The sequence below is a fragment of the Sphingomonas sp. P3_C5 genome, from assembly GCF_056402635.1.
In genome coordinates, this window is sequence record NZ_JBFUHA010000007.1 from 1 (window position 1) to 56,430 (window position 56,430).

Genomic DNA, 56,430 nt, shown 5'->3' on the forward strand with positions numbered 1-56,430 from the left:
GCATGCTGGACTGGCTCCTTAAAGAGCCGAAAACAAGAATGGTCCCGTCGCCTGAGCCTCGCCCGTCGCAAGCGGGATCATGGTGCAGCCGTCCTGCGCGGCGACCGTATGTGAGTTGGACCAGGTCGGGCAATCCGGCCGCGTCATGCCAAACGGCTCAGACCTGACATCCGCAAATAGCCAAGGAGAACCAACATGCCATAGGCAAACCTCTTGACCACAAACTCCTCATGTGAGTCCGGCATGACGTCAGCGTGGACTCCGCTCGCCAGCCTCGGGCGAGCGGACATGCTCCGGTCGAAACCCCATCCCCACCACGCGAGCCGGAATGCGCCGCAACAGCTCGATCCGGTCGAGCAACCGCGCAAATAGCGGCGGCCCATCCATTGGTGCCGTACTCGCCAACACTGGCGCAACGATATTGTCCTGCACCAGCTTCTGCATCCCCTGGGTCAGCTTCACCGCGCGGATGCGGCGGTCATAGACCTTGTGGAGCAACGGATCCGGGTCCTCACCCGCCGCCATTGGTCCCGCGAGCAGATTGGCCGCCGCGACCGCATCCTGAATCGCAAGATTGATCCCGACGCCCCCGATCGGCGACATCGCATGCGCTGCATCGCCGATCACCAGCAGCCCCGGGCGATCCCATTTCTCGAGCCGGTCGACGGTGACGGTCAGCAGCTTCACGTCATCCCAGCTCTTCACGCCCTCATCGACCGTCGCCGTCTCGGGCCCGATCGCCCGCACCCGGTCGCGGAAGGCATCGATCCCCTCCCCGCGCACTCGGTCAGCGGCGCCCTTGGGGAAGACGAAGGCGCATTGATAATAGTCGCCGCGATCGATCAGCACGAAGACGCGCCCGGTATCGAACACGCCCATGCTGTCATTCTCGGGCTCGATCTGTTTCGGGATGCGGAACCAGAACACATCCATCGGCGCGCCGATATCGACATGCGGAAAGCCGGCCCGGAAATGCGAATCGCGCCCGTCACAGGCGATGACGAGCTTCGCCCGGATCTCGGTGCCGTCCCTGGTACGCACACCCGCAACCCGGCCACTCTCCTCGATCAACCCCGTCGCTTCGCAGCTCTGGCGCAGCGTGAAGGCCGGCAGGCGCCGCCCGGCCTGGGCCACGAAATCGAGAAACTCCCATTGCGGCATCAGCGCGATGAAGGGCGCCGGCACGTTGAGGTGGCGAAAATCGGCGATCTTGACGACCCTGCCGCCGATCCTTCCGTTCAACTCCTCGGCCTTGTTGTACGGCCGCCTCAGCAATTCCTCGAGCATGCCGAGCTCATGAAAGATTCGCAGGGTCGACGGGTGAACCGTATCCCCACGGAAATCGCGCAGGAAATCGGCATGTTTCTCCAGCACCAGCGTCTTCACGCCGGCTCGCGCAAACAACAGCCCCGCAACCATCCCGGCGGGCCCGCCCCCAATAATGACCACATCTGCATCAGTCATTGGCTGACAAACCTCCTTCGCTGTGGCTAGGTTCCTCGATGGCATTAGGACTGGACAACAAAGGCTTCAGCGACGCGCTGGTGATCCTCGGCGCGGCCGGGCTGGTGATCCCGGCTTTTGCCCGCTTGAAGATCAGCCCGGTGATCGGCTTCATCCTGGTCGGCCTCCTGGTCGGCCCGTCCGGCCTTGGCGCGCTCGCCCGCGATTATCCCTGGCTCTACTATATCACGATCTCCGATCCACATGCGATCGAACCCTTCGCTGAATTCGGCATCATCCTCCTGCTCTTCTCGATCGGCCTCGAGCTCTCGCTGAAACGTCTCTGGTCGATGCGGAGCCTGGTGTTCGGCACCGGTGCCGCCGAGCTTATCGGCTCGGGGCTCATCATCGGCGTCGCTATCCACCTGACCGGCCAGAGCTGGGCCGGCGCGATGGGCCTCGGCGTCGCACTGGCCTTGTCTTCCACCGCCCTGGTGCTGCCGATTGCTGGCACGAGCAGCCCGGTCGGACGCTCGGCCTTCGCGATGCTGCTGTTCGAGGATCTCGCGCTCGTCCCGATCATCTTTGCGCTGGCGGCGCTCGGTCCCGGTTCCGGCAATGGCTGGGTGCCGATTCTCGGTGTGATCGGACGCGGTGTGCTGACGGTCGCCGTGATGTTCATCGGTGGGCGTTTCCTTCTGCCACGCCTGTTCGCCCAGGCAGCGCGGACCAAGAGCCCCGAGCTTTTCCTCGCAGCCTCGCTGCTGGTGGTGATCGTCGCCAGCCTCGCGACCACCGCCGTCGGTCTCTCGCCGATCGTCGGCGCGTTGCTCGCCGGCGTCCTGATCGCCGAGACGGATTATCACAGCGAGGTCGAGGTAATGACCGCGCCGTTCAAGGGCCTGGCGCTCGGCGTGTTCCTGATCACCGTCGGCATGAGCCTCGATCTAGGCATGATCCTCGCCAACTGGGTCCCGCTGACGGCTGCGATCGCCGCGGTCGTCGTCGTCAAGGCGATGGTGACGTTCGGGCTGCTGAAATTCGCCGGCATCCGAACCGGTGTCGCAGCTGAGACAGGCGTGCTGATGGGCAGCCCCTCCGAAACAACGCTGATCGTGCTGGGCGCGGCGGCTCAGGCGGCGCTGATCACTGCGGCGACTGCCAGCTTCTGGCAGACGGTAACGGCGATCGGACTGACCATCACGCCCCTCCTCGCCTGGCTCGGGCAGAAAGTGGCGCGGCGCATCGAGCAGCGCGGCGCGGTGGCTGAGACGGAAATTCCGCTCGAAGGCCCGGGCACGGTCATCATCGGCTTCGGCCGGGTCGGGCGGATGGTCGCCGACATGCTCAAGGTGCATGGCAAGCCCTTCATCGCGGTCGAAGCCGATATCGATGCGGTGAAGGCAGCGCGCGCCGAGGGCTATCCGGTGATCTTCGGGGATGTCGCGCGCTCCGAGCTGGTCGACAAGCTCGGCCTCGGCCGGGCCGCTGCGCTGATCCTGACGATGGACGATCCGGTGCTGAGCGTGCAACTCACCCGCCGCGTGCGCGGCTGGGTGCCGAACCTTACGATCGTCGCCCGCGCCCGCGACACAGCCCACGCAGCCGAGCTCTACCGCGCCGGCGCCACCGATGCGGTGCCCGAAACGCTGGAGAGCTCCCTGCAATTGTCGGAAGCGGTGCTGGTCGACCTTGGCGTCGCTGTCGGCCCGGTGATCGCCTCGATCCACGAAAAGCGCGACGAACTGCGCAAGGAGATCAAGGGCGCGGCCGATATGGAGCGTGAGCCGCGGCTCAGGCGCGCGCGCAAGGCGGATCTTTAGTGGCGGTGAGGCTCAATGATCGGCACGACGCATATCGGCTCCTATCCTCGCTGGGAGCACCCGAACGACTGATTGTCCATGTTCGGTTGGTTGGCGAAGCGGCCGATCTGCTCATGGCGAAATATCGGGAGATCGGTGTCGATTTCGACGCTGAGCATATCGAGTTAGGCGCAGCGGTTCATGACGCAGGGAAGGTGCTTTTCCCGGGCGAACTCGATGGCCCGGGTTCCCAACACGAACCCGCTGGCGAAAAGCTCATGCTTGCCAACGGTGTTCAGCCCCATGTCGCAAGGTGTTGCGTGTCGCATGCCGCTTGGGAAGCGCCGGACGTTTCGTTCGAGGAACGATCCGTGGCGCTCGCGGACAAGCTTTGGAAGGGAAAGCGCGAAGAGGAACTCGAACTCAGCGTGATCGACTCCGTTGCCGAGAAGCTTGGGGCCGATCGCTGGGCTGTGTTCACTGAGCTGGATCTGGCTTTTGAGGGAATCGCCGCTGGCGCCTCCGACCGGCTGGCGCGCAGCAAATAAAGGCCCTGCTCAAAACTCGACGTCGAGCTCCTCCATCTCCTCCGGCTCCTGGAGCGCCGCCGCGATCCATTCCTTCATCGGCGGCCATTCCGAGATGGTCGCGCAATAGGTGGCAGTCACGGGCGTCATCGTCACCTCATAGGTCAGGAAACGCCGCGTCACCGGCGCAAACATCGCGTCCGCTACCGTGGGTGCCGCGCCAAAAAGGTAAGGCCCGCCATAGCGCGACAGGCATTCGGCCCAGATCGCCTCGATTCGCTCGATATCAGGCAGAGCGCCCGCGAAGATACGGAAGGTCTTGTGCTCAGCGCGCAGGTTCATCGGCAACGCTGATCGCAGATTGAAGAACCCCGAATGGATTTCGCCGGAGACGGAGCGGCAATGCGCCCGCGCAATCCGGTCGGCTGGGTAGAGCCCGGCCTTGGGATAAAGCTCGTTCAGATATTCGGCGATTGCGAGCGTATCCCAGACGCTTGCGCCCTCATGGGTAAGCCTCGGCACAAGAACCGAGGGCGACAAGAGCAGCAATTCAGCGCGCACCGCCGGATCGTCGAGCGAAATCGATTGTTCGTCCACGTCGAGTCCCGCGAGTCGGCACAGCAGCCAGCCCCGCAACGACCATGAGGAATAGGTCTTGCTTGAGATCGTCAGCAGCGCCCTGGCCATCGCTTTTCCCCAGCTGTTCCGCGCACGTGCATTTTTTCCATGACGCGGTGCAGCAAACAATGCACCATCCAGCTGGAAATGGAAGAGCCGGGGGCGGCCTTCTGCCAGGGAGCGCCATTACCCGATGCTGTACAGCCTGTATCAGGCCTGGACCGATAGCATGACCCCGTTCCGCCGGACGGGTCGGGCGGCGCTGGCAATGCGGGACAGGTCCACCAGTCTCCGGGCGATTTCAGAGACCTGGCCGGTGCTGCGGAGCATGTACGCGCTGATCGACGTCACCGCGAATGCGCGTGTCACCCATCGTCGCCCGGCTTTCGATATCGGCACGGTCATAGTCGGCAACCGCGAAGTGTCAGTGCGCGAGGAGGTCGTGATGGGGCTGCCGTTCGGCGACTTGCTCCACTTCGCCAAGGATGATGTCGAGACCCCGCAGCCGAAGATGCTGGTGATAGCGCCTCTATCAGGTCATTTCGCCACGCTGCTGCGCAGCACGGTCCAGCAGCTGTCGTGCGATCATGATGTCTATATCACTGACTGGGTGAATGCCCGCGATGTGCCGCTGGCAGACGGCGCGTTCGGGTTCGATGACTATATCGACTACGTCATTGCCTTTCTCGAGCATCTCGGCCCCCGGTCGCATCTGTTCGCTGTGTGCCAGCCCTGCGTGCCGGCGCTCGCCGCGGTGGCGATCATGGCTGAGGACAAAAACCCCGCCCAGCCGCGCACCATGACCCTGATGGGCGGCCCGATCGACACGAGGATCGCACCGACCGCAGTCAATGATCTGGCGATGAGCAAGCCGATCGAATGGTTCGAGGAAAAGCTCATCTCGCGTGTGCCGTGGCGCTATCCGGGGTCGGGCCGCCGTGTTTATCCCGGCTTTCTGCAACTGACCGCCTTCATGGCGATGAACATGGATCGCCACACTTCGCAGCACCGTCTGCTCTATCAGTTGCTGGCTGACGGCAATGACGCTGAAGCCGCGAAGATCCAGGATTTCTATGAGGAATATTTCGCGGTGCTCGATCTGCCCGCTGAATTCTATCTCGAAACGGTCGATCGCGTTTTCCAGCAGGCATTGCTGGCGCGCGGCATGCTCGAACATCGCGGCCGGCTGGTGAAGCCCTCGGCGATCCACCGCACCGCTTTGTTGACCGTCGAGGGCGAACGCGATGATATCTGCGCGGTCGGCCAGACCTCGGTCGCACATGAACTCTGCTCGAGCCTGCGCCCACATCTGAAGCGCCATCACCTCCAGCCCGGCGTCGGCCATTACGGGCTGTTCTCGGGCAGCAAATGGGAAAAGCAGATCTATCCGCAGGTGCGGAACCTGGTGCTGGCAATGAGCTGAACTGGGGCGCGGACCCATTTGGCGATCCGACAGCGTCCTCCTAAAGCAACCGCCATGTGTGTCCTGGCCTTTGCGTGGCAAGCGCATCCCCGCTGGCGGCTGCTGGCGGCCGGCAATCGCGACGAATATCACGCCCGCCCGGCGCAGCCGCTGGAGCGCTGGGAGCAGCCGGCCCATCTGATCGCAGGCCGCGACCTGCAATCTGGGGGCACCTGGCTCGGTGTATCGGAGCAGGGCCGTTTCGCCGTGGTCACCAATCTGCGCGGCTTCGAGCCGCCTAATCCGAACCTCGCCTCGCGCGGCGCCTTGGTGACCGATTACCTGACGGGCGAAGGCACTTTCGCCGATCCTCGCACGGCGGATCTCACCGCCTTCAACCCAGTGAACCTTATCATCGCTGACCAGCAGGGCGCGTGTTTCATGACCAACCGTCCCGAAGCCGCTCGAACCACGCTCGCCTCGGGTTTGTATGGCCTCTCCAACGGCAAGCTCGACGAGGCCTGGCCCAAGACGATGCGCCTCAAATCGGTGCTGCTCGACTGGATCACCGCCGACGCGACCGACCCCGAGATGCTGTTCACCGGCCTGCGCGAGGAAATCCTGCCCGATATCGGCCGCGATCCCGCGACGCCGTCCGATGTGCCGCAAGAGCCGAACCACTCGCCGATCTTTATCCGCAATCCGGTTTACGGCACCCGGTGCAGCACAGTCGTCGCAATCGATATGAATGGCCAAGGCGCTATTCTCGAGCGGCGCTTCTCGGCTGAAGGGTCGGAGACCGGGCGGACAAAGCTGGGATTCGCGTGGCCCGAATAAGGCAGCCCTCGATCGCGGTTCAGCAGTCCGCTGGTCAGAGTTCGCGGTGCTCCACAGCGTCCGTCACGATGAGCCGGCCGACTTCGAGCTGATCGATCCGCAGCTTGCGGATCCGAGCCCTGCCGATATGCAATGCGCCGATGCTCGCTGCCCCGATGCTCAATGCGCCGACGCAGAGCACGCCCAATGCCGTCGCACCCAAAGCAAGCGCCCCGAGACTCAGCGCCCGACGCCCCGGCGTGGCGAGCTCACCTTTAGCCATGAACCCGGCCATGCAATCCGCCCATCTCGGAGTCCACTCGTGACCATTGATGCCAAAAGCTACGCCGCCCGAAGCTACGGGTCCATGTGCATTCGTCCTGGATGGTGCAATCAAACTACAACCGAAGCGGTGGAAAATCACCTTGTTCGCCGTGCCGGGAACGCGTGAGATGCGCAGTGGGAAAAGAAAAGCGTTCCCGGGGATGAGGGGGGAGCAGACCATGCGCATGAGCAGACATGTCTTTCAGGCGACTATCGCATTGGCTTTCGCCATCGCGCCCTTCGCGGGGCCAGCGTCCGCCGCGGTCAACGCGACCGCGCCCGTCACCAATTCCACCCAGGCCCCGGTTGACTCTCCGGCACCGGCACCGACCGCCGCGCCGGCGGCGCAGACCAGCTCGACCACGACAACAACTACGAGGACAGCGCAGAACTCAGCCGCCGACGATTCCGCCATTGTGAAGTCGATCGGACTTCTGATTCGCCTCTTCATCCTCGCGGTTATTCTGGAATCCGCGCTGGCTGTGCTGTTTCACTGGCGGCCCTGGCTAGCCAGTTTTGATGGCAAGACAGTCAATCCCCTGGTCACGTTCATAGCGGCTTTGGTACTCGTGCGGGTATTCGATCTCGACGAAGTCGGGCTGTTGATCGCAGCGTATTCGACAGCGCCGCAGGTCGCGGGCGGTTGGGCATCGAGTGTCGTTTCCGCCCTCGTCATTGCGGGCGGCAGCGCGGGGGTCAACAAAATGCTCCGCGCGCTCGGCTATCGTTCGCTCTCGATGGAGACGGATCAGCCGAAACCGGCGCCCACTGAAGCTTGGCTGGCGGTCATCAATACATCCGCGGTCGCCGTCGACAACAGTTTCGACATCCTGCTCAGCCTCAATTCCGGCCCAGCGGCCGTGATCGGGACCATCGACGCCCGCAATCTCAGGCTACCCGCTTTTCGCTGGCTGTTTCGCGACAAGCGCCGCTTTCCCGGCTCAGGCGGCTTTGCCGTGCCGTTGGCCACGCCAGTCACCATCATGGTAGCCCCAAGCGGATCCGCGAGCGGCAAGGTTGTCTGGGGACCGAGCGCGCTCGGCGCCGGTGCCATTGTCGATATCAAGGTGGACCTGTCGCAGATCTGATGATCGCGGTTCGGAGGTTGCTCGCATCGTCCAGCGAGCGGCTTCAATCCGCCAGACGGCTCAAGCCACCTCGTGCCGTGCCTCGATCGCTGCCTTGATCGCTTCGATCGCCTCGGCGCCCTGGGCCCCATCTGGCCCGCCGCCCTGCGCCATGTCTGGCCGGCCACCGCCGCCCTGCCCGCCAAGCACGGCAACCGCCGCGCGCAACAGATCGACGGCGTTATAGGTCGCGACCAGATCCTCGGTGACACCGACTGCAATCGACGCCCGCCCGTCGTTCACCGCGACGATCACCGCCACGCCAGAGCCGATCCGCTGCTTGGTCTCGTCCACCGCGCCGCGCAGGCCTTTGGCATCGAAGCCGTCGATCACCTGGCCGACGAAATTGACCCCCCCGACCTGCTCAGGCCCGGCAGGTGCCGAAGCCCCACCGCCGCCAAGCGCAAGCGCCTTCTTCGCCTCGGCCAACTCGCGCTCGAGCCGGCGCCGATCCTCGACCAGAGCCGCGACCCGCGCCGGCACTTCGTCCGGCGTCGCCTTCAGCACCGAAGCCGCCTCGCGCAGCTTCTCGTCGCGGTCAGTGAACCACTGCCGCGCCGCCTCGCCAGTCAGCGCCTCGATACGCCGGATGCCGCTCGATACAAGACTTCCGCCGATGATCTTGAAGAGCCCGATATCGCCGAGCGCCTTCACATGTGTGCCGCCGCAGAGTTCGAGCGAATAGATTTTCTGCCCGTCGCGCCCCATCGACACGACGCGGACTTCATCGCCATATTTCTCGCCGAACAGCGCCATCGCGCCTTCCTCGATAGCCTCGTCGGGCGTCATTAGGCGAGTTGAGACCTCGCCATTCTCGCGAATCTGGCGGTTCACATCCGCCTCAACCAGCGCCAGCGCGCCGGGTTCGATCGCAGTTGGCTGCGAGAAATCGAAGCGCAGCCGGTCGGGCGCAACCAGGCTGCCCTTCTGCGCGACATGGAGGCCGAGCCGCTGACGGAGCGCCTCGTGCAGCAGGTGCGTGGCGCTGTGATTGGCGCGGATCTGCCCGCGTCGGCCATGATCGACAACCAGCGACAGCGTGTCGCCAACCGCGATCTCGCCCTTCTCGATCCGTGTGTGGTGCGCGAACAACCGCCCGAGATATTTTCGCGTATCCTCGACGAAACCGCGTGCGCCTTCGTTGCTGACGCTGCCGGTGTCGCCGACCTGCCCGCCGCTTTCGGCGTAAAAGGGCGTCTGGTTGGTGACGATATCCACTGTCTCGCCGGCCTCGGCCCGCTCCACCCGCGCGCCATCCTTGACGATCGCGACCACCACGCCCTCGCCTTCCTCGGCCGAGTAACCGAGAAACTCAGTGCCGCCCGATTCCTCGGCGATGTCGAACCAGATCTCATCTGAAGCGCGGTCGCCCGAACCCGTCCAGGCCTCGCGCGCCTTAATCCTCTGTTCCTCCATCGCCGCGTCAAAGCCAGCGCGATCGACATTAAGCCCCCGAGCACGTAGCGCATCCTCGGTCAGGTCATACGGGAAGCCGTAGGTGTCGTGGAGTTTGAAGGCGGTCCTACCCGCAAGCGTTTCCCCCACCGCCATGCCGGCGGTCGCCTCGTCCAGGAGGCGCAGGCCGCTCACCAGTTTACGGCGGAACTGGGTCTCCTCCTGCAGCAGCGTAGCCTCAATCGAGGCCTGGGCACGGACCAGCTCCGGATAGGCGGCACCCATCTCGGCGACGAGCGACGGCACCAGCCGGTTCATCAGCGGGTCCTTGGCGCCGAGCAGATGCGCATGCCGCATCGCCCGCCGCATGATCCGGCGCAGCACATAGCCGCGCCCCTCATTGGCCGGGAACACGCCGTCAGCGATCAGGAAGCCCGATGCACGCAGATGGTCCGCGATCACCCGGTGGCTCGCCTGGGTGGCGCCGGTGCTCGGAGTCTGGGTCAGCGCGCTGGATTCAGCGATAAGCGCTTTGAACGTGTCCGTATCGTAATTGTCATGCACCCCCTGCAGCACCGCCGCGACGCGCTCCAGCCCCATGCCGGTGTCGATCGACGGCCGCGGCAGGCTGGTGCGCTCACCGCTCGCCGCCTGGTCGAACTGCATGAAGACGAGGTTCCATATCTCGACGAAGCGGTCGCCATCCTCTTCCGGACTGCCGGGAGGGCCGCCGGGAATATGGTCGCCATGATCATAGAAAATCTCGGAACAGGGCCCGCACGGCCCGGTATCGCCCATCGACCAGAAATTATCGTTGGTGGCGATGCGGATGATCCGGCTTTCGGGCAGGCCAGCGATCTTGCGCCAAAGGTCGAACGCCTCGTCATCGGTGTGATAGACGGTGACGGTCAGCTTGTCGGCTGGAATGCCCCATTCCCGGGTCAGCAAATTCCAGGCGAGCGTGATCGCACGTTCCTTGAAATAATCGCCAAACGAGAAATTGCCGAGCATTTCGAAAAAGGTGTGGTGGCGCGCGGTGTAGCCGACATTGTCGAGATCATTATGCTTGCCGCCGGCACGCACGCATTTCTGCGAAGAGGTCGCGGTCGAATAAGGCCGCGTCTCCAGGCCGGTGAAGACATTCTTGAACGGCACCATCCCTGCGTTGACGAACATCAACGTCGGGTCGTTGTGCGGCACCAATGGTGCGGACGGAACACGGGCGTGCCCCTCGCCTTCGAAATAGTCGAGAAAGCTGCGGCGGATGTCGTTGGTCGATGTCATGCTCGCGACTTAGACGCCGCGCGCGCGCTTCTCAAGCGGATCGCTGTGGCCGGGCGAATAGTGTTGCTTTATGGTCCCGCTACGGGGCCAAATGGGGAAAGTCGAATGCGCGCCTGGATATTCCTGCCCTTGCTGGCCCTGTTGCCCGCAAGTGTGAGCGATAGCGCCATGACGCCACCGCTTTCAGCCCTGCTCGCCAATGTCGCCATCTGCGGCGGTGATGATGCGCCGCCCCCGCGCATCCCTGAGATCATGCCCGGCTATGGCGGCGGCGGCTTTGCCGTCACGCACCTCAACCCGGAGGCGCAGGCATTCTTCGATAATGGCATGCAACTCGCTCACGCGTTCGCGCACACGGCTGCGACAGCTGCGTTCGCCCGGTCGGTGCAGCTCGATCCGAGCTGTGCCATGTGCCTGTGGGGCGCTGCCTGGAGTGACGGGCCGACGATCAACTATGCAATCGATGCCGCCAAACTGAAGGAAGCTGCGGGCAAGGTCGACGCGGCGGAAAAGCTGCTGACGCCCGCGTCGCCCGCACAGGAACGCGAGCTGATCGCCGCATTGAAGCTGCGCTACGTCAATGGCGGTGGCACCGGCGCCGGCGATCGCGCCTTTGCCAGGGCGATGGACGCGCTTGCCGTGCGATACCCCGAGGATGACGAGATCGCCGTCATCGCGGCAGACGCCTGGATGGTCCCCTCGTCCCAGGCTGGCACGGCGAAGAACATGCCGCGCGCCGTGGCGCTGCTGGAGACCGTGCTGAAGCGCAATCCGGATTACACACCCGCGATCCATTTCTACATCCACGCGACCGAGATGAGCGGCTTCCCGGCCCGCGCCGAGCCCTATGCCGATCGCCTGCCCACCCTTGCGCCGCATGCGAGCCATCTCGTCCATATGCCTTCCCATACTTTCTACTGGGTAGGGCGCTATCAGGACGCGGCCGATGCCAATGTCCGCGCGGTCGCGATGGGGATCGAGAATGCGAAGCGCCAGGGCCTGCCCCAGCCGGGCGGCGAGTGGCTGCTCCCCTATCATGGTCACAACGTCCAATATGGGGTCGGCGGTGCGCTGATGTCGGGCGACGGCAAGGATGCCCTCGCGCTCAGCGCCCCGATGCTCGCCGCGGGACCGCGAAACCCGGACGCCACCAACGCCTTTGTCCAGATGGCGATGGGCACCGCCTATGCAGCCCAGGCGCGGTTCGCCGAACCAAAGGATGTGCTCGCTTTGCCCGATCCAGGCGAGAAGCTCGGCTTCGCGCGCGCCTATTGGCATTATGCCCGTGGCGAGGCGCAGGCTCGGCTCCACAACGCTGCGGGTGTCCGTGCCGAGCTCGCGCTGATCCCCGAGCGGCTAGGCCCCGCCAAGCAGGAGGACCTGACAGCGCACGCCGCGCAACTGATGCGGATCGCCCGCTTCGTGCTCGAGGGCCGTGCCGCGATGATCGAGGGGCATCCGCTGCTCGCGGCCAAGGCCTTCGAAAAAGGCGCTGCGCTCGACGAGAAGAAGATGATGGCGCAGCTCAGCGATCCGCCAGCCTGGTGGTATCCGGTGCGCCGCAGCTATGCGGCCGCATTGCTGGCCGCCGGGAAGCCCAAAGAAGCGCTGGAACAGGCGAACATCGTCCTCGCCCGACGCCTCAACGATCCCGTCACCCAGTCAGTGCGGGCCGATGCAGAGACCGCGCTCGGCATGGCCGAAGCAGCGGCAAAGGACCGCGCGCTGGTCGCGCGCGGCTGGCGGGGCGACAAGGCGGCACTCGAACTGGTGGCGATTTGAGTGCTTCTCGCAATTGAGCAGCTTGCGCTTGGCGGATGTGCGTGGAGGCCCTTACCTCTCTCACAGGGCCGCTGACTCGTACACCTACCCGCGGCTAGCTACACGCTGGCGGTTATCGCCGGTCAGAGCTATTCCCAGACAATGCGCAGCTTCCTCTTCCTTGTCCTGTTGATCACTGGTTGTTCGATGGGCAACAGTTTCGATCAAGCTCAATGGAAAAACGCCGATCTGAATGGGCGCGCTCGCGCTGACATGGTCCCCGACCTGCAGAAGCGTTACCGCCTCCAGGGTATGACCCGAAGCCAGATCACCGCGTTGCTCGGTCCGCCTACGCCAACAGACAAATGGACTGGAACGGACATGATCTACGTACTCGGCAACGACGGCAGCATTTTTCCGATCGATAACGAGTGGCTGCTCATAAAGCTGGATCCGCAGGGCCATGTAGCCTCCGTCAGGCGGGTAACGGACTGACCCTGCACCCACAGTTTCCGCGTGCATCAATGGCGCCGATTTGCAAGGCCACCATCTGCTTCGCTGCCTCGCGAGCGCAATCAGCGCCCCGCTCTTTCGCAGTGTCGATGACGTAAATTGGCGCGCTGGCTGATAACTGGCTGTTTTTTAATCGCAGCCAGCAAACGCATCGCCGCGGGGTACCTTAGCCCGCCGGTGCCACCACCTTCAGTGCCCCCGCCTGGCATTCGAACCGCAGCGGCATCGCCAGCGTCATCACTTCGCCATCGAGCGCAATGTCGATATCGTCGGAGCGGCCGCGAACTTCGAACTCGGGCGTGTCGCCGATTGCCGCGAAATCGCTGTCGCGGCGCGCCCGGCCGACCAGGGTGCGGACCGCGAAACCGATCAGCGCCAGCCGACGCCGCGCCGCGACCGCATAGATCGAGAGAACACCGCCATCGAGCGCGTCGCGCTTGCCGATCTGCCCCGCCTCGAGCGTGTAGTGGTTATTGCCAACGAACAGCATTGGCGTGACGATGTCGCTATCTGCGCCGCGTCCCGGCAAAGCGAGATGCAGCCGGTGGTGCTTGATCCGGCTGAGCGCGGCAAAGCTCGCAGGGATAGCAGCGATCCATTTCGGCGTGTCCCGCTGCTCGCGCTCGCGGACGAGCTGGGGATAAAGACCGATCGACGCGTTGTTGATGAAAGGTTCGCCGTTGACCCTGGCAAGGTCGATCGTGCGCACCGTTCCTGCCGCAATCAACGCAGCCGCGCCCGGCAGATCGAGCGGTACGCCGAGCTCGCGCGCGAGGTGGTTGCGCGTGCCGAGCGGCAATATGCCGAGCGTCGAGCCCTGTTCGGCCAGAATGCCGGCAAGACGGCCCAGCGTGCCATCACCACCGCCGACCACCACCAGCGGCTGACCCGCGACGGCCTTTGCGGCGCCCGCGAGCGCATGGCCCTCGACCAGCTGGAGGTCGATCGCAACGCCTGCCTCAACGAAGGCAGCCTCGATCTCCTCGCCGAGCTTGTCGCCCTTCGCCGCAGCGGTGCCGCCGCTACGATTGACCAGAACCGGGATTGGGCCGGTCATCCGAACGGTGCGTCGATGGAGGATGGCGGCTGCGAGAACCATTTCGGGCCGCTCTCGGTCATATGGAAGCAATCCTCGATCCGCACCCCGAACTTGCCCGGCAGATACAGCCCGGGCTCGTCCGAGAAACACATGCCGGGCGCAAGCGGCGTCGTCTCGCCATGGACGAGATTGACCGGTTCATGCCCATCGAGTCCGATGCCATGTCCGGTGCGGTGCGACAGGCCGGGTAGCCGGTAGCGCGGGCCATAGCCGAGCGCCTCGTAATGGCGGCGCACCGCATCATCGACACTACCCGCCGGCACGCCCAGCTGCGCGGCGGCGAAGCCGGTTGCCTGGCCGCCATGGACATCGCCCCAGACCTTGCGCTGCTCCGTGCTCGCGGTGCCAAACACGAAGGTGCGCGAGACGTCGGACTGATAGCCCTGCACAGTGCAGCCACAGTCCATCAGCACGATCTGCCCGTCCGCCACCATCTGCGGCGCGCGGCTGCCATGCGGATAGGCGGCAGCCTCGCCGATCAGGATCAGCGCGAATTCGGGGTCGCCACCCAGCTTGCGGGTCGCTGCGTTCATCAACGCGCCGATATCGGCCGGCGTCATCCCCTTCTCGATGCGCGGCCACGCCCAGCGATAAGCGGCGATCGTCACATCAGTCGCGGTCTGCATCAGCGCGATCTCAGGCGCGGTCTTGATCATCCGGCAGCCGCGCACGACCGGATCGGCTTTGACGATCTTCGCGCCCGGCAGTGCGCGTGCCAAGCCGGTCACCGCAAAATAGCGCACTGTCTCCTCGATGCCGATCGGACGGCCGTCGAGCTTGCGCTCCTTAAGGAACCCCGCGACCAATTTCAGCGGATCCTCGTCCTCCTGCCAAACGCGCACCTCGGCCGGCACGCCAAGCGTCTGGCGGACCGAAGGTTCCTCGAAAAAAGGCGTGACGATGCAGGCGTCGCCCTCGACCGGCAGGACCGCCATGGTCAGCCGCTCGCTGCGGCCCCAGCGGACTCCCGTGAAATAGATCAGTGATGAGCCCGCCTCGATCAGCACCGCGCCGATGCCGTTCGCCTTCATCAGCGCCTGCGCCCGCGCAATCCGCGCGCGGCGCTCAGCCTCATCGATCGGCGCGGTGCCCGCGGCAATATCGGCGAGTGCGGAAAGATCGGGCTCCGCGGCGCGCAGGACCGCGGGCACATTCAGAAACGGCAGGATCGCGGCTGCGGCCAGTGCGCTCCGGCGGGTCAACAACATGCAGGGGCACTCCGGTTGGGCTTGGGTCTTGTGCCAGGATCAGGGATGTTTGCGCGGCTCGGGCGGCGGCGGACATTTATAGGTGAGCTGCAGATTGGTGATCACCGGTGCCGGATTGCCGGCGCTGTCGGTTTCCTGGTCATAAGTCTGGCCAGTCGCGCTGAGCTCGCCGATCTCGCAACGGTTGGCGGCGGCACGGTCGAGATCCTCCTCGACCAGGGCAAGCTGGTTCGCCTGCAACCTCGCGACGGTGATCAGGAAGGCACCGCCCGGCAGATTGGAAATCTGATAGGGCGGCGGCGGCGGCTCGGCAGGTGCCGGCGTCGCGGCTTGCAGCAGGATCAGGACGAAGGGGTTCATGCCATGATTCCTCGGATTGAGCCCAGTCGAAACGGGGGTCGGGCAGGACTGGACATAAGGCCCTTGACCGCGCCGCCGCAATCCCCTTCCCTGCCCGCCGCATTCCGGGGGAGTTTTGATGGCCAAGCGCCTTACGCTGTATATCCTGATCGGGCTGGTGCTCGGCGGCATTGTCGGATGGGGTATCCATTGGCGGTTCGATGACGGAACCCCCGAAAGCGCCAAATATCTGACGACGATCGCGCATTATTTCCTGATCGTCACCACGGTTTTCCTCCGCCTGATCAAGATGATCATCGCGCCGCTGGTCTTTTCCACCCTCGTGGTCGGCATCGCGCATATGGGCGATACCGGCGCGCTGGGCCGTGTCGGGTTGCGGTCGCTCGGCTGGTTCATCTGCGCGAGCCTCATGTCGCTCACGCTCGGGCTGCTGATGTTCCATCTGTCGATGGAGATTGCGAGCTGGTTCGATATCTCGCTTACCCTGACCCTGCCGACAGCTGAGGCCGGCGTGCCGGTCGCCACCGACGCCTTCAGCATCGAGAAGTTCGTCACCCATATCGTCCCCTCATCGATGATCGACGCGATGGCGACCAACGAGATCATTCAGATCGTGGTCTTCTCGGTCTTTTTCGGCGTGGCGCTGACCGCGATCGGCGAGAAGGCGGCACCCATTGTCCGCGCGATCGAAGGGCTGGTCGCGATCATGCTGCAGATCACCAGCTATGTGATGCGCTTCGCCCCCTTCGCGGTGTTCGGCGCGGTTGCGGCGACGCTCACCGAGAGCGGGCCAAGCGCGATCGGCAAGCTCGGCTTCTTCATGGCGAGCTTCTATACCGGGCTCGCCGTGCTGTGGGTCCTGCTGATCGGGCTCGGCTTCCTGTTCGTGGGCCGCAGCATCGTGCGACTGATCGGCTATGTCCGCGCGCCTGTCATCCTGGCCTTCACCACTGCCTCGTCAGAGGCCGCCTATCCGCGCACGCTGGAAGCGCTCGAGCGCTTCGGCGTGCCGCCCAAGATCGCCAGCTTCGTGCTGCCGCTCGGCTATTCGTTCAATCTCGACGGCTCGATGATGTACATGACCTTCGCGTCGCTGTTCATCGCCCATGCCTATAATGTGCCCCTGTCGATCGGGCAGCAGATCACGATGCTGCTGATCCTGATGGTCACGTCGAAGGGAATCGCCGGCGTGCCCCGCGCCAGCCTGGTGGTGATCGCGGCGACGCTGCCGCTGTTCAACATCCCCGAATATGGCCTGGGCCTGATCCTTGCCGTGGACCATTTCCTCGACATGGGCCGCTCGGCGACCAATGTGGTCGGCAATGCCGTCGCGGCGAGCGTCGTCGCGAAATGGGAGGGCGGCTTCAACCCGCCCGAACCGGCCGAGGCCGAGCCGCCACATGCGCCGAGCCATGGGCTCAGCGGTCACGGCTAGCGCGCTGAGACTGCAATCCGGACAGCGCGCCGTCCGTCCAGACCCATGGCGCGATTCAACCTCATCGCTGGATCGATCATAGGATGTGCACGGGACGTCTAAGAAGCCCGGGCTGCTCTTTCTCACGGTCTGGCTATTTGGATGCTGCGCGCGACGCCACGGATGGCGCCTGCGCGCCGTATTTCCCTGTTAATTTCCCTGTTATTCCCTGTTCCGGGCTGAGCACGCTGACGGAGAATTCTATAAACCACGGTAATATTTAGAATATATTCTTAACGCGGCTGGAGACGGCGTCAAAAAAAGAATAAATTCCCTGTTCCTGCGAATTAACAGGGAATTTCGTAGCCTCGAGAATGGGGTGGCGATCAGCAATGGTTCGCCTCGTCAGGGACCGTCGAACCAGCCGGATCTGAAGGTCGTCGCTTTTCACGAGGCGGTTACGCATAAGCATAAGGCCCGCCCCGCGCGAGTGCCGCCTGATAGGCTGGGCGGGTATGGATCATGTCGAGCCACGCAATGGTGTGCGGGCGCGACGGGCCGAGTCCGGCGCGGCTGCGGGCCGCCTCGAGCGGGAAGCTCATCATGATGTCGGCCGCTGTCATCTCGTCGCCAGTGAACCAGGCGCGCTGCGACAGCTCGGATTCGACATAATCGAGATGGACGTCGATCATCGGCTGGATCCGCTTTGCAGCCGTCTTGCCCAGCAAGGGAACCCGGGTGAGGACCAGCTTCACCAGCAAGGGCGGCATCAGCGAGCCCTCGGCATAATGGAGAAACTGGCGGTAGCGCAGCACGGATTCGCGGTGCGCGGGCGGACCGAGCCGGCCATCTGCCTTCTCAACCAGATATTCGATGATGGCGCCTGTTTCGGCGACGACGGTGTCGCCGTCAGTGATCACCGGTGACTTGCCGAGTGGGTGGACCTGCTTCAGCTCGGGCGGGGCGAGCATTGTCTGCTTGTTCCGCTCATAGCGCTTGACCTCATAGGGCAGCTCAAGCTCCTCGAGCATCCAGAGGATGCGCTGCGAGCGCGAATTTTCGAGGTGATGGACGATAATCGTCATGCGCGCTCTCCCGTCATTATTGCCTTCATTATTGGCTCTGCGCGGAGCATAGCCACGCTGCGGCAGGGAAATCCACAACATCGCCCTGATGGTAGCGTTCCAGCACTGCGGCGAGACGCGCCGCCATAGCCGGGCGTTCTTCCGGGGGCGCCGCGCGCAGCGGGGTTGCTGCCGGACCAATGCGGCCGAACAGATCGAGCGCGTCGCCCACGGGGTCGGCTCCGGCGCCCGCATGATAGATATAGTCGATCGGAGTCGCCTCCACATCCCGCCAACCCGCTTCGGTCAGCAGCGCGCGAACGACATCGGGGTCGGCAAAGGCGAACGGTCCCGGCATATAGCCGCTCGGCTGCGGTGGCGGCGCGCCGAGTACCGCCGCGACGATCTCCTCCGCCCAGGGGTTGAGTGCGATCGACCTGAAGCAGGAAAAGACCAGCCGCCCAGCCGGCGCCGCCGCCGCCCGGATCGCTGTGAAGGCGGGTACTGGATCCGGGAAGAACATCACGCCGTGGCGCGAGACGAACAAGTCGATCGGGGCATGGTCGCCGGCGATTGCCTCGACCGGGCCCAGTTCGAAGCGCAGATTGGGCAAGTCCCCGCTGCGAGCCCGGGCCGTGGCGACGAGCCCGGGGGAGATATCCACCCCGAGGACGTCGGCGTCAGGCAGCGCCGCCGCCAGAGCCATGCTGGTCGCACCGGCGCCGCAGCCGATATCGAGGATCCAAGGCGCAGGCTGCCCTGCGACAGCCGCGATTGCGGCTGCGTTGAGGTGCGGCGCGAGGCTGGCAAAGCTGCGATCGGTACGCACCCATTCAGCGGCCCAGACATCGCCAACCGAGCCCTCCCAATCACTGGGGCTGAAGGTGCGAATCGCCCCGCTCGGGTCCGGGGTTTTGGGCGGATTCTGAGGTGTCGCCATATCCAGTGTCATCCTGATCTTGGGAATCTCGGGGAGCCTGATAGCACCGGCGGAGCGGCGTTGGCGCGCAAGGTTAGGCTGGCCCGACGCGAGGCGCAAACGCGCTGCCGGAAAGCGGGCCAAAATATGAAAGGCCCACCAACGCGGGCGGGCCTTTCCGGGTTTTGCGACGGGGAGAACGCCGCTGAACTTTTGAAGTGGGGAGCCGGCAAGCCGCCCCCTTTTCTTCTTCTCCTCTCCCTTGGGGAAGAGAGGAGAAGAAGATCACATATCCTCGTCGCCGTCGTCCGCCTCGGGGCCGACCATCATCTCTTCGGCGACCTTGTCGGTGCGGGCCCGGATCGCCTTTTCGAGGCGATCGGCCATCTCCGGATTTTCCTTAAGGAAGGTCTTCGAATTCTCGCGGCCCTGGCCGATGCGAACGCTGTCGTAGGAGAACCAGGCGCCCGATTTCTCGACCAGCCCCGCCTTGACGCCGAGATCGAGGATCTCGCCGATCTTCGACACGCCCTGGCCGTACATGATGTCGAACTCGACCTGCTTGAACGGCGGCGCGACCTTGTTCTTGACGACCTTCACCCGGGTGGTGTTGCCGATGATCTCCTCGCGATCCTTGATCTGGCCGGTGCGGCGGATATCGAGGCGGACCGAGGCGTAGAATTTCAGCGCATTGCCGCCCGTCGTCGTCTCCGGGTTGCCATACATCACGCCGATCTTCATGCGCAGCTGGTTGATGAAGATCACCATGCAGCGCGAGCGGCTGATCGAGCCGGTGAGCTTGCGCAGCGACTGCGACATCAGGCGTGCCTGAAGGCCGACATGGCTGTCGCCCATCTCGCCCTCGATTTCAGCGCGGGGCACGAGCGCCGCGACCGAATCGACCACCAGCACATCGATCGCGTTGGAACGCACCAGCGTATCGACGATCTCGAGCGCCTGCTCGCCGGTGTCGGGCTGCGAGACGATCAGCTCGTCGATATTGACCCCAAGCTTCTTGGCATAGACCGGATCGAGCGCATGCTCGGCATCGACGAACGCCGCGGTGCCGCCAGTCTTCTGCGCCTCTGCGATGACATGCAGTGCAAGCGTCGTCTTGCCCGAGCTCTCCGGCCCGTAAATCTCGATCACCCGGCCGCGCGGCAGGCCGCCGACGCCGAGGGCGATATCGAGCCCGAGCGAGCCGGTCGAGATCGCCTCGACCTGCATCGTCTCCTTCGAGCCGAGCCGCATCGCGCTGCCCTTGCCGAAAGCGCGATCGATCTGCGCGAGTGCTGCCTCGAGTGCCTTGGCGCGCTCGCCTGAAGCTTTCTCGTTCGCCTTGTCTGTGGATGCTGCCATTTTGCTGTCGATGACCTTCAAAGATACCGCCATTAGGAGCCTCCATCGCTAGACTGTTCGCCTCACGCGTTCAATGCGTGTTGGAAGCTTCGTATATGGTTTGTTCTGTAAGAACAAGTGGAGAACGATCTTTTTTTGTTCCGTCGTTCCCAAGCCTGTAAAAATAGGCGTGGGCACCCGCATTCATCGTTCAGCGATCGCAACTGATCCGTGCTAAGCCGGCCAGCGGGATGCGCCAAATAGGCTCGCCTCCTCAGCAATCAGGCGCGATGGAACGACATGGCTGGCGGTATACATCCTGAGGAAGCCCCGCTCGTTATCTATCGAGGCTCCTATGCCGATGAGCGCGGTACATTTCCGGCCGTTTTCACCAATGACGGTGAAGCTTTCACCATGACGGTTCTCGGCGTGACGTTTCGCGGCGAATCATTCGATAGTCTCGAGCCGGACCCGGACACCCCCGCCGCTTCGCTGGTTGGATTCACTAATGACCTCTGCAATGACCTCTGCGCGTGCGACATCTCGCTGACGATGCCCCTTTCGATTCTCATGGAGGGAATCGACACAGTAGCTGACCTGAAGGTCGATCTCCACTTGGGTGCTCCAAAGCCGCCGCCGCATGGCGGGATCAGCAGCGAATTGCTGAAATTGACACTGACCTTCTCCAATATTCGCCTCCTGTCCTCTGGCAATACCAGTTATTTTGAAGATGAGTTGCATGATCTCGCGCGCCAACTTCCTATGGGGACCAGCATCAAGAGCTGCCTCTTCTGTCAATATTCTGACTATAGCCCAGCCGGCAACGGCCTCATTGGCAGCATGATGTGTTTCAGGAACATCAAGGCGGAATATAGTCGAGTGAACAGCAAAGACGCGTTCTGGGTCGTGCATGACCGCTTTGATCGCCAGGTCCAGGAAACCTATCTCTGCGAGGACTTCACGTCGCGCATTGCCGGCACCGGATACCGCGGCTGAGACGAAAGACGCCCTTGCCCCCCTGCCCGCCCCGGGCAATGAAGCGGCATGACCGACCATGACTTCATCACCGGCCTGCCCAAGGCCGAGCTCCATCTCCATATCGAGGGCAGTCTCGAGCCCGAGCTGATGTTCGCGCTGGCGAAACGCAACCATATCGCGATCCCGTTCGCGAGCGTCGAAGAGGTGCGGGCTGCCTATGCCTTCTCCAACCTCCAGGACTTTCTCGACATCTATTATGCCGGCGCCAATGTGCTGCAGACCGAGCAGGATTTCCGAGACCTGGCAGTCGCCTATTTCGATCGGGCCGCCGCAGACTGTGTCGTCCATGCCGAAATCATGTTCGATCCGCAGACGCACACCGATCGCGGCATCGCCTTCGACACGGTGATCACTGGCCTGCTTGCCGGCATGGCGGATGCGAAAGCGCGGCATGGCATGACATCGAAGCTGATCCTGAGCTTCCTGCGCCACCTCGACGAGGACGCCGCCTTCGCCACGCTCGCGGCTGCCGAGCCCTGGCTCGACCGGATTGACGCAGTGGGCCTCGATTCGTCCGAGCTCGGACACCCGCCCGAGAAATTCGCCCGAGTGTTCGCGGCGGCGCGGGCCAAGGGCCTGCGCCTCGTCGCGCATGCCGGCGAAGAAGGGCCGCCCGACTATGTCTGGCAGGCGCTCGACCTTCTCGACATTGACCGGCTCGACCATGGCAATCGCAGCCTCGAAGACCCGATCCTCACCGCGCGGCTGGCGCGGACGGGCATGACGCTGACGGTGTGCCCGCTCTCCAACCTCAAGCTCTGCGTGGTCGGCGACATGGCTGAGCATCCGATCGACCGCATGCTGAAAGCCGGCCTGCGCGCGACGATCAACTCGGATGATCCCGCCTATTTCGGCGGCTATATCGCCGACAATTACCGGGCCGCAGCTGAAGCACGCGGGCTCGACCGCGACGATCTCGCCTTGCTGGCCCGCAACAGCTTCCTGGGATCCTTCCTGAACGACGATGTGGTGGCGGCGCATCTCGAAACGCTCGACGCCTATGTGGGAGCCAATCAATGACCGTTTTCGCCGACATCACGCATGAAGAGTTCGTCGCCGCAATCCGCGCCCTGGCGCTGCAGCTCGCCGATGACGCGTGGAAACCCGATTTCATCATCGGCATCGGGCGCGGCGGCCTCGCACCGGCGGTCTATCTCAGCCACGCGACCGGGCTGCCGATGCTGTCCGTGGATTATTCCTCGCAGGTGAAAGACTTCGCCGACGAGCCTCTGGTGAAGCTCGCCCGACGGACCCAGGGTGGTGACCGGCTGCTGTTCCTTGACGACATCAATGATTCGGGGCGGACCATCGCGCATCTGCGCGGCGCGTTGCGGGCCGCGGATGCGGCACCGCAGAGCATCCGCTTCGCCACATTGATCGACAATGCGAGTTCAGCGGAAAAGGTCGAATATCGCGCGCGAACGATCGACCGGACCTTCAACAAGGACTGGTTCGTATTCCCTTGGGAAGCAGTCGCCCCGGCGCAATCGCTGATCCAGGATGCAGCCGCGGTACCGGAGAGGATTGCCTGAGCTGATCGCCTAAGCTGATCCTGACCCTCACAAGAGGTCAGCCAGTCAGCCCGTCGAGCACCTTCGCCACCGCATCCATCGTGAACGGCTTGGGCAATGTCGCATGCCCGCGATATTGCTCGGTGATGCTGTCCTGCGAGCCGCCCGTCGCGAACACGAAGGGCACGCCCTTCGCCATAAGCGCATCGGCGACCGGCCAGCTCTTCTCGCCGCCGCGCAGATTGACGTCGAGGATCGCCGCATCGATGCCGCCCGCCGCGACCAGCGCGAGCGCGTCGGCAACCGAATCGGCCGTGCCGGCCAGCTGCTTGCCGAGCACGTCGAGGAAATCCTCGAGCATCATCGCAATCAGGGGTTCGTCCTCAATGATGAGGATGCGATTTGGGGCGGTCATTCCGGTTTCTTAGTCTGCGCTTCGGCTCGGCGCCAAATCATTTCGCATTCAAAACTGCGCGAGCTGCCTCGGCAAGCTGCTGCACCGAAAAGGGTTTGGCGAGGAAGGCGACATTGTCGAGATCGATCGACCGGCGCAGCTGCTCCTCGGCATAGCCCGACATGAACAGGATCGGCAGATCGGGATAGCGCGCGCGCACCTTACGGACCATTGTCGGCCCGTCCATCACCGGCATCACGACATCGGAGATCAGAAGGTCGGGCCGGTCGTTCTTCGCCAGCACATCGAGCGCGACCTCGCCATTTTCAGCGGTCAGCACGGTATAGCCCTGGCGCGCCAGCGCACGCTCGGCGACGGCGCGGACCATGTCCTCGTCCTCGACCAGCAGGATAGTACCCGTGCCCCACAGATCGGTCGGCTTGTCTTTCGACAGCGCCGGCAGCGAGGCCGGCCTGGCCTGCTGGGGCGCGGCATGGACCGGCAGGTAGATGGTGAACACCGCCCCGGCATCGCGGTTATCCGCGAAGATATAGCCACCCGATTGCTTGACGATGCCATAGACGGTCGAAAGGCCGAGCCCGGTGCCTTTGCCGACTTCCTTGGTGGTGAAGAACGGCTCGAAGATCTTGCCGATGATCTCGGGCGGGATGCCGCCGCCGGTATCGGCGATCTCGAGCGCGACATAATCGGCGATCGGCAATATGTCAGATGCCATGCGGCGCACGGTGGCGGCGGTAACCGCCATGGTCTGGATCGAGAGCGTCCCGCCGCCGCGCGGGTCCTTCGCCAGCATCGCATCACGCGCATTGACCGCCAGATTGACCACGACCTGTTCGAGCTGGCCCGGATCGGCTCGGACCGGCCCGAGGTTGCGGCCATGCTTGACGGTGAGCGTGACCGTCTCGCCGAGCAGCCGTTTGAGCAGGGTCGAGACTTCGGAGATGACATCGGGGAGCTGCAGGATCTGCGGCACCAGGGTCTGCTGGCGCGAAAAGGCGAGCAGCTGGCGCGTCAGGCTCGCCGCGCGGTTCGAATTGGCGCGGATCTGCTGGATGTCGTCATAGTCGCTGTCGCCGGGCGAATGGCGCATCAGCATCAGGTCGCAGTGGCCGATGATGGCGGTCAGGATGTTGTTGAAATCATGCGCGACACCGCCGGCGAGCTGGCCGACCGCCTGCATCTTGGTCGCCTGCGCCACCTCGCGCTTGAGACGGGTCTCCTCGCTATTGTCCTTGAGGCTGAGCAGCACCGCGGCGTCGCCAAGCCCGCGCGCGCCGGCGATCGAGAGCGCGACCGGCTCGTCGGGATGGTCCTTCAGGCGAACCGCGAGATCAGTCGAATGGGTGGCACCATTGGCGAAGCGGCGGACCGCATCGGCGACGACGCCCTTGTCCTCCTTGACCAGCAGATCGCCTGGATAAAGCGGCGGGGAGGACGGATCGACCTGGGCCGCACGGGCGAACGCGTCGTTCATCTGCAGGAAGCGGCCGTCGCGGTCGATCAGCGCCATGCCGAATGGCATCAGCGAGACGAGACTGCGGACATGCGCGGCCGCGCTGGCGCCGATCGCCGGCTCGCTGGCACCGCCTTCCTCATCGAGCAGCGCGACCAGCATCGGCGCGTCCTCGCCATCAAGGAACGGGATCTGCAGGACCCGCAGCGGTGCGCCCGTCAGCCCCTCGCGCTCGAACCGGACAAGGCCGTGGCTGTCGGTGATGAGGAAGCGTGCGAAATCGCGGCCCTGCACGGCGCCTTCCTCATGCCCCATCGCCCGGGCGCGGAGTACGCGGTTGGCGGCGCGGATGCGGCCATCAGGGCCGATCAGCGCGGCCATGATTCCGGCGGAGGCAAGCCTGTCGCCGGTCGGGCCGGCGATGACATTCTCGACGCTGGCGGCGAGATCGAGCCCCTCGGTGCCGCGGAAGCGCCAGACCAGCAGATCGTCATCGGCCCCTGCCCGTTCGATCTCCACCTTGAGCGGCGTGCCACGCGCGAGCAGCCTCTCGACTGAGGCAAGCCCATCGCGCCAGGCAGAGCGCCCCGCGGTGCTGAGGCTCGCAACACTGGCATCGTCGAGCGGCAGCGCCGGCGGGGTCGGGAAGCCGCTGAACAGGGTCTCGTAGCGCCCATTCGCGCATACCAGACGGCCGGCGCGGTCAGTGATCGCGACCGCCTCCGGGCTGCTTGCCGCAAGGGCGCGGGCGACGCTCCAATCCGGCTCCGGCGCTTCGGCGCGCGCGGGCGGGAACAGGCGGCGGAAGATGATCAGCCCGGCTGCCAGCATCAGCGCCGTTGCGAAGAAACCGCCGGCGATGGCCAGGTTGCGCGTGACGGCGAGGATGATCAGCGCCGCCGCGAGCCCGCACCCGCCCGCGACCAGCGCGGCACTGCGCGCTGGGCTGAGAGTCGTGGCACGGGGGGCGGGCAGGCTGGCCATGCGCTTCTCATGAAGCGCGCGGCCCGCGCGTCAAGGGGTTAGAATCGCCTCAACCCCTTTGTCATCGCCCACTAGAGACGGTTGCAAACTAGCCAGCGCGCAAATCCTCAACCGTCATGCCGGACTTGTTCCGGCATCCATGTCTCCGCAAGCGCTTCAGATGTTGCGTTTGCGGGACGATAGACCCTGGAGCAAGTCCGGGGTGACGCTGAAAATCGAGGAAGCTGCTACCAGATCCGCACACGCTGCTCGGGCGTCAAATACAGCTTCTCGCCTGGCTTGGGCTGGAACGCCGCATACCAAGGGTCGAGGTTACGCACGATCCAGGCGCGCTGCTGCGAGGGCGCGTGCGGATCGGTGAGCAGCCGATTGCGCATATCCGCCTCCCGGTAGCTGCGCCGCCAGACCTGCGCCCAGCCGAGATAGAAGCGCTGGTCGCCGGTATAGCCGCCGATCACCGGCGCCGGCTTGCCGCCGAGCGAGGCGTGGTACGCATCATAGGCCGCGCTGAGGCCAGCCAGATCGGCGGTATTCTCACCGAGCGTCAGGGCACCCTTCAGATGGGTGCCCGCCAGTGGCTCATAGGCGTCATATTCAGCCACCAGCGCATCGGTGCGCTGTTTGAAAGCGGCGACGTCGGCGGGCGACCACCAGTCGGTCAGCTGGCCGTGAAGATCGAACTTCGCGCCCTGATCGTCGAAATGATGGCTCATCTCATGGCCGATCACTGCGCCGATACCGCCATAGTTGACCGCCGGATCTGCATTGGGATCGAAGAAGGGCGGCTGCAGGATCGCGGCCGGGAAGGTGATAGCGACCAGGGTCGGGTTCGCCTGGGCATTCACCGTCATCGGGGTCATGCCCCATTCCCAGCGATAGATCGCCTTGCCCAGCTTGCCGATATTATAGGCGTGCGCCCATTGATTGGCGCGCACCGCATTGCCGAACGCATCGCCCGGCACGATCTTGAGCGTGGAGTAATCGCGCCACTGTGAGGGATAGCCGATCCGCGGCGTGAAGGCGGCGAGCTTGGCGTGCGCCTTTACCTTGGTTTCCGGGCTCATCCAGTCGAGCTTGTCGATCCGCGCATTCATGGCGGCGATAACATTCTTCACCAGCGCGTCGGCCGCCGCCTTGGTCTCGGGCGGAAACCATTTGGCCACATAGAGCTTGCTGACCTCGTCATTGAGGATGCGGCTCGTATAATCGACCGAGCGCTTCCACCGGTCCTGCTGCTGCGGCGTACCCGAGATGACGGTGCCGAACATCGCAAAGCGCTCATTGTCGAACGCTGCGGGAAGCACGGCCGCGAAGCCGTCGAGCGAGCGGATCAGCAACTGGTCGCGCAGCACCTCGATCGGCGCCTTGTCGATCAGTGCGGCAATGCCGGAGACGGCACTGGGCTGGTCGATGATCACAGTATCGACCGGGGTGCCGATGCCCTTGAAATAGGTGACGAAGTCGAAGCCGGGGGCTGCCTTGGTCAGTGCGGCGACGCTCATCTTGTTATAGGTGGCGTTGGCATCCCGGTTCTGGATGTTGGTCCAGCTTACCTTCGCAATCTCCGTCTCGAAATCGACGATCGCTTTCGCCCGTGCCTCGGCGTTCGGCTCACCCGCCAAGGTGAACATTTTCGCGATATGCGCCTGATAAGCGGTCTTGGCCGCGTCGAGCTTTGGATTGACGTTCAGATAATAATCGCGGTCGGGCAGACCGAGGCCGTCCTGCTCCATCTCGAGCGCGTAATGCTCGGGGTCCTTGGCGTCCTGCGTGACGCCTGAACCGAACGGTCCGGCAACGCCGATGTTCGTGGCATCCGCGACCAGGGCGGCATACCCTGCCTTGGACTTCACGCCCTTGATCTGGTCGAGCCAGGGCTTGATCGGCGCGAGACCCTTCGCCTCGATCGTGGCGGTGTCGAGAAAGGCGGCGTAGGCGGCGCCGATCTTCGAATTCGGATCGGCGCGCTGTGCTTCGAGAATGTCATGGGTACGCGTCCGCGACAGATCCTGCAGCGCGTCGAACGCGCCGTAATTGGCCTTGTCGGCGGGGATTGGAGTGTTCTTCGCCCAGGTGCCGTTTACATAACTGTAGAAATCGTCGCCCGGCGCAATGCTCTTGTCCATGCCGGCTTCGTCAACGCCGAAATCGCCGAAGGTCGGCTTGGGGGCGGCGGGTGGAGACACGGCCGGCGCGCCGGCTTCGGAAGCGGCGTGCGCGGCGGCATAGCCGGTGATAGCGGTGGCGGACAGCAACAGGACGGCGAGCGAGCGTTTCATTGAGCGACTCCGATTTTCGGGATTGCCGCTGTTCTACCGCAGCAATACGCCACGTCAAACCGGTATCAGTTGCGACGGTTTCGCCACTTGTCGCCTGCCCGCCACCGCCAGATCAGGCTGGTCGCGAAATAGCCGATCGCGGAGAGCGTGATCGCCATCAGAAACAGCCCGACGATCGTCGGCAGAGCGCCCTCCGCGACAATCCTGTGCAACCAGCCGGCATTGGCCTTGACGTTGGTGGCGATCGGTTCGCCCGGCACTGCATGGTCCAGCTCGAGGACCCAATTGCCGATCCGATAGGCAGTCGCCATGATCGGCAGGAAGGTGACGGGATTGTTGACCAGCGTCGTCGCGACCGCGGTCGGCACATTGGCGCGGAGCGGCAGGGAGAACACTGCGGCCAGCGCCATATGCGGGAAAGGAAACAGGATGCCGGCGAAAAGGCCGAGCGCAACGCCGCGCGGCACTGAGCGGCGGTTGAAGCGCCACAAGGCAGGTACGAGAATGCGGTGGGCGACCGGCCGCAGGAAGCGATTGGCTTCGATGCTCTCGCGGGTCGGGGCGTGGTGCTGCACCCATCCCGAAGCGCGCGCGAACCAGCCGCGCGGGTCAGCCGCGGCCACGCATCAGCCCTTCTCTCGCATCAACCGAGCCTTGTCGCGCTGCCAGTCGCGTTCCTTGATCGATTCGCGCTTGTCATGCGCCTTCTTGCCCTTGGCCAGCGCAAGCTCGACCTTCGCCCTGCCCTTGGAGTTGAAGTAGATCATCAGCGGCACAAGCGTCATGCCATCGCGTGCGACAGCACCGTGCATCCGCTTGATCTCGCGCTCGTGCAGCAGCAATTTGCGCGCCCGCTTCGGCTCATGGTTGAAGCGATTGCCATGGCTGAACTCAGGCAGGTTCGAATTGATCAGCCAGACCTGGCCGTCCTTCACCTCGGCATAGCTCTCGGCGATCGAGCCCTGCCCTGCCCGGAGCGACTTCACTTCGGTGCCGGTCAGCGCAATGCCGGCCTCATAGACGGTGTCGATCGCATAATCGAACTTGGCGCGCCGGTTCTCGGCGACGATCTTGGTTTTCTCGAAGACGGGCGGTTTGGGGCGGGCCATGGGAGGGGCGATGTAGGCGCGCGCGCCGCGGAATGGAAGCGGGACGAGGCTAGAGGAGCCCCGCCACCTGCAACGCCGCATCCACCGCCCGCTGGCTGGCTTCGCCCGGCCAGGTCATCGGCAGGCGGAGGGCCTTGGGGAAATCGGGCTTCACCCGGCTCAGTGCGTACTTCACCGGGCCCGGCGAGGCGTCAGTGAACAGCGCGACGTGGAGCGGGAACAGGCGGTCCTGATACCTTCGCGCCTTTTCGTAATCGTCGGCGAGGCAGGCCGCCTGGAATTCGGCACACAGCCGGGGCGCGACGTTCGCCGTTACCGAAATGCAGCCCCTGCCCCCGGTCGCGTTGAAGGCGAGCGCCATGTCGTCGTTACCCGAGATCTGGCAGAAGCCGTCGCCGCAGGCAGCGCGCTGGGCGGAGACGCGCTGGATGATGCCGGTCGCATCCTTGACGCCGACGATGCTCGCGAACGCCTGTGCCAGCCGCCCCATCGTCTCGACATGGATGTCGGTCACCGTGCGGCCGGGCACATTGTAGAGCAAGATCGGCAGGTCGCAGCTGTTCGCCACCGCTTCGAAATGGCGGAAGATGCCCTCCTGGTTCGGACGATTGTAATAAGGCGGCACCATCAGCGCGGCGTCGGCGCCGGCTTCCTTCGAGGCCTTGATGTTCTCGATCGCGACGCGGGTGTCGTTCGAGCCGGCGCCGGCGATGACCGGCACCCTGCCCTTTGTCTGATCGACACAGACGCGGACGGCGTGGAAATGCTCCTCGGCGCTCATCGTCGCAGCCTCGCCGGTAGTGCCCATCGGCACCAGCGCGGTCGACCCTTCGGCGATCTGCCACTCGATGAAATCGCGATAGGCGGTCTCGTCGAACGACCCGTCGTCAGTGAACGGCGTGACGAGCGCCGGGATCGATCCCGAAAACATGGCTAATATGCTCCTGCGGGACGCAAATCCCGTCATTTTTCGTTATTTTGAACGGGACAGATACGTTTGCGTGGCATATCCTGTCCATATGATACCGTCCTTGATCAAATCGGGGCTTCTTGTCGCCGGCGTTTCGGGCCTCGCCGTGAGCTCGAGCGTCGCGCAGGATCAGCTGGGGTGGGGCCGCGCGCAGCAGGCGCTTCAGGGATCGGCAGCCGCGACCACGGCGCTGTCCTCGACCATCGCCGAGTGGAGATCGCTGCAGGATGTCTCGAGCTATCCGTTCGAGACCTATGCACGTTTCCTGCTGGCGCATCCCGGCTGGCCCGGCGAGATGGCCCTGCGCCGCAGCGCCGAGAATGCCCTGACCGGCCCCAACTGGTCGCCCAGCACCGCGACCGCCTATTTCCGCCGCTTCCCGCCGCTGACCGCCATAGGCAAGGTGCGCTTCGCCGAGGCGCTGGCGGCGACGGGTTCGCAGGCCGAGGCGAGCCTTGCCGCCGAGAAAGCCTGGACCGCCGGAACACTGCCCGCCAGCGACGAGGCAAAGCTGCTCGGCAGCTTCTCCAGCGCGCTGACCCCGGCCGACCATGACGCGCGCATGGACATGCTGTTGTGGCAGAATTCGATCCAGTCGGCCCAGCGCCAGCTTGCCCTGACGAGCCCGGCCAGGCGCCCGCTGTTCGAGGCCCGGATCGCCTTCCGGACCAACGCAGCCAATGCTTCCGATCTCGCGGCCGCCACGTCTTCGCTCGGCGCCGGCGACCCCGGCTATCTCGCTGACCGCGCCGCCTGGTTCCGCGCCAATGGCGCCTCGACCAGCGCCCGGAGCCTGCTCGCCCGCCGCCAGGCGCTGACCAACCGCCCGGCCGATATCGACCGCTGGTTCGACGTGCTGCTGACCAATGCGCGCGGCGCCGCTGCTGACGCGCAATATGAGACCGCCTTCGACATCGCCCGCCAGGTCGACGACGCCTATCCGCCCGGCACTGACGTTTCGATCCAGCCCTTTGCCGAGCGCGACAATTATACCAGCCTGATGTGGCTCGCCGGCCAGACCGCGATGAAGCAGCTCGGCCGGCCTTCGGACGCGGTCGGCATGTTCGTCCGCTATGCCGGCGGTTCGAAGACGCCGACGACACAGTCGAAGGGCATGTACTGGGCCGGGCGCGCCGCCGAGGCAGCCGGGCGGCGTGAGGAGGCGAACGGCTATTACAGCCGCGCCGCCGGTTTCCGCGATCTGTTCTACGGCCAGCTCGCGATCGAGCGGCTCGGCCTGCCGCTGACGCCGCCGGGCGATCCGCTGATGAAGCCGGTCGACCCCGCCGTGCGCACCGCCTTCTATAGTCGCGAGACGGTGCGGGCCGCGCAATATCTCGGCACCGCGGGCGACTGGCAGGGCCAGACCGCGTTCGTCCGCCAGATCGCGATCGACGCCAAGTCCGACAGCGACCATGTGCTCGCGACCGAGCTTTCGCGGACCCTCGGCCGGCCCGATCTCGGCGTGATGGTCGGGCGGAGCGCGCTGCAGAATGGCCTCAGCGAATACAGCACCGTCGGCTTCCCCAATGTGAGGGTGCCCGCGGCGAGCGACGACAGCTGGACGATGATCCATGCGATCGCGCGCCAGGAGAGCCAGTTCGACCGCGCCGCCGTCAGCCATGCCGGCGCACGCGGGCTGATGCAGCTGATGCCGGGCACAGCACGCGAGGTCTCGACCAAGATGGGGCTGGGCTATAACCCCGGCGCGCTGACGACCGACACCGATTACAACATCATGGTCGGATCCAACTATTTCCGGCACATCTACAATCTCTATGCGAGCTATCCGCTGGCGGTCGCGGCGTACAATGCCGGGCCGGGCAATGTGAACAAATGGCTGCGGGCGAACGGCGATCCGCGCACGGGCAGCGTCGACATCGTCGACTGGATCGAGGCGATCCCAATTTACGAAACCAAGAATTACGTCCAGCGCGTGCTCGAGAATGCGGTGGTCTATGACCTGATGAACCCGCAACACTCGCGCTCACAAGGCGCAAACCGGCTTAGCTGGTATCTGGGGAAGAGCCGGCCTGGGTGATTCCGCGCCGCGCTGCGTACAATAGTCATCGTCGCTGTTCTTATGAGCGATGGCGATAGAGCGGCACCGAAAAGAACGGCTGAAGCGCGCGGGCAACAACGAAATGGGGCGGCGGAACGCCAGTTGCTGCAAACGGCGCCCACAGCCAGGCAGTCCCGCGAGTGCCGCGGCCATCAATTCCGCCAAGTGGTAAGCCTCGCGTCACCCTTTTCGCCAGACTACCCGAGCGGCGTCGGGTACTTGCGCCCAACACGCCGCTCGCCATGGCAGAAAATCAGTCTCAGTGTGGCGCGTTTGTATCACCCGCTGGCGCTGGGCCGTCACCGTCGGGCCGCTGGTCCGGCGGGATCGGGCGCCGGCCTCCACCGCCAGGTCCCCGCCCGCGCCCGTGCATTCCGGCGGGCACCTCGGAGATTTTCGGCAAGTCGGCCCGGTGGATCAGCCCGTCATGACCGCGGACGAGCATGTCGAAGCGATCATCGGCCGCCTTGCGAAACTCCATCGGATCAATGCCGCGGTTGAAATTGGTGTCGGCGACGGTAATCGGCTCGGGATAATCGAAAAAGCCATAGCGTGCCGCGCCCTGCTTGCCCTCAGTGACACGGGTCTGGCCGCCACTCTGCTCACCAGCCTCATCGCCATCCGATCCGCCGCCGCCATGATGGCCGCCACCGCCGCCCATACCTCCACCGCCGCGATGGCCACCGCCACCACGGCCGCCACCGCCGCGCATGCCACCGCGCCCGCCGCCGCCGCCACCACCCCCGACGCGGATTTCCGGCGCGAGCACGGTCTCGTAATATTCGATGTCGTCGGGATCGATCTCACCGACATGCCCGCGATCAAGCACCGCAAACCAGCGTGCCGCGTCCTTTTGGAATTCATCGCGACTCAGAGCGCTGTCGTGATTGGTATCGGCTTGCTGAAACCACAGATCGACCGGATCGGCGCCGCCCTTTTCACTCCGAAAGGGCTCGCCCATCGGGCTGATGAACAACCGCCCGCGTGGGCCTCCGCCCCCTCTGTGCTGACCATCGGAGCCACCGGAAAAATCCTGAGCGCCGGCGGCCCCGGCCGCCGCCAACGCCAGGCACGTCACAAGAATCATACGCATTCATTCACCCACTCGCTCGAATCGTCTCCCGGACCTTCAGGAGCGGCCAGCTGTGTGGCGATTTCAAGGTCAATGGTGGCGCCATGCCGGCTGATCGCGTGGCCAGCAGATTATTGCAGCCTTAGTCGCGATGCTTGTTCTTTTTCTCCGCCCGCCGGACGACAAGGGCGGATATCTTCGGCAACTCGCCGCGCTCAATCTTGCCGTCGCCATTGGTGTCCAGCAGATCGAAACGCTTGTCGGCCGCACGCCGGAATTCGCGGGGATCGACGCCGCGGTTGAAATTGGCGTCGGCGACCATCACCGGCTCGGGATAGTCGAAATAGCTATAATGCGCCGCGCCGATCTTGAGACGGGTGACAGGCCTCGAACCGCCGTTATCGCCGCCGCCAGCCGTTACGCCCTCATAGAAATCGACACGAATCTCCGGGGCGAGAACCGATTCATAATATTCGATGTCCTCGGGATCGATCTCGCCATCATGCTTGCGGTCCAGCACCGCGAACCAGCGGTCCGAATCCTTGTCGAACTCAGCCCGGTTCAACGCGCCGTCATGATTTGCGTCGGCCCGATCGAACCAGATATCCTGCGGATCACGATCGGCACGAAAGGGTTCCCCCATCGGGCTGATGAACAGCCGGGTGCCATGGGTGCCGTCCTCGACCTGACTCGCGACGGGCGGTGACGGCGCCGGGGACGTGGCCGATTGATCACCAGCGCGACCCATCGCCAGCGCCAGTGACATCAAGACGATTCCGCTCATTCTTCACCTGCTCGCTCGAGTCTTCCCGGGCATGCAGCAAGAAACTACCAGGAGCATGAATTCAAGGCCGATCGTTGCGGCGCTGTTCTATCGGTGGGTCCGCGCGTGACGGGCATGCTATGCTCGCCTGAACACCGCTGGACGATTTTTCGTCGGCCGAATGAACCTTTCGGGTCATCCGCGCCACCTTAGCAATCGAGCGGATTGGTGGGGAAAAAATGGCTGCGGCGCGCGCCCGGATTCTCGATGAATATCTGGTGGTCTCGGCCAGGGCCGGGGACCGCCGGGCATTCGAGCTGCTCGCCCGGCGCTGGCATCCGAAGCTCGTCGCCCATGCCTGGCGCCTCACCGGAGACGGCGAAATCGCCCGGGAGGCAGCGCAGGAAGGCTGGATCGAGATCGTGCATGGCCTCGCGGGCCTGAGGGACGAACGCGCCTTTCCCGCATGGGCCTATCGGATCGTCTCGCGACGATGCGCTGCCCAGATTCGCCGTGCGCAGGCGCGGCGCGCCTTGGGCATGGCGATTGCCGCCGAGCCGGACGCGGCGTCGCCAAGGGATCATGGCGACGACCTGCTCCGGCTCCGCGCGGCGGTGCGAGCACTGCCCGAAGGGCAAAGAGCGGCGGTCGCCCTCTTTCATTTCGAAGACATGAGCGTCGCCGAGACGGCGGTCGCTCTCGACGTACCGGTGGGCACGGTGAAGACCCGCCTCATGCACGCCCGGCGCACGCTCCGCGTGGCGCTGGAAGGAGACGAATGATGCGCGATGTTGATACTCTGATCGACGAGGCCCTTGATGCCGAGGAGCGCGACCTGCTGCGGAGCATCGGCGAGGAACAGGGCTTCATCACCCAGGTGTTTGGCATTTTCCGCGGCCGGACGGGCTGGGTGAGCGTGGCGATGATAGGGGGCCAGCTGATAACCGCCATCGGCGGCGCCTGGGCGGCGTGGCGGTTCTTCGAGGCGGGTGACGTGCTGACGGCGCTGCACTGGGGGTTGCCCGCCGCCGTTCTGCTGGTGGTATCCACGATGATCAAGACGGCGCTGTTCCCGACGATTCACGCCAACCGGCTAATGCGGGAGCTGAAACGGATCGAACTTCAGATCGCTCGCCACCATGGCAGCTGAGGTTCGGAATCGACGCCCATGCCCCGAGACGACCAGTGTCTCGGGGTTAAAAGCTATCCGTCAGCAACCATATGACGGGCCGGTTCAGTTGGAGCGATCGATGCCGGCCTATGTGATTTCCGATCTCGTCGTGCGTGACCCCGCCATCCTGGAGACCTACCGCACCCGCGCCGCCGCCTCTATCGAGGCATATGGTGGGCGCTATCTTGTTCGCGGTGGAGAAATCCGCGTGCTGGAGGGCGAGCGCCACCCCTCAGCCTTGGTGATTGTGGAGTTTCCCGACACCGCCACAGCGGAGCGCTGGTATGCCTCGACCGAATATGCCAGCGCGCTTGAAGTCCGCGCGCTGGCGCTCGATCGCAGCTTGATCCTAGTGGATGGCGTGAATCAAGCAGGAGAGCAGGCTTAACCGAAATCCTTCAGGGACATGGTCCAGGATAGAGGATCGAAAACCTCACTCCCACGGAGCCGGCGGGTGAATGCGACCGATCTCCGCCTGGACCAGATCGGCGAGATGCTGATCGTCCTTGAGCGAGGGGTGCCAGTCGCAGCCGGTCAACTCCAGACCCCCCATATGAATGGTCGAGACCCGCCCCGGCGCTTTCTCCCGAAGGACTGTAGCGACCTGATTGACATCGGCGATGAAATTGTCCGATCCCATCAGGATCAGCCGGGCGCCCGGCTTGTTCGCGAGCACGCCGCGCGCGAACTCTATATAGCGCGTCCGATATGCCGTCCGCAGCGCCTTGTCGTCAGCCCAGGCTTCGCCGGCATGGACCGGCGTCGAGAAATCATTGGTGCCGAGATTGATGACGATGATCTGCGGATGCCAGTCGCCGGTGCTGGTTTCGAGCGGCGTCGGCGCGCTCGGGATGAGGCGGGGATAGATGGCAGGTAGGTTCGAACCGGGGCTCGATCCGCCATAATTACGGACAATGCCGAAACCCGAAAAGGCGTTGATCCGGTAATCGGCATCGAAATGCCGCGCGACCCGCGCGCCATATGCCTGCTGGGTATCAGTCGTGTTGTGGACATCTTCCGATGTGCAGCTACGCCCCGGCGCGGTGTTGCCCCATCCGACCGACCAGGAATCGCCGATGAACTCGATCTGCCTGGCTTTGCCCGGGCTCGCGGGGAGTGGCTTGGCGCCGTTGATCGGATAGAAGCCGATCAGGCGGCTTGAGCTGCCCTGGGTTTCAGCAAGCTTTTCGAGCCTGAAGCTATGCTCGCCATCGGAAAGGCCTTCGATCCGGCTGTCGACTTTGGCACCAATCTCTTCGAACCGTTTTACCTCGACGCCATCGATCAACAAGCGCAGCCGATCCTGGCCATTTTCGAGCACGACGCTCAGGCCGGTGCCCTTGAATCGCCCTTCGATATAGACGCCCGGCCAGCCGAACCGCATCGATCCGTCCGGCTCGACAGCCACCCGACCACCGACATGCACCGGAATCCTGGCCGGCCCCGCCGAATTCTGCGCACAGGCCGGCGCCATCGCGAGCAGGGCGATGGCTGCGGCACGTAGAGAGGGGCTGAGCATGCGCGTAGCTCCGCTCATGCCACGCCCGGCCGGCATTTCATCAGTGGCTGAATGCGGGTGCCGAACTTCTCCACGCCTTCGAGGAAATCGTCGAACGTCAACAGCACGCCGCCGGTATTGGGCACCTCCGCCATCTCGTCCAGCATCCGCGCGACACTCTCATAGCTGCCGACCAATGTGCCCATGTTTATGTTCACGGCACCCTCGGGCGCCGCGAGCTGCCGGACATTGGTGGTCGCGTTGTGCTTGTCGGCCGCGCCTTGGTCGGCAAGCCAGGCGATCGCCTCGACATCGACGCCGTCATTATAGGATTTCCATTTGGCCATCGCCTCCTCGTCAGTCTCGGCGGCGATGATCATGATCAGGACGAAGATCGAGACGTCGCGGCCGGTCTTCGCAGTCGCGGCGGCGAGCCGCTCGTTATTGGCCGAGAACGCCTTTGGCGTGTTGACGCCCTTGCCGAGGCAAAAGGCATAGTCGGCCCATTTCGCCGAGAAGGCGAGGCCCTCGTCCGACGAGCCGGCACAGATGATCTTCATGTCGCCGTCTGGCTTTGGCCGAACGCGGCAATCCTCCATCTGGTAATACTCGCCCTTGAAGTCAGACACGCCCTCCGCCCAGAGCTCGCGCAGGATATGAGCATATTCGTCTAACATCTGGTAACGATTGCGAAAATGCTCGTCGCCAGGCCACAGCCCCATCTGGCTATATTCGGGGCGCTGCCAGCCAGTGATGAGGTTCAGCCCGAAGCGGCCATGACTGATCGAATCGATCGTGTTGCACATCCGCGCGGCAAAGGCGGGCGGGATGACCAGCGTCGGGCAGGTCGCGTAGATCTTGATCTTCTCGGTGACGGCGGCGAGCCCGGCCATCAGCGTGAAGCTCTCGAGCCCATATTCCCAGAATTCGGTCTTGCCCCCAAAACCGCGCAGCTTGATCATCGAGAGCAGGAAATCGAGGCCGTATTTCTCGGCCCGAAGCGCGATCTCCTTGTTGAGATCGAAGCTCGGCATATATTGCGGCGAGTTCTCCGAAATCAGCCAGCCATTATTGTTAATGGGCACAAAGACGCCGACTTGCATGTGCTTAGCTCCCCAGAAAATCGAGCACGAGGTTGTTGAAGGTATCGGGATCAGTCACGTTGCAGGCGTGGCCACCCCATTTCATTTCGGCAAGCGTTGCCAGCGGCAGCTGGTCTGCGAGTGACTGCGACCTGCTTGGCGGAACGAGCATGTCGTCAAGCGCCGTGATCGCCAATATATCGCCGGTAAGATCGAGCCAGAGTTCGAAAGCCTTGGCCGCGGCAATGCGCTTCTCCACATTCTCGATCGGTGGAAAATGCGCGATTTGATGCTCGGCTTCTGCGTCAAGCAGCGCGAGATTCTCCGATATCCAGTTAGCCGGATAGAGAAAGGCCGGCTGGGCGCGGACATAAGCTGCGGGGCCGCTCTTATGCAGTAATTCCAACCGGATCTCGAAGCAGCGCTCGAACCAGGGATCGAGCTCAGCCCAGCCATTGACGATGACCAGTTTGCCTATCCTCGCATGCAACAGACTGGCTTGCAGTCCGATCAGTCCACCAAGCGCATGACCCACGAAATGCGCGCGCGCCACACCGAGTTCCGCGATCAGCTCGCCCACGTCCTTCGCCATGGTATCGATCGAAACTTCGCCTGGCAGCGCGCGATCGCTCCGTCCGGTGCCGCGGTGATCATAGAGCAGCACCCGGTAGCGTTCGCTCAGCGCCGGAAGATTGGGAGCCCAATAGCCGGCCGAACCACCCATGCCGGGCGAGAGGATGACCACCTGGCCATCCTCGGACCCGTGAAATTCGTACCAAAGTCCGGAGGCGCTGAGAGGCATCAGCCGATATGCGCCACGCTGGCGATTTCGACCAGGCAATCTGGCTTCACCAGCTCGGTCTTGATGCAGTAGCGCGCCGGCTTCGCGCCCGGGAAATACTCGGCATAGACTGCGTTGAAGGCCGCATAATCGGCGAGATCCTTCAGGAAGATGTGGTTCATCGCCACATCCGACATCGTGGCGCCGGCGGCCTCGAGCGTGATCTTAATGACGTCGAGCACATGCCGCGTCTGAGCCGCGGCATCGCCGACATGGAGGACAGTGCCGCCCTCCCCCAGCGCCAGCACGCCCGAGACATAAACCACATTGCCCGCCTTGGCGCCGGCCGAATAGGGCGCGATCGGGGTGGGGAATTGCGGCGGGTTGATTGGTGCGAAAGCCATGCTCTACTCCCTGGGTGTCTGGCCGAAGCTGCCGCAGAAATCCGCGACGGTGGAAACCCAACCGAAGAATTTCTCGACATTATAGACGGTTGCCTGCTGCATCGCGTCAGGTCCGAGATGATGCGTCGCATCCTCCAGCATCACTCCGAAATATTCGAGGTGGAAGCCGTCGCGCAGCGTCGACTCGACACAGACATTGGTTGCGATGCCGACAAACACGATGGTGCGGATACCCCGCGCCCGAAGCGTGCTGTCGAGCTGCGAATTGAAAAAGGCGCTGTAGCGGGTCTTGTGCAGGCTGATATCGCCGGGCTGCGGCTTCAGCGCATCGACGAGATCATAATCCCAGCCGCCGCGTGCCAACAAGGTTCCGGCCAGCTCGGGCCGCTTGCGCATGGTCTTGAGGGCATTGGACTTGTGCCAGTTGGGCGACCCCGGCCCACCCGCCTCTACATAATCGGCATCCCAGCCATTCTGCAGGTAGATCACCTGCACGCCGGCCCGCCGCGCCGTATCCAGCACGGTTGCGATCTTGCCGATCGTACCCGCAGCGCCCGAAATGTCGAACCCGGCCTGATCGACATAGCCGCCGGGCGAGGCATAGGCATTCTGCATGTCGATCACGACGACCGCAGTCTCGCTTGGCGACAGGCGGAGCGGTTCGGGCCGCGCGGCGAGTGTCACCCCGTCCTCCGAACGCCCTACCCTGACCGTCGCGTCTTCGTCCAAATCGCCAAACCCCCATGAAACCAGCCATGTAATCTGGACCACTCAGCGACGACCCGCAAGGCGGGCCTGTTCTCCGGCCGCGCTTTGCGCCATGATAGCGCCGGGTCGCTTTCCAGCGAGGGAGCGCGCGCATCATGTTTACACCCCAGGGACTGGTCCTTCAGCTCGGCTATGCGCTGCTGATCGCGGCGCTGTTCGCGCGCACGCCGCAGCGAATGCGGCAGCTGATCGCGGCCTCGGCGATCGTCCTGCTGTTGCGGGCGACCTTGCTGGTCAGCGATCCCGCGACGATCAGCTGGATGGGCCTGCTCCTGGCAATCTGGCTGGTGATGCTGTGGGGCGACCGCACGCACGAGGGCAAAATCCGCTTCACCGACGATGAGGAGGCGATGCGCACCGGCTTTCTGAGCGCGCTTCCGCGCAGCGCAGCCCGTCAGTTCATCGATCAGGGCCTGTGGCTGAGCGGCACCGCTGGCGAGGTGCTGACCCAAGAGGGCGAACCCGTCGGCAATCTCTATTATCTGCTCAGCGGCGATGCCGAGGCGACGAGCCAGGGGCGACAGGTCGGCACGTGCCGCGCGGGTGATCTGATCGGCGAGGCGACCATCCTCTCGGGCGACGCGGCCACCGCGACCGTGACGCTGAACGGGCCCGCCACCTTCTGGTGCGCATCGACCACTGCCTTGCGTCGCTTCCTCGACGACCATGACGGGCTGCGGATCGCGATCGAGCGAAGCCTCGCCAGCGCGGTGAAGGACAAATTGCGCGCCGCAAACCGGACGATCGCAGGTGGCTGATCGCGGAAGAGAAGCGGGTTACCGGCTGAACCGCGCAGCCAGTTCCACATGCGTCGACCAACGGAACTGCCCAACCGGCTGCACCCACTCAAGAGCATAGCCACCCTTGCACATAATCTCCGCATCTCGCGCAAAGCTACTGGGATTACACGAAACATAAGCAATCGCCGGCACCTTGGCGTCAGCCAGCTGCTCGACCTGCTCACGAGCTCCGGCACGCGGGGGATCAAGCACCACGGCATCGAACCGATCGCATTCGGCTGTGGTCAGCGGCCGGCGGAACAGGTCGCGATGCTCGGTGAAAACCGGGCGCTGTACCGTCGCGGCCGCCGCCTTGAGCGACATTATGGCGTCACGCGCCGCCTCGCCGGCATAGACCCGGCCGGGCAAAGCCAGCGCGAAGGTGCCGAGCCCGGCGAACAGATCAGCGATCGTGCCCGCCTGTCCCACCGCTTCACGCACAGCCGCGATCAGCGCCGCCTCGCCCTCACGCGTCGCCTGGAGGAAGCTGCCATGCGGCATCGGCACCGGCACGCCGCCAAGCGTGATGGTGACCGGCTCGGGCTCCCAGCGCGTCTCAGGCCCAAGCCCATTGTCGATCGCAAAGCGCGCAACACCGTGGCGCTGGCAGAAAGCAGTGATCGCCTCGGCCGCGGCCAGCCCCTCGGCCTCGATCCCCTCGATCAGCAGGTCGATCCCCTGATCGGCCTCGGTGAGATGCAACCGCGCCCGGCGATTACCCTTGAGAAACCGCGCCAGCAGCCCGCGCAGTGGCGCCACCAGCGCGAACAAAGCCGGCGTCAGGATCCAGCATTCCTGGATATCGACCAGATTATGGCTCGAGCCCTCGCTGAAGCCGATCCGGATCTTCCCGCCCTTGCTCTCCGCCTGCAGCGCGGCCCGGCGCCGGGTGCGCGGCGGCGACAGCGCAGGTGGACGGATCTCGGCGCTCAGCCCCTGTGCGCCGAGTGCACCGCTGATCCGATCCGTGATGAAGCCGGCATAGCTCTCGTCATCGAGATGCTGCAGCTGGCACCCGCCACAAACGGGAAAGTGACGGCACGGCGGCATCTGGTGATGCGGGCCGGGGATGACCTGCCCTTCGGCGGTTAATGCGTCCCCAGGCGCCGCCAGCGCAGCGTGGCGGCCGTTGGCGGTGATGCCATCACCCCGAGCGGCGACGCGGATGATCGTGTCGGTCACAGCGTAGCTCGAACCGCGGTGAGCGCTTCAGCAAGATCGTCGGCGGTGAACGCGGCACCGAGCCGACGCGCGGCCTGTGCGTGAAGCCAGACGCCGGCACAGGCGTCCTCGAAGGGAGGCTCGATCGGAGTGGCGAGCACAGCGCCGATCGCGCCTGCAAGCACATCGCCTGTGCCAGCGGTAGAAAGCCAGGGGTTGGCGTCCTGCGCGACCCGGACAAGGCCCGTCGGCGAAGCAATCACGGTATCGGCACCCTTGAATACGATCGTCGCCCCGGCCCGCGCAGCTGCGGCGCGAGTACGATCGATCTTGCTGCCTGAGCCCCTGCCGAACAGCGCGTCGAACTCGCCCGCATGTGGCGTCATGATCACGGCGGCGTCGCGGTCACGGACCAGTGCCAGGCGCCGGTCGTCAAGCAGATGAAGCGCATCGCCGTCGATGACCAGCTGGCAGGCCGATGCAAGCGCATGGTCGAGCCGGGCTTCTGCCTCGGTGTCGCGGCCGAGGCCGGGGCCGATGACCACCGCGCCGATCCTTTTGTCGTTCAGCGCATCGGGGGCGAACGGCCGGCGAACCACGGCATGCGGCGCCTGAGCGCTCGCTTCGGTGAAGAGCAACACATAGCCGGCGCCGGAACGCAGGGCCGCCTGTGCCGCCAGTTCGGCCGCGCCCGGCATTGCGCCGCCAATGATCGCCACCATGCCACGGCTGTATTTGTGCGATTCCGAGCTGACACAGGGAACGAAAGGTCTGCCGAGGGTGTAAGCGTTGCTCTGCACCGGCACACCGATATCGAGGATGCGGACCGTTCCGCAGAGGTCGGCAGCCGGCTGCAGCAGATGCGCCGGCTTGGCCGCCCCGAGTGCAAGCGTCAGGTCGAAGGCCGGCACGTCCGAGAGGCACGCCCCGTCATCAGTCCCGACCCCGCTCGGCAGATCGACCGCTATGGCGAGCCTCGCACGATAGCTGAGATAGTCGAGACAGCGGGTAATCTCCGGATCGAGCGGGCGCGACAGGCCGGTCCCGAACAGTGCATCGACCAGAACGGGTGATGGCGTGGCGTCGGCGAGCGTCTCAACCGGCCCGGTCCAGCGCGAGGCAGCGTCTTTCGCTGCGACGCTCTTCGGCGGCCCGCTGGCGGCAACGCGGACCGGGAGCCCGGCTTCGGCAAGCGCCGTTGCCGCGACATAACCGTCGCCGCCATTATTGCCCGGGCCGCACAGGATCAGGACGGGAGCACCCGCTGCGAGCCTGTAAACCACCTTCGCCACTTCACGGCCAGCGCAGGCCATCAGGCTCTCCACGGTCGCGCCCTGTTCGATCGCCGCTGCTTCGGCCGCGCGCATCTCCGCAGCGGTCAGGATAGGCTTCCAGGCGAGTGGCGTCATGATCCAGGCGACGTCTTGCCGCGCACCGTCGCCGGTAACCGGTAACGGTCACCACCAAGCGCGACTTCGATGCTGTCGTTGCCGAGGATCGTCACCACGGCTTTCTCAGCCCCGTCAGCGGCGATTACGCCGCGGCCATCCCTCGTCACCAGCAGGCGGTGGAAGGCGCCGTCCGGGTGGCGCAGGGTCAGGATCAGGCCGTCGGCGCCCTGTTCGCGCTCCACGGTGCACACCCGGGCGAAATCCGACGAGCCCTGATGGGCGCAGATGATGTTGTCGCCGCTCTCGGCAGCGGCGCGCTGCTCCGCCTCGACATTGGCGAGGGTAGCATGATCCGTCTTCGCCTCACCGCAGGCAGCAAGCAGGAAGAGGAGCGATGCAGCGGCGGGCCGGACCAATCTGCCACTGCCTGACTGATACCTTGATTCAACCGGTAACGGCGCCGTGCCAGGGTGGCATCGGACGCGGCGCATCTCGGGCATCGTCCGGCTCTTTCTCAGCGTCGAAATCATATCGGACACGCCTGGCTGTTCTTGCCTGGAACAGCCAGCGATGCTGGCTGATACCTGGCTGTTATGCTGGCTGTTAGCTGGCTGTTATTTCCAACACCGGATTTGCCATAATCCACTGAGAAATAACGAAATAGTCCTCGGAGAGTTGGAATTAACAGCCAGCAAAAAAATAAACCCGGAAAAACAGCCAGGAACAGCCAGCCATTGGCCAGATGCGGGGTCGCCCTAGATATCCGCGTAGACATGGGTTTCGGCCGCTGCTCCGGGGTGCGTGACCGCGCCCTTATAGGCAGGACCGACATTCTGCGCATAGCGCCAGAGCACGCCCGACTGATAATCATTGCTGCGCGGCTGCCAGCGCGCGCGGCGCTCGGCCAGGACGTCCTCAGCCACATCGAGGTCGATCGTGCCGGCCTCGGCATCGATCCTGATGATGTCGCCATCCTCGACCAGGGCGATCGGGCCGCCCTCGGCCGCCTCGGGGCCGACATGGCCGATGCAGAAGCCGCGCGTCGCGCCGGAGAAGCGCCCATCGGTGATCAGCGCGACCTTCTCGCCCATGCCTAGGCCATAGAGCGCAGCTGTGGTCGAGAGCATCTCACGCATGCCGGGTCCTCCCTTGGGCCCTTCATAACGGATGATGATCACCTCGCCCTCGTTGATCGAACGCGCCTCGACAGCGGCGAAGGTGTCCTCCTCGCAGTCGAATACCCGTGCCGGGCCTGTGAACTGAAGCCGGTGCATGCCCGCGACCTTCACGATCGCTCCGTTGGGTGCGAGGCTGCCGCGCAGCCCGACCACGCCCCCCGTCGGCGACAAGGGAGTCTTGACGTCGTAGATGACCTTCTGGTCCGGGTTCCACGTCACCTGGTCGATATTCTCGCCCAGCGTCTTGCCGGTGACGGTCAGGCAATTGCCGTCAAGGAAGCCGCCCGCAAGCATGGTCTTCATCAGCATGTACACGCCGCCCGCCTCGTACATGTCTTTCGCCACATACTTACCGCCGGGTTTCAGGTCGGCGATATAAGGCGTTGATTTGAAAGCCTCAGCTACGTCGAACAGGTCGAAATCGATACCGGCCTCATGCGCCATCGCCGGCAGATGCAGCGCACCGTTGGTCGAGCCGCCGGTCGCCGCGACAACCCGCGCCGCATTGATGAAGGCCTGGCGGGTGCAGATGTCGCGTGGGCGGATGTTGAGGCCGATCAGCTCCATCACCTGAGCACCGGCGGCGACCGCGATCTGCTCGCGGGTGCTGTAAGGCGCCGGCACCATGTTGGAATTGGGCAGCGACAGGCCGATCGCCTCGCCGACGCACGCCATGGTGTTGGCGGTGAACTGGCCGCCGCACGCGCCGTGGCCCGGGCAGGCGACCTTTTCGAGCTCGGTCAGGTCGGCGAGCGGGCAATTGCCGGCGGCGTGCTGGCCCACCGCCTCGAACACGTCCACCACGGTGACGTCGCGCTCATGATAGCGCCCGGGCAGGATCGAGCCGCCATAGACGAAGATGCTCGGTACATTGAGGCGAAGCATCGCCATCATCATGCCCGGCAGCGATTTGTCGCAGCCGGCAAAGCCGACCAGCGCGTCATAGCAATGTCCGCGGACCGATAGCTCGACCGAGTCGGCAATCACTTCGCGGCTGACCAGCGAGGACTTCATCCCCTGATGGCCCATCGCGATCCCATCGGTCACGGTGATGGTGTTGAAGCGCCGCGGCATGCCGCCGCCCTGGATCACGCCGGCGCGGGCGGCATTGGCCTGCGCATCGAGCGTTGTGTTGCACGGCGCGCTGTCATTGCCCGCCGAGGCGAGCCCGACGAACGGCTTGGCGATATCCTCCTCGGCGATCCCCATCGCGTAATAATAGCTGCGGTGCGGGGCGCGCTCCGGGCCCACGGAAACGTGGCGGCTGGGGAGCTTCGATTTGTCGAATGTCTGAGTCATGGCGGCGCCCTATGTCGCGGAAGGGCGCCCCGACGCAAGGATATTGCTGATTTCGGCGAGGACGGGCGCAAGAATATCAGCCCAGCGCTCGACGCCGGCATCGTCGCTGATCAGGTCGTTGCGGACCTCGATCGCGACGCTCGCTATATCATTGGCCTCGCCATGCCGGTTGAGCGTCGCGTTGAGCTGGCGGCCTGAATAAGGCTCGTTGTCGCCGGTCATCACGCCCGCTTCAGTCAACAGCCGGATCGAGCGATCGGCGGCGCGGCGGTCCTGGTTCGAAAGGATGCCGATTTGCCAGGGGCGCTCCCCTGACCCGCCGCTCTCAAGTTCGGGCGTGAAGCTGTGGATCGAGGCAAGCAGGATCGGCCGGTGCGTTTCGATCAGGGCGGCAAGGGCGTCGTGATACGGATCATGGAAACGCCCGATGCGATCGACGCGGTCAGCAGTTTCGTTGCCGGGGATCGCATAGCCGTCGCTCGCCAGCGGGATCAGCGCGGGATGGTCGGGCTCGCGGTGCAGGTCGATGACGAGCCGCGAGACGGTGGCAAGGATCGCGGGCGCGTTCAGCCGCGCGGCCAGTCGCTCGGTGAGCGGCCCGGCGCCGATATCGAGGGCGATATGTTTGTCGAGCAGCGCCGGATCGACGCCGAGGTCGATATCGCCCGGCACCGCGTTGGATGCGTGATCGCAGATCAACAAGATGCCGCCGGGCGGGCCGGGCAGGATCAGCGGCGCGCTCATTGGCTGGCGCCAACAAAAAGGACGGCGGACTCGCGCCCGCCGCCCTCATGGGGAGATGACGCCCGGGGCGACCGGGGATCATCAGCGGGCGCGGCAGCCTGAGCGCCGGACCCGTTCGGACAATGCTCAGCAAGAGCGGTGCCAAGCGGGCCACAGAAGGCTGGGCGCAGCGAGTGAAAGCGGGGCTGTCCCATATCGGGGCAGAAAAGCGTCACGCGAGTGTCGATTCGAGACACCACCAGCCGGGCTGGGCGCGGCGGACGGTCTCGGCGGCGGCGCTGCGATCATCGGGGTGCTCGTAAAGCGCGAAGCAGGTCGCGCCCGAACCGGACATGCGCACCAGCCTGGTGCCCTTCGTCCCGCCGAGCAGCGCCAGCGCCTCGCCGATCACCGGCGCGATAGAATGGGCGGGTGCCTCAAGATCATTGCGCCCGAGCAGCGCGCGCTCGAGCAGATCGCCCTCCCCGACTGGCCCCCGATCCACGCGGTCCCAGGCGGCGAACACAGCCCCGGTCGAAACCGCCACGCCCGGATTGACGAGCAGCACCGGCATGTCCGTCAGGCCCTCGAGCGGCTCGAGCTGCTCGCCCCTGCCCCGCCCCAGAGCGCTCTGCCCCAGCAGGCAGGCCGGTACATCGGACCCGAGCGCATCGGCACAGTCGAAAAGCCGCGGATCCTCGCTCGCTATTCCGTGGCGCCGGGCCAGCGCGCGCAAGGCCGCCGCCGCGTCCGCCGATCCGCCGCCGATGCCGGAGGCGACCGGCAGGTTCTTGACGAGAGTGAACGCCCCCTCGTTCGCTACGCCGAAGGCAGCCGCAAACCCCGCAGCGGCGCGGGTGACGAGATTATCGCCCTCGGCCGACAAGATCGGACCAAACGGCCCCTCGATCGCAAACGAAGCCGGCCCGGGCGCCAGTCGCAACTCGTCCCCGTCACGCAGAAAGGCGAACAGCGTCTCAATCTCATGATAACCGTCATCGCGCCGTGCACGGACGTGCAGCGCGAGGTTTATCTTCGCGGGTGCCCTCTCGACGATCACGGCGTCGCGCGCATCCCGTTGGCGATCTTGCCGGAAAGCCGCGCGTTGTCGTCGGCATCGGCGACGATCGCAGCCGCACGCCAGGCATAGCGCGCCTCATAACGCCGGCCGAGCGACCAGAGTGCGTCGCCGAGATGCTCGTGGATCGTCGCATTGCCCGGCTCGCCCTGCGCGGCGCGCTCAAACAGGGGCAGCGCCTTGGCCGCATCGCCATTCCGAAAATAGGCCCAGGCAAGCGAATCGGTGATCGATGGCTGGTCCGGCTGAAGCGTGCTGGCGCGTTCGAGCATCGCGAGCGAGCCGGCGACGTCCTCGCCATGTTCGATGCGGGCATAGCCGAGATAGTTGAGCGCAACCGCCGCGTTCGGCTCCATCGCAACCGCCTTTTCGAGCGCGGCGCGCGCCTCCGGCCAGTGCCCCGCCTGGTCGAGCGCACCGCCGAGCTGAAGATAGAGCGTCCAGGGCGCCTGCGCGCCCGCGCGCACGATGGCAGTCCGATAGGCCTTTGCCGCCTCGTCGAAACGATCATTGGCCACCAGCAAGGCGCCAAGCCGGGTCGCATCCTCGCTGGTCGCATCCTTCCGAGCCGAAAGCGGCGTCGCGGCCGCCAGCGCTTCGCTCTTTCGTCCAGCGTCAGTCAGGATCGCGATCCGCAACTCGAGCGCGGCCTGATGAAACGGACTCGCCTCGGCGATCTCGGCCAGGGTCGTTAACGCCCGCTCGGTGACGCCGCCGCGCGCGAGTGTCTGTGCCAGCAATATGCGGGCGCGATCATCGCCCGGGTCCAGTCTGAGCGCTGCCCGGCTGAGCGATATGGTGAGCGGAGTCGGGTCGCCCTGGGCGAGATCCGAAGCCAGCCGCGTGAACAGCCGCGACGCACCGAACGCGGCGGAAGGCTGAACACCAGCGCCCAGCGACCCACGCAGCGCCACGATCGTCGGGTCGTTGCCGACCAGAAGCTTGCGCGCGACATCGCCTTTGCCCTTGGCAGCGAGCAACTGTGCCGCATTGACCCGCAGATCGAGACTCGCCTGATCGGGACCGAGCAGCGCCTGCAGCCCCAGAACGCCCTCGTCGGTCTTGCCGGCAGCGATTTGCAGCAAGGCGCGGTTCTCGGCGATGTAGCGGCGTGCGACGGCATTGCTCCGCGCTGTGTCGAGCTGAGCCAACGGGTCGCCGCCGGCGTCATAAGTCTGCCATGCGGCCAGCAGGCCCGCGACGAAGTCGAACGGTCCGGCAGCAATCTGTGCGAGCTGCGCCTTGGTCGACGGGGCATCCCCGGCACGAAGCGCCCGCGCATATCCGAGCACAGCCACATCGGGCGGCGCCGGATCGCCGGCCCGCTCCATCGCAAGGATTGCGCGATCGACCAGCGCGTCGTCGCCGGCTTCAAGCGCCTCGCGATAGGTGCGGCGCGCAATCGCGCCATTGCTCGGTGACCCTGCCAGCGCAGTGGCATAGGCGGCGGCCGCCAGCTCCACTCTGCCGTCGCCATCGGCGGCACGCGCGCGGGCATAAGCGGCGAGATCGTCGGTCCCGCGGTCAGCCCAGGCCGGCGTCGCGGTCACAAGCGTTACCGCCAGAGCCGGTGCAATGACGGCCCAAATGACCAGGGGGCGATCACATGTTCGGATAATTCGGCCCTCCGCCGCCTTCAGGGACCACCCAGTTGATGTTCTGGGTCGGGTCCTTGATGTCGCAGGTCTTGCAGTGGACGCAGTTCTGCGCGTTGATCACGAACTTCGGATTGCCTTCTTCCTCGCCGACGATCTCGTAAACGCCCGCCGGGCAATAACGCTGCGCCGGCTCGTCATACATCGGCAGATCATAGTCGACCGGGATGTTGGGATCTTTGAGTGTGAGGTGGACCGGCTGATCCTCCTCGTGGTTGGTGTTGGACAGGAACACCGAGGACAGCCGGTCGAAGGTCAGCACGCCATCGGGCTTCGGGTACTCGATCTTCTTCACCTGGTCCTTACGCCACAGACTCTCATTGTCCGGATGATGCTTCATGGTGAAGGGAAGCTTCAGCCCGAGATATTCGAGCCACATGGAGATGCCGGCAAGCACGGTACCGAGCTGGTCGCCGAACCGCTCCACCAGCGGCAGCACATTGCGGACGATCGAGAGCTCCTTCTTGACCCAGCTCTTCTCGAAGGCGTCCGGATAGGCGCTCAGCTCATCCTGCTCGCGGCCCGCCTGAACGGCTTCGAACGCAGCATCCGCCGCCATCATCCCGCTCTTCATCGCGGTATGGCTGCCCTTGATCCGCGGCACGTTGAGGAAGCCGGCGGAATCGCCGATCAGCGCCCCGCCCGGAACCACCAGCTTGGGAAGCGACTGCAGTCCGCCATCGCTGATCGCGCGTGCGCCGTACGAGACGCGCTTGCCGCCTTCGAGCATCGCGGCGATCGCCGGATGGGTCTTCCAGCGCTGCATCTCCTGGAAGGGCGACAGATAGGGATTGGAATAGTTGAGCCAGGTGACGAAGCCGATCGCGACCTGCCCGTTCGCCTGGTGATAGAAGAAGCCCCCGCCATTCGCCCCGTCGCTGAGCGGCCAGCCCTGGGTGTGGATCACCTTGCCGGGCACATGGTGCTCGGGCTTGATGTCCCACAATTCCTTGACGCCGAGCCCGTAGACCTGGGGCTCCGCATCCTTGGCGAGATCGAAGATGCGGATCAGTTCCTTCGAGAGATGGCCGCGCACCCCCTCGCCGAAAAACGTGTATTTGGCATGGAGCTCGAGGCCCGGCGTATAATCGGGCTTGTGAGTGCCGTCGCGCGCGACACCCATGTCGCCCGTCGCGACGCCCTTCACCGACCCGTCGTCGTTGAACAGGATTTCGGCGGCCGCGAAGCCCGGGAATATCTCGACCCCGAGCTCCTCGGCCTGACCTGCGAGCCAGCGGCACAGATTGCCGAGGCTGCCGGTATAGGTGCCCTTGTTGTGCATGAACGGCGGCGTGATGAAGTGCGGCATGCCGAACTTGCTCTTCTTGCCGAGAATCCAGTGCTGGTTGTCAGTGACGGGTACCTCGGCCAGCGGGCAGCCCTTGTCGCGCCAGTCGGGGATCAGCTCGTCGAGCCCCTTGGGATCGACCACCGCACCCGACAGGATATGGGCGCCGACCTCGGAGCCCTTTTCGAGCACGCACACAGAGATCTCGGCGCCCTTTTCAGCCGCCAGCTGCTTGAGCCGGATCGCCGCGGACAGGCCGGCAGGGCCCGCGCCGACGATCACGACGTCATAGGGCATGGACTCACGTTCGCTCATCATCGTCTCCAATCGGGACTTAGCGGGCGCTCTCGTCGCGCCACAGCAACGTCCTGTCCATGCTGCGGTGCCAGCGAATTGACCGCGGCGTCAACATGTGAGTCTAACAGTAGCCATGGGGGCAGACCTAGACATAAGCTGGCAGACTGCAGCGGCAAGCGCGATCGACTGGTGGCGCGAGGCCGGCGTCGATGCGCTTGTCGATGAGGCGCCCCGCGACTGGCTGGCCGCCGTCGAACCGACGAAAACCGCGCCCCGCGCCACTGCCACGCTCGCTGCCGTAGCGGAAATCATCCCGCTGCCCGATACGCTCGCGGCGTTCGAGGCATGGCGTATCGGCCCTGATGCTCCGGAAGCGGGCTGGCCCGGCCGACCGATCGCGGCGCAGGGCTCGGCGGCCTCCGATATCATGGTCATGATCGACCTGCCCGAGCGCGAGGATGCCGATAGCGGCATTTTGATGAGCGGCGCGGCGGGGCGGTTGTTCGATCGTATGCTCGCCGCGATCGGGCGGGATCGTGCATCGATCTACCTCGTGCCGGTCTGCGCTACGCGCCCGGTGGCGGGCCGGGTATCACCCGAGATCGAGGATCGGCTCAACGAGGTTGCGCGGCATCATGTCCTGCTAGCCCGGCCAAAACGGCTCTTGCTCCTCGGCAATGCGCCGAGCCGTGCGCTGCTCGGGGCCGATGCGACCCGGGCACGCGGTAGTTTACACGTGGTTAACCTGAATGGCGGCAAAGAGTCCGTAATGGGCAATGATGCTGCAACCCAGGCAGTCGCGAGTTTCCACCCGCGCTTCCTGCTCGAGCGGCCGGCCGCAAAGGCCGAAGCATGGAAAGATTTGCAGATGCTGATCGGAAGCCTGGAAATATCAGGGCCAGACAAATCGGGGACCGATACGTGACGCCGAAATTCATCCTTGCCTGCACCCTGGCGCTGGCGCCTTTCGCCGCCGCCCATGCCACAGAGGCTCCGCGCGCTGCCAACGCCACGCTCATCCCTCCGCAGCTCGATGCCGAGCAGCGCGCCGGATATCGCGGCGTCTTCCAGAGCATCCGCGACCAGAAATGGCAGGACGCCCAGCTCCAGCTCGATTCGATGAAGCCCGGCCCGCTCCACGCAATGGCGCGCGCCGAGATGCTGACCGCCAAGGGTTCGCCCAAGGCAGATCTCGATCCGCTGATGAAGTTGCTGAGCGAAGCCCCCGAACTTCCCCAGGCCCAGCAGATCGCGACCATGGCGAGCTCGCGCGGCGGGGTCGGCCTGCCGCCTTTGCCCGAGGCGCGGCGGCTCAGCTGGATCGACGGCGCCCCTGCCCGTTCACGCGCGAAAAGCATCCCCACAGACATGTCGACCGCCGAGCTGGCGATCCGCATGCAGCCCTTCATCAAGGCCGATGACGGCCCGAGCGCCCAGGCACTGCTCGAGTCCACACCCGGCCTGTCCACTGACGCGCTGACTCAGTGGCAGCAGAAAGTCTCCTGGATCTATTTCCTACAGGGCGACGACAATAACGCTCGGGCGATGGCGGCCAAGGCGTCGACCGGGTTCGGCGACTGGGCGGTCCAGGGTGACTGGGTTGGCGCACTCGCGGCATGGCGTCAGCATGATTGCAACGCAGCCGCCCGCGGCTTCCAGACGGTGGCGGCACGTGCGACCGATATCGAGCTGCGCGCGGCGGGCCTGTTCTGGGCGTCACGCGCCGATATGCAGTGCGGCCGATTCGATCTTGTCGAAGGCCGGCTGAAGAACGCAGCGCAGTATCGCGAGACCTTTTACGGCCTGCTCGCACGCCAGACGCTCAACATTCAGGATCCGCCGACCCGGGCCAGCGACAGCGTGATGGCCGGCGACTGGCAGACGCTCGCGCGCCGCCCGAATATCCGCGTCGCCGCAGCGCTGGTCGAGATCGGCGAGGCGACGCTCGCCGATGAAGTCATCAAGCAGCAGGCGCGGATCGGTGATCCTTCCGAATTTCCCTCGCTGGTGCGTTTCGCCTCTGCCCTCAGCCTGCCCGGCACGCTCGTCTGGCTGTCGCATAATGGCCCGGTCGGCGCGACCCCGCCGGTCGAGGCGCGCTATCCGGCGCCGAACTGGACGCCCGATGGCGGCTGGCGCGTCGACAAGGCGCTGGTATTCGCTCACACGCTCCAGGAATCGCGCTTCCGTACTGATGTGGTGAGCCCCGCCGGCGCTTACGGCCTGATGCAGGTCCGCCCCGGTGCCGCGACTGATATCGCGCGCAAACAGGGCCGCACCTTCGATCGTTCGGCGCTCAGCCGGCCCGGCACCAATATGGAAGTCGGCCAGAGCTATCTGGAGCAGCTGCGCGACCAGCCCTGCACGGGCGGACTGCTGCCCAAGGTGATTGCCGCCTATAACGCCGGCCCGGTCCCGGTCGAAGCGTGGAACGCCCAGGCCCGCGATGGCGGCGACCCGTTGCTCTATATCGAATCGATCCCCTTCTGGGAGACGCGCGGCTATGTAACGACCGTGCTGCGCAACTACTGGATGTATGAGGGCGAGACGGGCAAGACCGCCTCGCCGAGCCGTGCCGCGCTGGCCCAGGGCCTGTGGCCGCGCTTCCCGGGCATGCCAGGCGCGACCGCAGTGCGGTTGAGCTCGACCGTACCGAGCTATAGCGGTCAGCCGATCAGCAGCCAGAACGTCCAGGCACAGCCGGTATCGGTCGCCAGTGCCAATTGATGAGGACGCAGCGTTCCTGCCGGTCAGGATCGCAGTGCTCACCGTCTCGGACAGCCGCACGCTTGCCGATGATCGGTCGGGCGACACGCTGGTTGGCCGGTTGAGCGCTGCCGGCCATGTGCTTGCCGACCGCGCCATCGCAAAGGATGAGGTCGCCGCGATCGTCAGCCGGCTCCATGCCTGGATCGACGACCCGCAGATCGATTGCATCATTACCACCGGCGGCACCGGCGTTACGGGCCGTGACGTGACACCGGAAGCGATCGAGCGGATCCAGGACAAGCCGATTCCCGGTTTCGGCGAGCTGTTCCGCTGGCTCAGCTACCAGACGATCGGCACCTCCACCGTCCAGTCGCGCGCCTGCGCTTGTGTGACACGCGGCACCTATATCTTCGCGCTGCCGGGATCGACCGGCGCGGTGAAGGATGCCTGGGACGGCATCCTCAAGGATCAGCTCGACAGCCGCCATCGCCCCTGCAATTTCGTCGAATTGATGCCGCGGCTGATGGAACGATAGGCGCCTGCGCCGCGCGCTCGTAAGCCATAGTTAAATCTTGGATGCCATGATGCCCGCAGAGTTTTTTGTGAGGGCATTTTCCATGACAGCGCCGTTTTCCGATCTGGCCGCCGGCGTGAAAGCCAGGGCGACGATTACTGCCGAGGACACGCTGGAGATACGCCGCGCCGTCTGGCCTGACGGCAAGATCGATCCGGCCGAGGCCGAGGCGATCTTCGACGTCAATGCCAGCGTCAAAGGATCGGCCCGGGATTGGGTGGACTTCTTCGCCCAGGCGATCAGCACCTATGTGGTCTGGCAGCAGTCTCCGGTCGGCTATGTCGACGACGCCAAGGCCGACTGGCTGATGGCCAAGATCGATGCCGACGGCCGCGTCGATTCGCTCGGCGAGCTCGAATTGCTGGTCAAGATCCTCGAAGATGCGACCAATATACCTGATGCACTGAAGGACTATGCGCTGCGGCAGGTCGAGCAGATCGTGCTGACAGGCACCGGCCCGACGCGCGATGGCGGATCGCTCGACTCCGGCTCGATCAACGCGACCGAGGCAAATCTGCTGCGTCGGATGCTGTTCGCCCAGGCAAGCGACGGTCCGGCATCGATCAGCCGCGCCGAAGCCAGGATGCTGTTCCGGATCAAGGACGCGACGATCAGCGGCGACAACGCACCCGAATGGAAGACCCTGTTCGTCCAGGCGATCGGCAATCACCTGATGGCGCACAATCTTTACCATCCGCTCGCCCGCGAACGGGCAGCGCGCCTCGAAGCCTTTATGAACGACACCCGTTCAAGCCCCGGCGCTTTCCTTGGCCGGATGTTCAGCTCGAATCCGGCGCGGGGCTTTGCCGATGCGTTCGCCAAGCCCAAAGTGGTTGATCAGGACGCGGCCATCGCGGCGGATCGGGCGATCGACCCAAGCGAGGAGGCCTGGCTGAAGGCCGAGATCAATGCCGATGGGAAGCTCGACCCGCTCGAAGAGGCATTGCTCGCCTTTCTGGCTGAGGAAAGCGGCACGGCGATCAAGCCCTGACCGTTGCTGACGCGCTAGGTTTCACGCGCAACGGACGCGGAGACGAGGAACCGGACGGCGAACAGATTGACCGCGACGACGACCGCCGCGCCCAACAGAGTCGCAATCAGGCGGTCGATGAGTACCGCGCCACCGATCGGCGTGCCCAGATCCATCACCAGTAGGACCAGCGGCGTCATCACCGCTGAGTATGCGAGGTAATTGCGCGCCCGAAGCCAGGGCCGCAACGTCGCGAGCAGACAGACCAATGCCGCTATCGCGAACGGGGAGCGGAGTTCGACCAGCACGAGGCCAGTCAGCGCGACACCGACGACCACCCCCAGGGCGCGCTGGGTCGTCCTTACCGGTATCGCTTCAGGCTGCCGCTCGACCAGCAACACAGTTGTTACCAACACCCAGCTGAAATGCTGATCCGGCCAGAGATGCCGGATGATGCTCGACAGCCCAAGCGCGAGTGCGAGCCGGATCGGATATTGCCATCCCTCAGCGGTGCGCAGCACTCGCTTCAGCCGCGAGACGCGTTGCCTTCGGGTTGGGTTTCGCGCCGTGACTGCTTCAGCTACCGACGCGGGCACTTTGGCCGGACGCAGCGTTACCCGAATGATCGCGCCCCAGATCGCGCCGAGGCCGAGTAACAGAGCGACGCCGCCCGGACTGCCGCCGGGCTGGCTCGCAATGCTCATGCTCATCACCAGGAAGATGATGAACCGCATCGTCACCACCGCGAAGGGGCGGCTATATCCGCTTATCGCCGCGAGCATCGCGACGAGCGCAATCGCCACCGTATCGCCCCAGTTCCAGCGGGCGCACAAGGAGGCGATCGGCGGGGCCAGGCCCACGAATAGGGCTGAGGCGAAAATACCGCTCGGCGAGCGAGACCCCGCCCCATGCGCGACGCCTTTTTCAGCGGATTCAGGCCCGCCGAACAGCATCGCACCCATCGCGACCGCGAAGCCCATCGGAGCCTTACCGAGCAACAGACCGGCCGCTGCGGGCACTGCGACGCCAAGCGCGGCACCGACGACCGCGCGCCAGCCAACTGGCTCGTGCGCCGTCCAACCCAGCATTTCCGTCACATGCCGGTTACGAAACATCCTGCCTGCCACGCTGCGTTCCTGCCACAAGCATGCCGGCGCAGCGAGGTCCTTCAGGTCTTACGTTATTTGCCGCGCTTCTCTTCGAGGAACTTCTCGAGATCCCCCTCCATCGACGCGAACCAGTCGATATAGTCCTTGAAATTATCCAAGGTCATATTCCCAAGCGTCGAGACAGACAGATACTCCGAAAGATCGCCATCCTTGTCGATCGCCACCTTCAGGAATCGCTTCGAGGCATTCCACTCATTGGCGAGGGCGGTCGAGAAGAAGGCTTCCTTCTTGTCCCAGCTGTAGAAGTCGATGGACGTGCATCCCTTGTCGTTGGTGCAGCCGTAGAAGTCGATGTTGAAACTATTCCCGTTCACGCCGCTGACAATATAGGAAGTGCCATCCTTCCCCATCTTGATCTCAGCCTTGTATCCCGCGTCCCTCAGCA

53 protein-coding genes (1 of these 53 only partly in view) are annotated in these 56,430 nt (G+C 64.7%); 20 read left to right on the forward strand and 33 right to left on the reverse strand.

Translation table 11 applies throughout. From position 1 onward, the window contains the following. Positions 1–249: 249 nt before the first annotated feature. Entirely contained in the window at positions 250–1,464 is a 1,215-nt protein-coding gene (locus AC1DVS_RS17290; protein ID WP_478025097.1) for an FAD-dependent oxidoreductase, read from the reverse strand. 38 nt (positions 1,465–1,502) lie between these two features. Here AC1DVS_RS17290 and AC1DVS_RS17295 point away from each other — a divergent pair, with 38 nt between their 5' ends. Both AC1DVS_RS17295 and AC1DVS_RS17300 read left to right on the forward strand, forming a co-directional pair. Beyond that, positions 1,503–3,266, forward strand: a complete 1,764-nt coding sequence (locus AC1DVS_RS17295) for a cation:proton antiporter domain-containing protein (RefSeq protein ID WP_478025099.1) — start codon at positions 1,503–1,505, stop codon at positions 3,264–3,266. A gap of 86 nt (positions 3,267–3,352) precedes the next feature. After that, positions 3,353–3,793: an HD domain-containing protein gene (locus tag AC1DVS_RS17300; protein ID WP_478025100.1), complete on the forward strand. Its 441-nt coding sequence runs from the start codon at positions 3,353–3,355 to the stop codon at positions 3,791–3,793. 9 nt (positions 3,794–3,802) lie between these two features. On the opposite strand, the gene AC1DVS_RS17305 is transcribed toward AC1DVS_RS17300, so the two are convergent. Beyond that, complete coding sequence (locus AC1DVS_RS17305; protein ID WP_478025102.1) at positions 3,803–4,459, reverse strand: glutathione S-transferase; 657 nt, start codon at positions 4,457–4,459, stop codon at positions 3,803–3,805. 124 nt (positions 4,460–4,583) lie between these two features. Between AC1DVS_RS17305 and AC1DVS_RS17310 the strand changes: the two genes are divergently transcribed. After that, complete coding sequence (locus AC1DVS_RS17310; protein WP_478025104.1) at positions 4,584–5,813, forward strand: polyhydroxyalkanoate depolymerase; 1,230 nt, start codon at positions 4,584–4,586, stop codon at positions 5,811–5,813. Between the two features lie 54 nt (positions 5,814–5,867). Then, the gene (locus AC1DVS_RS17315) at positions 5,868–6,629 is read left to right on the forward strand and encodes an NRDE family protein (RefSeq protein WP_478025106.1); all 762 of its coding nucleotides are present in this window, start codon (positions 5,868–5,870) and stop codon (positions 6,627–6,629) included. A gap of 34 nt (positions 6,630–6,663) precedes the next feature. Here AC1DVS_RS17315 and AC1DVS_RS17320 read toward each other — a convergent pair whose 3' ends face one another. Next, the gene (locus AC1DVS_RS17320; protein ID WP_478025108.1) at positions 6,664–6,891 is read right to left on the reverse strand and encodes a hypothetical protein; all 228 of its coding nucleotides are present in this window, start codon (positions 6,889–6,891) and stop codon (positions 6,664–6,666) included. 142 nt (positions 6,892–7,033) lie between these two features. Here AC1DVS_RS17320 and AC1DVS_RS17325 point away from each other — a divergent pair, with 142 nt between their 5' ends. Next, complete coding sequence (locus AC1DVS_RS17325; RefSeq protein ID WP_478025110.1) at positions 7,034–8,020, forward strand: hypothetical protein; 987 nt, start codon at positions 7,034–7,036, stop codon at positions 8,018–8,020. A 60-nt stretch (positions 8,021–8,080) separates the two neighbouring features. On the opposite strand, the gene alaS is transcribed toward AC1DVS_RS17325, so the two are convergent. Beyond that, the gene (alaS, locus tag AC1DVS_RS17330; protein WP_478025112.1) at positions 8,081–10,738 is read right to left on the reverse strand and encodes an alanine--tRNA ligase; all 2,658 of its coding nucleotides are present in this window, start codon (positions 10,736–10,738) and stop codon (positions 8,081–8,083) included. 105 nt (positions 10,739–10,843) lie between these two features. Between alaS and AC1DVS_RS17335 the strand changes: the two genes are divergently transcribed. Together AC1DVS_RS17335 and AC1DVS_RS17340 are read left to right on the forward strand one after the other, a co-directional pair. Beyond that, positions 10,844–12,520, forward strand: a complete 1,677-nt coding sequence (locus AC1DVS_RS17335; RefSeq protein ID WP_478025113.1) for a hypothetical protein — start codon at positions 10,844–10,846, stop codon at positions 12,518–12,520. Positions 12,521–12,661: 141 nt separating this feature from the next. Further along, a complete protein-coding gene (locus AC1DVS_RS17340; RefSeq protein ID WP_478025115.1) occupies positions 12,662–12,994 on the forward strand; it encodes a hypothetical protein in 333 nt (110 codons plus the stop codon). 184 nt (positions 12,995–13,178) lie between these two features. On the opposite strand, the gene AC1DVS_RS17345 is transcribed toward AC1DVS_RS17340, so the two are convergent. The 3 genes from AC1DVS_RS17345 to AC1DVS_RS17355 are packed head-to-tail and all read right to left on the reverse strand — an operon-like array spanning position 13,179 to position 15,679. Then, positions 13,179–14,069, reverse strand: a complete 891-nt coding sequence (locus AC1DVS_RS17345; RefSeq protein ID WP_478025117.1) for a diacylglycerol/lipid kinase family protein — start codon at positions 14,067–14,069, stop codon at positions 13,179–13,181. Beyond that, positions 14,066–15,319: a M24 family metallopeptidase gene (locus AC1DVS_RS17350; RefSeq protein ID WP_478025119.1), complete on the reverse strand. Its 1,254-nt coding sequence runs from the start codon at positions 15,317–15,319 to the stop codon at positions 14,066–14,068. Before AC1DVS_RS17350 ends, AC1DVS_RS17345 begins: the two co-directional genes overlap by 4 nt. A 39-nt stretch (positions 15,320–15,358) precedes the next feature. After that, entirely contained in the window at positions 15,359–15,679 is a 321-nt protein-coding gene (locus AC1DVS_RS17355) for a hypothetical protein (protein ID WP_478025121.1), read from the reverse strand. Between the two features lie 118 nt (positions 15,680–15,797). Here AC1DVS_RS17355 and AC1DVS_RS17360 point away from each other — a divergent pair, with 118 nt between their 5' ends. Then, positions 15,798–17,114, forward strand: a complete 1,317-nt coding sequence (locus tag AC1DVS_RS17360) for a dicarboxylate/amino acid:cation symporter (protein ID WP_478025122.1) — start codon at positions 15,798–15,800, stop codon at positions 17,112–17,114. Positions 17,115–17,551: 437 nt separating this feature from the next. Here the strand turns inward: AC1DVS_RS17360 and AC1DVS_RS17365 are convergent, their stop codons facing one another. From AC1DVS_RS17365 to recA, 3 genes are all read right to left on the reverse strand, one after another. Then, positions 17,552–18,178, reverse strand: a complete 627-nt coding sequence (locus tag AC1DVS_RS17365; protein WP_478025123.1) for a glutathione S-transferase family protein — start codon at positions 18,176–18,178, stop codon at positions 17,552–17,554. A gap of 28 nt (positions 18,179–18,206) precedes the next feature. After that, positions 18,207–19,097 carry a class I SAM-dependent methyltransferase gene (locus AC1DVS_RS17370; RefSeq protein ID WP_478025125.1) on the reverse strand — a complete coding sequence of 297 codons (891 nt, stop codon included), beginning with the start codon at positions 19,095–19,097 and terminating at the stop codon, positions 18,207–18,209. A gap of 264 nt (positions 19,098–19,361) precedes the next feature. After that, entirely contained in the window at positions 19,362–20,468 is a 1,107-nt protein-coding gene (gene recA, locus AC1DVS_RS17375) for a recombinase RecA (protein WP_478025127.1), read from the reverse strand. Positions 20,469–20,714: 246 nt separating this feature from the next. Here recA and AC1DVS_RS17380 point away from each other — a divergent pair, with 246 nt between their 5' ends. From AC1DVS_RS17380 to AC1DVS_RS17390, 3 genes are read left to right on the forward strand one after another with little or no spacing between them, the layout of a single operon-like run. Further along, positions 20,715–21,410 carry a DUF6304 family protein gene (locus AC1DVS_RS17380; RefSeq protein ID WP_478025129.1) on the forward strand — a complete coding sequence of 232 codons (696 nt, stop codon included), beginning with the start codon at positions 20,715–20,717 and terminating at the stop codon, positions 21,408–21,410. Between the two features lie 48 nt (positions 21,411–21,458). Next, positions 21,459–22,472, forward strand: coding sequence for an adenosine deaminase (locus tag AC1DVS_RS17385; protein WP_478025131.1), 1,014 nt, complete (start codon positions 21,459–21,461; stop codon positions 22,470–22,472). After that, entirely contained in the window at positions 22,469–22,984 is a 516-nt protein-coding gene (locus AC1DVS_RS17390) for a phosphoribosyltransferase (protein ID WP_478025133.1), read from the forward strand. Before AC1DVS_RS17385 ends, AC1DVS_RS17390 begins: the two co-directional genes overlap by 4 nt. 37 nt (positions 22,985–23,021) lie before the next feature. On the opposite strand, the gene AC1DVS_RS17395 is transcribed toward AC1DVS_RS17390, so the two are convergent. From AC1DVS_RS17395 to dapA, 6 genes are all read right to left on the reverse strand, one after another. Further along, entirely contained in the window at positions 23,022–23,378 is a 357-nt protein-coding gene (locus AC1DVS_RS17395) for a response regulator (protein ID WP_478025134.1), read from the reverse strand. A gap of 37 nt (positions 23,379–23,415) precedes the next feature. Further along, positions 23,416–25,815: a hybrid sensor histidine kinase/response regulator gene (locus AC1DVS_RS17400; RefSeq protein ID WP_478025136.1), complete on the reverse strand. Its 2,400-nt coding sequence runs from the start codon at positions 25,813–25,815 to the stop codon at positions 23,416–23,418. Between the two features lie 227 nt (positions 25,816–26,042). After that, entirely contained in the window at positions 26,043–28,094 is a 2,052-nt protein-coding gene (locus AC1DVS_RS17405; RefSeq protein ID WP_478025138.1) for a M13 family metallopeptidase, read from the reverse strand. Positions 28,095–28,159: 65 nt separating this feature from the next. Next, on the reverse strand, positions 28,160–28,717 hold the full coding sequence (locus tag AC1DVS_RS17410; protein ID WP_478025140.1) for a DUF2062 domain-containing protein: 558 nt from the start codon (positions 28,715–28,717) through the stop codon (positions 28,160–28,162). A gap of 3 nt (positions 28,718–28,720) precedes the next feature. Beyond that, positions 28,721–29,203 carry an SsrA-binding protein SmpB gene (gene smpB, locus AC1DVS_RS17415; RefSeq protein ID WP_478025142.1) on the reverse strand — a complete coding sequence of 161 codons (483 nt, stop codon included), beginning with the start codon at positions 29,201–29,203 and terminating at the stop codon, positions 28,721–28,723. Positions 29,204–29,252: 49 nt separating this feature from the next. Beyond that, positions 29,253–30,134, reverse strand: coding sequence for a 4-hydroxy-tetrahydrodipicolinate synthase (gene dapA / locus AC1DVS_RS17420; RefSeq protein WP_478025144.1), 882 nt, complete (start codon positions 30,132–30,134; stop codon positions 29,253–29,255). A gap of 88 nt (positions 30,135–30,222) precedes the next feature. On the opposite strand from dapA, the gene AC1DVS_RS17425 reads away from it, so the two are divergent. Next, the gene (locus AC1DVS_RS17425) at positions 30,223–32,214 is read left to right on the forward strand and encodes a lytic transglycosylase domain-containing protein (RefSeq protein ID WP_478025146.1); all 1,992 of its coding nucleotides are present in this window, start codon (positions 30,223–30,225) and stop codon (positions 32,212–32,214) included. Between the two features lie 280 nt (positions 32,215–32,494). Here the strand turns inward: AC1DVS_RS17425 and AC1DVS_RS17430 are convergent, their stop codons facing one another. Together AC1DVS_RS17430 and AC1DVS_RS17435 are read right to left on the reverse strand one after the other, a co-directional pair. Beyond that, on the reverse strand, positions 32,495–33,328 hold the full coding sequence (locus AC1DVS_RS17430; RefSeq protein WP_478025147.1) for an EF-hand domain-containing protein: 834 nt from the start codon (positions 33,326–33,328) through the stop codon (positions 32,495–32,497). Between the two features lie 121 nt (positions 33,329–33,449). After that, the gene (locus AC1DVS_RS17435; RefSeq protein WP_478025149.1) at positions 33,450–34,091 is read right to left on the reverse strand and encodes an EF-hand domain-containing protein; all 642 of its coding nucleotides are present in this window, start codon (positions 34,089–34,091) and stop codon (positions 33,450–33,452) included. Between the two features lie 218 nt (positions 34,092–34,309). On the opposite strand from AC1DVS_RS17435, the gene AC1DVS_RS17440 reads away from it, so the two are divergent. The 3 genes from AC1DVS_RS17440 to AC1DVS_RS17450 all read left to right on the forward strand — a co-directional run bounded on the left by AC1DVS_RS17440 (position 34,310) and on the right by AC1DVS_RS17450 (position 35,629). Then, the gene (locus AC1DVS_RS17440) at positions 34,310–34,852 is read left to right on the forward strand and encodes an RNA polymerase sigma factor (protein WP_478025151.1); all 543 of its coding nucleotides are present in this window, start codon (positions 34,310–34,312) and stop codon (positions 34,850–34,852) included. Further along, positions 34,849–35,220, forward strand: a complete 372-nt coding sequence (locus AC1DVS_RS17445; protein WP_478025152.1) for a DUF6768 family protein — start codon at positions 34,849–34,851, stop codon at positions 35,218–35,220. The genes AC1DVS_RS17440 and AC1DVS_RS17445 overlap by 4 nt, the downstream gene beginning before the upstream one ends. A gap of 100 nt (positions 35,221–35,320) precedes the next feature. Continuing rightward, entirely contained in the window at positions 35,321–35,629 is a 309-nt protein-coding gene (locus tag AC1DVS_RS17450) for a DUF1330 domain-containing protein (protein ID WP_478025153.1), read from the forward strand. Between the two features lie 45 nt (positions 35,630–35,674). On the opposite strand, the gene AC1DVS_RS17455 is transcribed toward AC1DVS_RS17450, so the two are convergent. The 5 genes from AC1DVS_RS17455 to rutB are packed head-to-tail and all read right to left on the reverse strand — an operon-like array spanning position 35,675 to position 39,735. Next, positions 35,675–36,760, reverse strand: a complete 1,086-nt coding sequence (locus tag AC1DVS_RS17455; RefSeq protein ID WP_478025155.1) for an SGNH/GDSL hydrolase family protein — start codon at positions 36,758–36,760, stop codon at positions 35,675–35,677. Positions 36,761–36,774: 14 nt separating this feature from the next. Further along, positions 36,775–37,842: a pyrimidine utilization protein A gene (rutA, locus tag AC1DVS_RS17460; protein ID WP_478025157.1), complete on the reverse strand. Its 1,068-nt coding sequence runs from the start codon at positions 37,840–37,842 to the stop codon at positions 36,775–36,777. A 4-nt stretch (positions 37,843–37,846) separates the two neighbouring features. Beyond that, positions 37,847–38,623, reverse strand: coding sequence for a pyrimidine utilization protein D (gene rutD / locus AC1DVS_RS17465; RefSeq protein WP_478025158.1), 777 nt, complete (start codon positions 38,621–38,623; stop codon positions 37,847–37,849). After that, the gene (rutC, locus tag AC1DVS_RS17470) at positions 38,623–39,006 is read right to left on the reverse strand and encodes a pyrimidine utilization protein C (protein ID WP_478025159.1); all 384 of its coding nucleotides are present in this window, start codon (positions 39,004–39,006) and stop codon (positions 38,623–38,625) included. Before rutC ends, rutD begins: the two co-directional genes overlap by 1 nt. A gap of 3 nt (positions 39,007–39,009) precedes the next feature. Then, on the reverse strand, positions 39,010–39,735 hold the full coding sequence (gene rutB / locus AC1DVS_RS17475) for a pyrimidine utilization protein B (protein WP_478025161.1): 726 nt from the start codon (positions 39,733–39,735) through the stop codon (positions 39,010–39,012). Positions 39,736–39,869: 134 nt separating this feature from the next. Between rutB and AC1DVS_RS17480 the strand changes: the two genes are divergently transcribed. Then, positions 39,870–40,532, forward strand: coding sequence for a cyclic nucleotide-binding domain-containing protein (locus tag AC1DVS_RS17480; RefSeq protein ID WP_478025163.1), 663 nt, complete (start codon positions 39,870–39,872; stop codon positions 40,530–40,532). An 18-nt stretch (positions 40,533–40,550) separates the two neighbouring features. Here the strand turns inward: AC1DVS_RS17480 and AC1DVS_RS17485 are convergent, their stop codons facing one another. The 8 genes from AC1DVS_RS17485 to AC1DVS_RS17520 all read right to left on the reverse strand — a co-directional run bounded on the left by AC1DVS_RS17485 (position 40,551) and on the right by AC1DVS_RS17520 (position 50,641). Continuing rightward, positions 40,551–41,735 (reverse strand): class I SAM-dependent RNA methyltransferase, encoded by a 1,185-nt coding sequence (locus AC1DVS_RS17485; RefSeq protein WP_478025165.1) that lies wholly within the window; start codon positions 41,733–41,735, stop codon positions 40,551–40,553. Next, the gene (locus tag AC1DVS_RS17490) at positions 41,732–43,123 is read right to left on the reverse strand and encodes an NAD(P)H-hydrate dehydratase (RefSeq protein WP_478025167.1); all 1,392 of its coding nucleotides are present in this window, start codon (positions 43,121–43,123) and stop codon (positions 41,732–41,734) included. Before AC1DVS_RS17490 ends, AC1DVS_RS17485 begins: the two co-directional genes overlap by 4 nt. Beyond that, positions 43,120–43,521: a hypothetical protein gene (locus AC1DVS_RS17495; RefSeq protein WP_478025169.1), complete on the reverse strand. Its 402-nt coding sequence runs from the start codon at positions 43,519–43,521 to the stop codon at positions 43,120–43,122. Before AC1DVS_RS17495 ends, AC1DVS_RS17490 begins: the two co-directional genes overlap by 4 nt. 339 nt (positions 43,522–43,860) lie before the next feature. Then, on the reverse strand, positions 43,861–45,582 hold the full coding sequence (gene ilvD / locus AC1DVS_RS17500) for a dihydroxy-acid dehydratase (RefSeq protein WP_478025170.1): 1,722 nt from the start codon (positions 45,580–45,582) through the stop codon (positions 43,861–43,863). Between the two features lie 9 nt (positions 45,583–45,591). After that, a complete protein-coding gene (locus tag AC1DVS_RS17505) occupies positions 45,592–46,326 on the reverse strand; it encodes an N-formylglutamate amidohydrolase (RefSeq protein ID WP_478025172.1) in 735 nt (244 codons plus the stop codon). Positions 46,327–46,537: 211 nt separating this feature from the next. Then, a complete protein-coding gene (locus tag AC1DVS_RS17510; protein WP_478025174.1) occupies positions 46,538–47,365 on the reverse strand; it encodes a 4-(cytidine 5'-diphospho)-2-C-methyl-D-erythritol kinase in 828 nt (275 codons plus the stop codon). Then, positions 47,362–48,933: a tetratricopeptide repeat protein gene (locus AC1DVS_RS17515; RefSeq protein ID WP_478025176.1), complete on the reverse strand. Its 1,572-nt coding sequence runs from the start codon at positions 48,931–48,933 to the stop codon at positions 47,362–47,364. Before AC1DVS_RS17515 ends, AC1DVS_RS17510 begins: the two co-directional genes overlap by 4 nt. A 52-nt stretch (positions 48,934–48,985) precedes the next feature. Next, on the reverse strand, positions 48,986–50,641 hold the full coding sequence (locus AC1DVS_RS17520) for an electron transfer flavoprotein-ubiquinone oxidoreductase (protein ID WP_478025178.1): 1,656 nt from the start codon (positions 50,639–50,641) through the stop codon (positions 48,986–48,988). A 115-nt stretch (positions 50,642–50,756) separates the two neighbouring features. Here AC1DVS_RS17520 and AC1DVS_RS17525 point away from each other — a divergent pair, with 115 nt between their 5' ends. The 4 genes from AC1DVS_RS17525 to AC1DVS_RS17540 all read left to right on the forward strand — a co-directional run bounded on the left by AC1DVS_RS17525 (position 50,757) and on the right by AC1DVS_RS17540 (position 54,897). Further along, positions 50,757–51,548 carry a uracil-DNA glycosylase gene (locus tag AC1DVS_RS17525; protein WP_478025180.1) on the forward strand — a complete coding sequence of 264 codons (792 nt, stop codon included), beginning with the start codon at positions 50,757–50,759 and terminating at the stop codon, positions 51,546–51,548. Further along, entirely contained in the window at positions 51,545–53,350 is a 1,806-nt protein-coding gene (locus AC1DVS_RS17530; protein ID WP_478025182.1) for a lytic transglycosylase domain-containing protein, read from the forward strand. Before AC1DVS_RS17525 ends, AC1DVS_RS17530 begins: the two co-directional genes overlap by 4 nt. Then, a complete protein-coding gene (gene moaB, locus AC1DVS_RS17535; RefSeq protein WP_478025184.1) occupies positions 53,340–53,867 on the forward strand; it encodes a molybdenum cofactor biosynthesis protein B in 528 nt (175 codons plus the stop codon). The genes AC1DVS_RS17530 and moaB overlap by 11 nt, the downstream gene beginning before the upstream one ends. A gap of 82 nt (positions 53,868–53,949) precedes the next feature. Further along, positions 53,950–54,897 carry a hypothetical protein gene (locus tag AC1DVS_RS17540; protein ID WP_478025186.1) on the forward strand — a complete coding sequence of 316 codons (948 nt, stop codon included), beginning with the start codon at positions 53,950–53,952 and terminating at the stop codon, positions 54,895–54,897. A gap of 14 nt (positions 54,898–54,911) precedes the next feature. Here the strand turns inward: AC1DVS_RS17540 and AC1DVS_RS17545 are convergent, their stop codons facing one another. Together AC1DVS_RS17545 and AC1DVS_RS17550 are read right to left on the reverse strand one after the other, a co-directional pair. Next, positions 54,912–56,003 carry an FUSC family protein gene (locus AC1DVS_RS17545; RefSeq protein WP_478025188.1) on the reverse strand — a complete coding sequence of 364 codons (1,092 nt, stop codon included), beginning with the start codon at positions 56,001–56,003 and terminating at the stop codon, positions 54,912–54,914. 53 nt (positions 56,004–56,056) lie between these two features. Then, positions 56,057–56,430, reverse strand: the 3' portion of a protein-coding gene (locus tag AC1DVS_RS17550) for a YbjN domain-containing protein (RefSeq protein WP_478025190.1). Its footprint extends 106 nt past the window's final position; the window shows 374 of its 480 coding nt (coding positions 107–480); its start codon lies off the right edge, out of view — the gene reads right to left on this strand; its stop codon occupies positions 56,057–56,059.

Coding starts and splice junctions, on each gene's coding strand:
- AC1DVS_RS17305 (WP_478025102.1), bottom strand. CDS start 4,459: ATGGCCAGGGCGCTGCTGACGATCTCAAGCAAGACCTATTCCTCATGG.
- AC1DVS_RS17490 (WP_478025167.1), bottom strand. CDS start 43,123: ATGACGCCACTCGCCTGGAAGCCTATCCTGACCGCTGCGGAGATGCGC.
- AC1DVS_RS17520 (WP_478025178.1), bottom strand. CDS start 50,641: ATGAGCGAACGTGAGTCCATGCCCTATGACGTCGTGATCGTCGGCGCG.
- AC1DVS_RS17525 (WP_478025180.1), top strand. CDS start 50,757: ATGGGGGCAGACCTAGACATAAGCTGGCAGACTGCAGCGGCAAGCGCG.
- alaS (WP_478025112.1), bottom strand. CDS start 10,738: ATGACATCGACCAACGACATCCGCCGCAGCTTTCTCGACTATTTCGAA.
- AC1DVS_RS17395 (WP_478025134.1), bottom strand. CDS start 23,378: ATGACCGCCCCAAATCGCATCCTCATCATTGAGGACGAACCCCTGATT.
- rutD (WP_478025158.1), bottom strand. CDS start 38,623: ATGCCTCTCAGCGCCTCCGGACTTTGGTACGAATTTCACGGGTCCGAG.
- AC1DVS_RS17380 (WP_478025129.1), top strand. CDS start 20,715: ATGGCTGGCGGTATACATCCTGAGGAAGCCCCGCTCGTTATCTATCGA.
- dapA (WP_478025144.1), bottom strand. CDS start 30,134: ATGTTTTCGGGATCGATCCCGGCGCTCGTCACGCCGTTCACTGACGAC.
- AC1DVS_RS17355 (WP_478025121.1), bottom strand. CDS start 15,679: ATGAACCCCTTCGTCCTGATCCTGCTGCAAGCCGCGACGCCGGCACCT.
- AC1DVS_RS17290 (WP_478025097.1), bottom strand. CDS start 1,464: ATGACTGATGCAGATGTGGTCATTATTGGGGGCGGGCCCGCCGGGATG.
- AC1DVS_RS17445 (WP_478025152.1), top strand. CDS start 34,849: ATGATGCGCGATGTTGATACTCTGATCGACGAGGCCCTTGATGCCGAG.
- rutA (WP_478025157.1), bottom strand. CDS start 37,842: ATGCAAGTCGGCGTCTTTGTGCCCATTAACAATAATGGCTGGCTGATT.
- AC1DVS_RS17365 (WP_478025123.1), bottom strand. CDS start 18,178: ATGACGATTATCGTCCATCACCTCGAAAATTCGCGCTCGCAGCGCATC.
- recA (WP_478025127.1), bottom strand. CDS start 20,468: ATGGCGGTATCTTTGAAGGTCATCGACAGCAAAATGGCAGCATCCACA.
- AC1DVS_RS17540 (WP_478025186.1), top strand. CDS start 53,950: ATGACAGCGCCGTTTTCCGATCTGGCCGCCGGCGTGAAAGCCAGGGCG.
- AC1DVS_RS17405 (WP_478025138.1), bottom strand. CDS start 28,094: ATGAAACGCTCGCTCGCCGTCCTGTTGCTGTCCGCCACCGCTATCACC.
- AC1DVS_RS17385 (WP_478025131.1), top strand. CDS start 21,459: ATGACCGACCATGACTTCATCACCGGCCTGCCCAAGGCCGAGCTCCAT.
- AC1DVS_RS17480 (WP_478025163.1), top strand. CDS start 39,870: ATGTTTACACCCCAGGGACTGGTCCTTCAGCTCGGCTATGCGCTGCTG.
- AC1DVS_RS17390 (WP_478025133.1), top strand. CDS start 22,469: ATGACCGTTTTCGCCGACATCACGCATGAAGAGTTCGTCGCCGCAATC.
- AC1DVS_RS17345 (WP_478025117.1), bottom strand. CDS start 14,069: ATGACCGGCCCAATCCCGGTTCTGGTCAATCGTAGCGGCGGCACCGCT.
- AC1DVS_RS17370 (WP_478025125.1), bottom strand. CDS start 19,097: ATGGCGACACCTCAGAATCCGCCCAAAACCCCGGACCCGAGCGGGGCG.
- AC1DVS_RS17425 (WP_478025146.1), top strand. CDS start 30,223: ATGATACCGTCCTTGATCAAATCGGGGCTTCTTGTCGCCGGCGTTTCG.
- AC1DVS_RS17505 (WP_478025172.1), bottom strand. CDS start 46,326: ATGAGCGCGCCGCTGATCCTGCCCGGCCCGCCCGGCGGCATCTTGTTG.
- ilvD (WP_478025170.1), bottom strand. CDS start 45,582: ATGACTCAGACATTCGACAAATCGAAGCTCCCCAGCCGCCACGTTTCC.
- AC1DVS_RS17360 (WP_478025122.1), top strand. CDS start 15,798: ATGGCCAAGCGCCTTACGCTGTATATCCTGATCGGGCTGGTGCTCGGC.
- AC1DVS_RS17335 (WP_478025113.1), top strand. CDS start 10,844: ATGCGCGCCTGGATATTCCTGCCCTTGCTGGCCCTGTTGCCCGCAAGT.
- rutC (WP_478025159.1), bottom strand. CDS start 39,006: ATGGCTTTCGCACCAATCAACCCGCCGCAATTCCCCACCCCGATCGCG.
- AC1DVS_RS17340 (WP_478025115.1), top strand. CDS start 12,662: ATGCGCAGCTTCCTCTTCCTTGTCCTGTTGATCACTGGTTGTTCGATG.
- AC1DVS_RS17455 (WP_478025155.1), bottom strand. CDS start 36,760: ATGCTCAGCCCCTCTCTACGTGCCGCAGCCATCGCCCTGCTCGCGATG.
- AC1DVS_RS17350 (WP_478025119.1), bottom strand. CDS start 15,319: ATGTTGTTGACCCGCCGGAGCGCACTGGCCGCAGCCGCGATCCTGCCG.
- AC1DVS_RS17440 (WP_478025151.1), top strand. CDS start 34,310: ATGGCTGCGGCGCGCGCCCGGATTCTCGATGAATATCTGGTGGTCTCG.
- AC1DVS_RS17400 (WP_478025136.1), bottom strand. CDS start 25,815: ATGGCCAGCCTGCCCGCCCCCCGTGCCACGACTCTCAGCCCAGCGCGC.
- AC1DVS_RS17450 (WP_478025153.1), top strand. CDS start 35,321: ATGCCGGCCTATGTGATTTCCGATCTCGTCGTGCGTGACCCCGCCATC.
- AC1DVS_RS17320 (WP_478025108.1), bottom strand. CDS start 6,891: ATGGCTAAAGGTGAGCTCGCCACGCCGGGGCGTCGGGCGCTGAGTCTC.
- AC1DVS_RS17295 (WP_478025099.1), top strand. CDS start 1,503: ATGGCATTAGGACTGGACAACAAAGGCTTCAGCGACGCGCTGGTGATC.
- AC1DVS_RS17315 (WP_478025106.1), top strand. CDS start 5,868: ATGTGTGTCCTGGCCTTTGCGTGGCAAGCGCATCCCCGCTGGCGGCTG.
- AC1DVS_RS17435 (WP_478025149.1), bottom strand. CDS start 34,091: ATGAGCGGAATCGTCTTGATGTCACTGGCGCTGGCGATGGGTCGCGCT.
- AC1DVS_RS17430 (WP_478025147.1), bottom strand. CDS start 33,328: ATGCGTATGATTCTTGTGACGTGCCTGGCGTTGGCGGCGGCCGGGGCC.
- smpB (WP_478025142.1), bottom strand. CDS start 29,203: ATGGCCCGCCCCAAACCGCCCGTCTTCGAGAAAACCAAGATCGTCGCC.
- AC1DVS_RS17310 (WP_478025104.1), top strand. CDS start 4,584: ATGCTGTACAGCCTGTATCAGGCCTGGACCGATAGCATGACCCCGTTC.